Origin of the sequence: Nocardia abscessus, from assembly GCF_015477775.1 — a bacterium.
Classification (GTDB): domain Bacteria; phylum Actinomycetota; class Actinomycetes; order Mycobacteriales; family Mycobacteriaceae; genus Nocardia; species Nocardia abscessus_A.
Genome location: NZ_JADLQO010000006.1, coordinates 1 through 57,671, shown reverse-complemented (window position 1 = coordinate 57,671; position 57,671 = coordinate 1). Strand labels below are relative to the sequence as shown.

The following is a 57,671-nucleotide window of genomic DNA, read 5'->3' as shown; positions in this document are numbered from 1 at the left end:
GCTGCTCGCGGTCGCCGGAGTGACCTTCCTGCCCCCGCCCGACATCCCGTCGGTGATCTTCGCGGTCCGGCTGCTGTGCGTGGGCGGCATAATCGCGTTCGTGGGTACCTATCTGCTGTTCCGTGCGCTCGAAGCGGATCTGCGGGCGCTGGAGCGGGTGGTCGACCCCGAAACCGCCGGACAGGGCCCCGCCGAGGGCCGATCCGCACGAGTGAAAACGGCCGCCGTGGAGACCGACACGTGAGCTCTCCGCGCACCCATGCCGTCGTCCGGTTCGCCGCCGACTGGCAACGCAGCCTTCACAGCGATCGGTTGCCGCCACAGATCCGCGACTACGTGCCCGACGGCACGAAGGTGCGCTTGGCCGTACTGATGGATCTGATCCGGGTGGATCTGCGGCGGCGTTGGGAGCGCGAGGGTCTCGGCAAACGGATCGCGGAGTATCGCGAGGAATTTCCCGAGGTGGCAGGCAGTCCCGAGCTCCTGGATCTGGTGTGCGAGGAATTCCTGGCGCGCCGCGGACGCGGCCCGCTGCCGACGGAGGACTTCCTCGCCGAATATCCGGACCTCGCCGACGCCATCCGCGAACGCCTCGCCCATTTCGCCGCCGAGGATGCCGACGAGGCGGGCGCGGCCGAATCGAGCGACGCCCTGGCCGCACTCGCCGACCTCGCGCCCGGTCTGCGCATCGATGACTTCGACCTGCTCACCGACCTGGGCGCGGGGCTGCTCGGCCGCGTCTTCCTGGCCAGGCAACGTTCCATGCAGCGGCTGGTCGCCGTCCGGTTCTCGGCGGGACGGGCGGGTGCGCCGCACACGATGGCCCAGCTCGACCACGCCCACATCGTGCGCGTCTTCGACCAGCGGGTACTCAGCGCCGACGCCGCACGCACCCTCACCGTCGCCGGCACACCCGCGAACGGCAGCCACACCATCGCCACCCCAGCCGACGCGGAGTCGACCATCGCCGCGCCACCCCCCACTCGCGCCACCGCGATCACCGAGCCATTCGAACCCGACGTCACCGTCGCGGCCCCCCGGCCCGGCCGGACCGCGAGCCGCCCAGACGACGACGCGACCGTCGCCGCGCCCCACCTTCGCGACACCGAACGAGCCGACCCAGCCGCCGAACGACGATTCACCGCGGACGACGCGACCGTCGCAGCGGCGACGAGCTCCGCCCGCACCCGTGAAGACAGCGACGACAGCACCGTCACCAGCTCGTACCGTGCACCCCGCCCCCGCCGCGATGGCGCGCCGATTCCTGATCACGAGGCCGGGCAGTCGGCGCAGGCCGGCAACGGCACCGCGGTACTCGACGATCCGGACGCGACGCTGGCGGACTCCATCGATCCGGACGCCACCCGCGCGGACCCGAGGGACTACGCCGTCGCCTCGACAGGCCGGCCACCGCTCGCCCCGGAGGCCCGGGTGGCCCCTCTGCCGCGCCTGGTCTACATGCAGTACCTCCCCGGCGGCACCGCGGTCGGCGTTCTCGAGCAGCGCCGTCGCGGCCCGGTGACCGACGGAGGCGCGCTGCTGCTGCGCGCGGTGGACACCGCCATGGAGGCCAAGGGTGAGATCCGGCCATCGGATTCCAGCGTGCGGGCCGAAATCGCACGGCTGAGCTGGCCGGAGACCGTGGCGTGGGTGGGCAGGCGGCTGGCCGACGCCCTCGACTACGCCGAGCACCACGGCGTACTGCATCACGACATCAAACCGGCGAACGTCCTGTTCACCGCGGAGGGCATCCCGAAGCTCGCCGACTTCGCCCTCGGCGAGGCGGCGGCCCGCATCCCCGCGCCACGCGAGACCGGCGCGACCGACGCACTCGTCTACCGCTCCCCCGAGCAGCTGGCTCACTATCTCGATCCCGCCGCGCCCGCGCCGGGCAACGCCAGCGACGTCTACTCGCTCGGGGTGCTGCTGTGGGAAATGCTGACGGGCGCGAGTCCGTTCGACGATCCGCCGCGCATCGAGGAGGGTTCGGTAGCCGACACGTACACGCGGATGCTCGCGGTGCGCCGCGGCGGCGTCCCGGCCGCGGCGCTGTCCCGCCTGCCCGAGGACACCCCGGCCGCGTTGCGCCGCGTGCTGCTGGAGTGCCTGCACGCGGACCCGCAGCGCCGCTGGCACAGCGGTGCGGAACTCGCGGGACAACTCGACCTGTGCCTCGACACCCGCGCCCGCGACCTGGTCGATCCCCCGCCGGACAGCCTCGCCCACCGAGCCCGCGGCTGGCTGCTGCCGGTCGCGGCGCTGTGCGTCGGCGTCCCCAACGTGCTGGCCAGCTTCTACAACATCCAGCTGAACCAAGCCCTGATCATCGACCGGATGTCGGCGGCGGATCAGGAGAAATTCGCGGCGGTCGGATTGATCAACAATCTCGTCGCGTTCCCGGTCGCCGCGCTGCTGCTGCTGTTCATGACCCGGCGGCCGCTCACGATCGCGTACCGTCTCGGCCACGGCGAGGGGTACTCCGCGCGCACGCTCGCGAAAGCGCGCCGGGACACGCTGCTGATGGGCGACTGGGCGGTCTGGATACCATTCGGCTTCTGGCTGGTCGCGGGCATCATCTGGCCGCTGGGGCTGGCCTTCTCGGGTGTCGACCTGCCGCGCGGGACCTTCTTGCATTTCTTCGCCGCGCAGGTGGTGTGCGCGGCGATCGCGCTGGCCTATCCGTTCTTCCCGATCATGGTTTACGCGGTGCGCTCGATCTATCCACAGCTTCTGGTGCGCGGCGGCATCGGCCCCGGCGACGAGAAGCAACTGCGCGCGCTGGCCAAGCGCGGAAATTTCTATCTCGGTGTCGCGGCGTCGGTTCCGCTGCTGGGCGTGGCGAGCGCGACCTTCGTCAACGCCGCCGACCTGGAGCTGGTGATCGTTCCGGTGCGCGTGCTGAGCGTGGGTGGCATCCTGGCATTCGTGCTGACCTACCGGCTGTTCCGGCTCCTCGAAGCAGATCTGCTCGCGCTGGCCAGGGCGATTCCGCAGCGGATCCGATGACCACACCGCGCCCGCTGGGACGGTTGGTGAATCTGTCGCACGTCCACGATCCGGCCACCACGCCGCTGTACCCGGACGATCCCGAGTTCCGCGCCGACCTCGTGGCCACGATCGCCGACGACGGCTACTACTTGCGCTATATCCAGCAGGGCGAACACACCGGAACCCATTGGGGCGCACCGATCCATTTCCGCGCTGACGGGCTGGCCGCGGACGAACTGGAACTGGACGATCTACTGCTGCCCGCGGTGCGGATCGACGTCCGGCAGCTGTGCGCGGAGGATCGCGACTACGCCATCACGGTCGGCGATCTGCGGCGATGGGAAGCGGAGCACGGCCGGATCCCGGACGGCGCCGCGGTGATCGCCTGGACCGGCTGGGACGGCAAGTGGGGTACGCCGGAGTTCGTGGGCACCGGCGAATCGTCCGGTCGCCAACCGGGTTTCGCGGTGGAGACGGTGGAGTGGCTGTTGCGCACCGGCAGGCTCGGCCGCCGAGGCGCGCTCGGCATCGATACGTTCGGCCCTGACCTGGGTACCGACGAGACGTACGCGGTGTCGAGACTGCTCTACGGCGAGCACCGGATCAGCCTGGAGTGCTTGGCGAACCTGGCCGCGCTGCCCGCGACGGGCGTGTGGGTACTGGTGGGCGGACCGCTCTACCGCGGGGGTTCGGGTTCCCCCGCAACGATTTTCGGCATCCTGCCGGGCTGACGCTCAGCCGCCGTAGACCTTGGGGTCCAGGGTGCCGATGTAGGGCAGGTCGCGGTAGCGCTCCGCGTAGTCGAGGCCGTAGCCGACGACGAATTCGTTCGGGATGTCGAAGCCGACGTGCGCGACTTCCACCGGCGTGCGTAGCGCGTCGGGTTTGCGTAGGAGGGTGACCACCTCGAGCGACGCCGGGTTGCGGGTGGAGAGGTTCCGCTTGAGCCACGACAGCGTGAGCCCGGAGTCGATGATGTCCTCGACGATCAGGACGTTGCGGCCCGCGATGTCCTTGTCCAGGTCCTTCATGATGCGCACCACGCCGGAGGAGGAGGTCGAGGACCCGTAGGACGAGACGGCCATGAACTCCATCTGGGTCGGGATCGGCAGCGCCTTGGCCAGGTCGGTCATGAAGAAGATCGCGCCCTTGAGCACGCCCACCAGCAGCAGATCGCCCTCGGGTGCGTCGGGGGGATACCGCTTGGCGATGAGTTCGGCCAGCTCCTGGGTCTTCGCGGCGATCTGTTCCTCGGTGATCAGCACCGACGCGATGTCGTCCCCGTACACGTCAGCTGAATTCCTTCCGTGGTGGTGAGCCCGTTGGGCCGGTTCGGTCTGCGTCATCGCCTCCGATGCCCATCCTCACTCAGCCGCAGTGTCAGCCTGCCATGTTCGCGCCCGGCGACCAACCTGCTATCCGGCGTTCCTCCGCCGACCGCGACAGCGCCCTGCCCACGCCAAGCCGTCACCAGTTCGTCGACTGCTTGTAAATGCTTGGTGGTCAGGGCTTTCGCACCGTGGTCGAGCAACCATGCCCGAATTGCCCGTTTCCGCAGGCCAGCGGGTGCAGTGGCGAGGGTCTCGATCACCAGCGCGCGGCCATCACTCGCGTTGTGCCGCAGCTCGGCGGCGAGCGCGTCCAGCACCGCGCCGTCTTCACGCAACTGTTCGGCCGTGCGGGCCAGCGCCGGAGCCACCCCGCCGCCGAGGATCTGCTCCAGCAGCGGCAACGCCTCGGTGCGCAGCCGGACCCGGGTGAACTCCGGGGCGGTGTTGTGCGGGTCGTCGTGTGGCGAAACACCCAGGTCAGCGCACATTTGCCGGGTCGTCGCCCGTCGCACGCCGAGCAACGGGCGCCCCCACGGGTCGGCGCAGGGGGCCATCCCTTGGATCGAGCGGCCACCCGAACCGCGCGCGAGGCCGAGCAGCACCGTTTCGGCCTGATCATCGAGGGTGTGCCCGAGCAGCACCGGCAGGCCGTCGCGCGCCGAGTCCAGCGCGGCGTAGCGCGCCCGGCGCGCCGCGGCCTCGACACCGCCTTCGGTGCCGACCTCGACCGGTAGCACCCGCGCGGACCGGCAACCCATCGCGAGGGCTCGAGCCGCCGCCTCGGCCGCAACGGCGCCGGAACCGGGTTGCAGCCGGTGATCGACCACCAGCGCGTGGACGGCGTTCGTCTCCGCCACCGCCGCGGCCGTGAGGGCCAGCGAATCCGCCCCACCCGACAGCGCGACCGCGACCACCTGCTCCTCGGTCTCCCGGGGTCCGAAATCGGCCAGCCAGTCCCGGACCGCCCTGCGGACGGCGAGCACGGCAGCGGTCTCGGGCAGGCGCCGCGCGGGATCGGCAGCGGGCGCGGTAGGCCGCACGGAACCGGACGACCCGGCCTTCGATCCGAAGCGCCCGGGTGTGGTTCCTGGCGCACGCCCCATGGGCGCAGCCTACCGGCCTGCCCCGCTCGGCGGTCGACCGCCGGGGCCCGATTCAGCCTGCTCGCTCAGGCCAGCACCCGTTCGATCCAGCGCTGCGGCTGATCGATCTCGTCGGTGCGCGGGAGCGTCTCGGCATCGGTCCACACCGTGTTGAACCGCGCCGTCCCGACTGTGGCGACCACCTCGTCCACGAACTTCTTGCCGCGCACGTACTGGGCGACCTTCGCGTCCACGCCGAGCAGGGCGCGCAGGATGCGCTGCACCGGGTTGGTGGGACGCCTGCGCCGCTGGTCGAACGCGGTGCGGATCTGCTCGACCGACGGGACGACCGCCGGGCCGACGGCGTCCATGACGTGATCGGCGTGCCCTTCCAGCAGCGTGCCGAGCATGAGCAGGCGGTCCAGCGCCGCACGTTGCGGCGGCGCCTGCGTGGCGCGCAGCAGGCCGACCACGCCGCGCGCGGCCGGGTCGTCGGAGGCCGTTCCGCGGCGGCGGTCGCGCACCTCCTCGACCAGCCGGGACAGCATGTCGCTCACCGGCTCGTCACCCACCTCGCCGAGCACCTCGACATTGGCGCGCATGTACTCGGCGAGCCAGGGCGCCGAGGAGAACTGCACCCGGTGGGTCACCTCATGCAGGCAGACCCAGAGCCGGAAATCGCTCGGCGACACCCCGAGCGCGCGCTCGACCGCGACGATGTTCGGCGCGACCAGCAGCAGGGTGCCGTCCGGTCCCGTGAACGGGTCGTATTGGCCGAGGATCGCGGTGGACAGGAAGGCGAGCATCGCGCCCGCCTGCACACCAGCGGGTTTGCCCGCCAGCAGCTTGCGTTCGACCGGCGCTCCACCGGTACCGGTGAGCTGGGCCATCGAGTCGGCGGCGGCTCCGATCCACCCCCGCCGGTCGACGATCCTGGCCGCTGGGACCGGCCGGTCGTCCAGCAGGCCGCTGACCTCACGCACCGGCGCCTCGGCCCGCACGGAGGAATCGGCGAGTTCGGCGACGACCTGTTCAGCCGAATAGCGCGACGTGCGCGGACCCGCGGGCGCGAGGGCCGAGCCGGTTCTAGCGGCCAAGCGCCAATCGACCACGCCGGACAGACCCGAGCGGCCCTTGCGCCGCTCGACCACGTCCGCGGAGCCGAATTCGGCTGTGTCGGAACCTTGCTGGGTCATGATCAACCACCCGTCACGAGCATCCACAATTTCGCAGCGTGCCTGCGATCGCATCCAACGCGGGCCTGCTCACCTCCGGCGGTCGGTCGTTCGACATCAGAGCGAAGGTCAGCACCCGCCCATCGGCGTCCAGCACATACCCGACCAACGCGCTCGACACCGACAGAGTTCCGGTCTTGGCCCGCACCCAGCCCGCTGCCTGGCGGTCGCGGGCGACGTAGCGGCCGGTCAGCGACCCCGTTGCGCCGGCGACCGGCAGAGCGTCGAGCATCGGAGCCAAGGTGGCGGCGACGCGGTCGTTCTCGGGCTTGGCCTTGGTACCGGCCGGTTGCACCGCCGTGGCGCCGGTCGGCTTGGCCGCGGTCGCCACGACCCGGTCGAGCAATCGCGCGGGAAGTCGGTCGTCGACCGAAAGCCCACTGCTGTCGTGCATATCCAGGCCGGTCAGATCGAAACCTGCCGTGCTCAGCGCCTTGCGCATCGCCGCGACCCCGCCGGCGAAGGACGCCTCGCCACCGGTGGCCGCGGCGAGCTCCCGCCCGATCGTCTCGGCGAGCACGTTGTCGGAGTACACCATCATGTCGCGCAGCCGGTCACGCAGCGGCGCCGACCGCACGGAGGCGACCTCGGCCGCGCCCGCGGGCGCGACGCCCGCCCGGACCCGCGCCGGGTCGAGCCCCAGCTCGGCGGCCAATCGCCGGCCCGCGTCCAGTGCGGGCGTGGCGGTACGCGGCGAGTACTCGACGAGGGGTTGCAAGCGGCCGCCGTCGATCATCACCGACTCGATCGGGGCGATGGAACCCTCCGGTATGTCGATCGGGTCCCAGCCCTTCGCCATGGTCGGGCCCGCGAACGCGGAGGTGTCGACGACGATCGTGTCCACCGGACGGCCCGCCGTCTTGATCTGGCCGACCAGGTCGGACAGACGCGGCCCGTTCGGGTAGTACCCCTTGCCGTCCGGTTGCGCGGTGAGCGTCGGATCGCCGCCGCCGACCAGCACCAACTCGTTCGGCGCGGTACCGGCGACCACCTTCGTCGTCACCCGGTGCTCGGCGGGCAGCGTGAGCAGGGCGGCCGCCGTGAGGAGGATCTTCGCGGTGGACGACGGGATCATCGGCCGGTTCGCGTCACCGCTCCACAGCACGATCGCGCTGTCGGCGTCGGTCACCTGCCCCGCGAACGCGCCGAGGTCCGGATTGCCGATCACCGGCGCCAGCGCGGCGGCGATCCCGGCGGCACTCGGCGCGGACCCGGTCGACCCGGCCGGAGCGATCTGCGGGGACGGCTCGACCGGCGCGGGCGCGGCGGTGATGGTCAGACCGCCGTGCCGGAACTCGTCGGTCCACGGCCGCACCGTGACCAGTGCCACCACGGCGACGGCGAGCAGCACGATCAGCGTGGTCGATATCCAGATCCATCTGTTGCGACGCCGCCGGGCGGCCAGCCCACCGATGTTCTCGTTGCCACCAAACACGTCGCCGCCGCTCTCCTGACCGATTCCCGCAGCAGCCGCCTGCCGCACCCATGTCCCCGCCGACCACACTATCCTCGTTGCGCAACCGTTCCCCTGAACAACCTGGCGAGTCGGCGCACTCCGCAGCGACCGAGTCGGCAGTCGCCGAAAGAAGCCGAGTCGCCGGGCTCGGCACCGATGCACGAAGGAGATGGCGTGGAGTTCGACGTCACGATCGAGATCCCCAAGGGTTCCCGGAACAAGTACGAGGTCGATCACGAGACCGGCCGGGTCCGGCTCGACAGGTTCCTGTACACGTCCATGGTCTATCCCGCCGACTACGGCTACATCGAGAACACCCTCGGCGAGGACGGTGACCCGCTGGACGCGCTGGTCCTGCTGCCCGACTCGGTGTTCCCGGGTGTGATCGTGGAGGCCCGTCCGGTCGCGATGTACAAGATGACCGACGAGGCGGGCGGCGACGACAAGGTCCTGTGCGTGCCCGCGGGCGACCCGCGCTGGGACCACATCCAGGATCTGAAGGACGTCCCGGAGTTCGAGTTGGCCGCGATCAAGCATTTCTTCGAGCGCTACAAGGACCTGGAGCCCGGCAAGTACGTCAAGGGCTCGGAGTGGGTCGGTCGCGCCGAGGCCGAGGCCGAAGTGGAGGCGTCCATTCAGCGCCTGAAGGACCAGGGCGGGCACTGAAAGTCAGCTGGGCACAACAAAGCGGGGAGTCCGTTCGGAACGGACTCCCCGCTTTTATTGTGTGGGCTGAAATTCAGGCTCCCGAAGGCGAAAAGGGACACCCGGATACCGAGTGCCCCTTCTCTGTGACAGGTGGCTCAGTAGTAGATGTAAAGGTCCCAGCCGTCCCAGTTCTCGATGCACTCCCAGTAGTAGCCGCCGGTGCTCGGCGACTCGCCGTCGGCGCGGCAGGCGTACAGCGTGGCGTAGGTGCCGATGTAGGTGCCGCCGTAAGCGACTTCCTGGTAAACCGGCGCGGCCGAGGCCGAAGCAGCCGTCGACACCCCGGCGACGGCGGCGATGGCCAGCAGACCAGCGGCGAAGAAGGACTTGATACGCATTGGTTCTACTCCTGAATGCGAGGCGAAATTTCCGACGTCCCAAACGATATGGGCGATCGGCGCCTCGCACACCCACCCCTAGGGTGAGGGCAACGCAACCCTGAGGCGAATCACCTTGCCCACCCTCGATACCCACCCTCGGGGGCCGGGCACGGCGCGCCCATGGCGATGCGGGCGCGCCGTGGAAGTCACTGGCCGCGGAACTCCGGCGGACGCTTCTCGAAGACGGCCTTGATCGCCTCGGTGAGATCCTCCGAGGGCAGGAACGCGGCATTCCACGCGGAGACGTAGCGCAGGCCCGCGGCGACCTCGTCTTTGCGGCGCTGATCCAGCACGTCCTTGACGCCCTGCACCACCAGCGGCGGGTTCGCGGCGATCTCGCGCGCGGTGGCGTGCGCCGCGTCCAGCGCCGCTTCCTGGTCCGGGAAGACGTCGTTGACCAGGCCGATCTTCTCCGCTCGTGCGGCGTCGATGTCCTTGGCGGTGTAAGCCAGCTCACGCAGGTGACCCTCGCCGATGATGCCGGGCAGCCGATGCAGCGATCCGATGTCGGCGACGATCGCGACCTTGGCCTCACGCAAGCTGAACCTGGCGTCCGCGCTGGCGTAGCGGATGTCGACCGCCGCGATCAGATCCAGCCCGCCGCCGATGCACCAGCCGGACACCGCGGCGATCACCGGCTTGCGGCAGTCCGCCACCGCCGTGACCGACGCCTGCATCTTGCGCAGATCGGTGAGGAAATCGGTACGCGGCGCGGCCAGGGCACGCTCGGCCAGCAGCGGACCGAACGTGCCGCTCATCGCGGGCAGGTCCAGACCGTAGGAGAAATGCTTTCCCGAGCCGGTCAGCACGATCGCGCGCACCTCCGGGTCGGCGTCCAGCGCCTGGAATACCTCCGGCAGCTCGCGCCAGAAGTCGGGACCCATCGCATTTCCCTTGCCGGGGCCGATCAGCGTCACCTGGGCCACGTGATCCTTGGTTTCGACGGTGAAAGCCTGCCAATCTGTCATTTGTACAGCGTATCGAGGTGACGCGCGCCCGGTATCCCGGCCCGGGAGATCCCGGTATGCAAGGATTCGCGGTGAAACTCCGCAGCGTGTAAATCCTGTGCAAAATGGCGGCGGCGCACTGGTTCCCGGCTCGCCGGACGGCGGATCATGGTCGAGTCAGCAAACCTCATTCATCGGGTTCGGAGGACACCATGCTGATGCATCGGGGAATCGGCCTGGACCGGTTCAACGAAATGCCGCGCGCCCGCGCGGTGCACGCCCTGTACGAGTGCTGCTGCAACGTCACGTGGGCCGCCACACTGAGCGACGCCCGACCGTATCCGGACCGGGACGCCCTGCTGACCAAGGCCGATCTCGAACTGCTCGCGCTGTCTCCGCGGGATGTCGACCGCGCCTTCGAAGCGGTTGCGCACGAACCGCTCTCGTCGCGCGATCTGCCCGAGTTGGCGCGGATCACCCGCGAACGGATCGCCGGGATGCTCGGTCCGAGCGAAGGCTACCCGGAATACTGAGCCCGCGATTCGACTTGTCCGGCGTACCGTCCGCAATCGCTCTACCCTGGTGAGATGCGCAGGTCGTCATTGCCACCGGTCGCCTGCCGGGTCGCGGACACCCTCATCTCCCGAGGTCATCACGGGCTCATCGTCGCCCAGCCGGAACCGACGCACACCGCTGCGGACGCCGCGCGCGCACTCGGCGTGGACGTGGGGGCGATCACGAAATCGCTGGTGTTCCTGCTCGACGACGACCCGGTGTTGCTGCTGGTGTCGGGCGAGCACCAAGTCGATCTGGCGAAGACCGGCGCGCGCCTGGAAGGCACACTGACCCGCGCTCCCGCCGATCTGGTGCGGGCGGTGACCGGTCAGCCCATCGGCGGCGTCGCGCCGGTCGGCCACCCGACCAACCTGCCCACCTGGGTGGACAACGCGCTGGGCCGCCATCGCGAGATCTGGGCGGCCGGCGGGCACCCGAACACGATCTTCCGCACGTCGTTCCCGGAATTGCTGCGGATCACCGCCGGTCTCCCGCTCGACGTGGACTGACTCAGGCGCGGGTCGCGAAAATCATGCCGAACGCCACACCCACGTCGCGTGCGGGGGATCCGGGCGTAGTTTCGTCATGTGACCGACGCACCACGCCCCGAGACGGAACTGCGGATCCCCGATGACCTGAGCGGCATCACCGCGGAGCAGTATCGCGCGTCCATGCGCCACTATCCGGCCGGCGTCACCGTCGTCACGCTGCGTTCGCCGCGGGGGCCGGTCGGCTTCACCGCGACCTCCTTCGCCTCGCTGTCCCTGGACCCGCCGCTGGTCTCGTTCAATATCGCGCACACCTCCTCCAGCCTGTCCGCCATGCTGGACGCCGAGTCCGTCGTCATCCACTTCCTCGGCGAACACCAGCAGCACCTGGCGCATCGGTTCTCCCGGACCGCCGAGGAGCGCTTCACCGACCGCGCGTTGTGGACCACCTTGGACACCGGCGAGCCGGTCCTGCACGGCACCCCCATCTGGCTACGCGCCACCGTGCACCAACTGATCCCCATCGGCGACCACACTTTCGTCGTCGGCTTGGTCACCCGGGTGCACGACAACACCGACGAGAAACCCGCCGCCGCGCCGTTGCTGTATTACAACGGGCGCTACTACCGCCCGACCGCACTGGGCGATTGACGCCACCTGCGGCCGCACCCGCACCACCGACTGCGCGTCGAGCGCGCGCCGGTCGCTTCAACGCCAGAAGGCTCGACACCGGCGGATATCTCAGCCGCCGTCCAGCACGGTGAAGCCGACATCGACCGGAAACGGATCGGTCAGCCGCAGCACATCCTGGTGGGTCTCCGCCAATCGGTAGCTGCGGCTCGCCCAGTCGAGACGATATTCCTGGATGATCTTGATCTTGCGATCCGCGGCCAGATGCACGATCAAATAGATCGGGATTCCTTCGTTCGCGTACTCCGCGCATTTGTCCACGGTGTCGGTGTATTCCGAACCCGGCGAGACCACCTCGACCACCAAGAGCACGTCGGCAGTCGTCAGTTTGAGGTCTCCGTCGATGCACCGGTGCCAAGCGACATCCGGGCGGCGAAACGAGAATCCGGGGCTTCCCGGACGGCTCCGCACGTAATGCATCTCGAAGTCGGTTACCACGCCGGTGCACGGCTCGGCCGGGCTCGCCTGCTCGAACGCGTTTGCCATCCGCCGGGCTACGTTGTTGTGCTCGAAGGTTCCGCTGCGGCAGACGATGACATGGCCGTCGACCACCTCGATCTGCCGCTGGATGTCCTCAGGAAGCGCCGTGTAGCCCTCCTCCGTGATGAGAAGGGCGCCCGGATCGGCGGCCCACACGGGCAGCATGCTCATAAGTCCGCCTCGAGGTTCGGGTTCGGATACGGCGATAGTATCCGGCGGCAGCGCCCGGATCCGGCGGACGCGAGGTCAGCCGACGAGGCAGGGGGCGGCGCCGGTGGGGGCGGTGGAGGTGAAGGGGCGGGTTTCGGGGGTGGGGTTCCAGAGGCCGTTGGTGGGGGCGTAGTTCCAGGTGGGGCCGGTTCGCGCGAGTGCGGCGAGCGCATCGATCAGGCGGTCCACGTCGTCGGAGGTGGTGCCGAGGCCGATGCTGGCGCGCAGTGCGCCGTCCAAGCCGAGGCGGGTGAGCAGCGGGTGGGCGCAGAAACGTCCGTCGCGCACGCCGATGCCGTGTTCGGCGGAGAGATAGGCGGCGACGTGGCCCGGAGCGAAGTCGTCGAGCGTGAAGGCGACGATGCCGACGGAATCGGGGCTGTCGATCCAGATGCGCAACAGCTGGACACCGGGAATCGCGGCCAAGCCGTCGCGCAGGCGGTCGGCGAGCCGGTGTTCGTGCGCGGCAAGGGTTTCGGCGTCGATGGCACAGAGCGCGTCACAGGCGGCCGCCAGCGCGGCGGCGCCGAGCACGTTCGGCGACCCGGCTTCGTGGCGCTGCGGAGCGGGCGCCCACTCGGCCCCGTCGATACTCACCTCGCGCACCGCCCCGCCGCCCGCGAGATAGGGCTTCGCCGCGTCGAGCCAATCCCGCCTGCCCACCAGCACACCCGCGCCGAACGGCGCGTACAGCTTGTGCCCGGAGAACGCCAAGTAGTCGATTCCGATGTCTCGCAAGCTGATCCGCCGATGCGGCGCCAATTGCGCCGCGTCCACGAGGATCCGGGCGCCGCACTGGTGGGCGATGGTGGCCAGCCGCTCCAGCGGAAGCACCTCCCCGGTCACGTTCGACGCGCCGGTCACCGCGAGCAATGCGGCGGGCCTGCTGCACAATTCGGCGACCAACCTGCCGACGGTCTCCTCGACCGTGTCGGCCGCCGCTACGACGCGGCGGCCGTGCCTGGTCCACGGCAGGAAGTTCGCGTGGTGCTCGACGTCGAGCACCACGGTGTCGCCGGGAACGCAGGAGGCGAGCAGATTCAGCGAGTCCGTGGTGTTGCGGGTGAAGACCACCACCTGGTTGTCGGCGGCGTCGAGGAACCGGGAGACCGACCCGCGGGCGGCCTCGTAGCACTCGGTGGAGATCCGGGAGGCGTAACCAGCGCCGCGATGCACGCTCGCGTAGTACGGCAGCAACTGCTGCACGCGGTCGGTCACCTGTGTCAATGCCGGCGCGCTTGCCGCGTAGTCGAAGTTGGCATAGGTCGCCGTTCCGCCCTGCACCAGCGGTACGCGCAGTTCGTCACCGGAGACTCGGGCGAGTGCGGCACAGGCGTTGTCGACAGCAGTAGTCGTCACGTGAAATCCCGTCGGCTCAGGGACCCGCAATCGAAATGATTCGTCGAGTCCGCGCTTGCCGCGCCCGGTCGGGCGGCGGCCGGGTCGTCACCCGGAGCACCCCACCGCGGAGGAGGGTTGCCGGCCAGCAAGCCGGGGCTTGACGCTGGCACTCATGACCTGACCCGAGAGTGGCAGAAGCGCCCCGGCGCTGTCAACCACGTTCCACCCGAGCTGCCATGAGCACCGCGTGGACATAACCACCACGCGAGAGCCATTACAAGCACCCCTACGACAGCGCGCGAGCCGCGTCGACAATCCCTGCTCTGTGGCCTGCCGCGCCTGTACTTCCGCGAACGGCTGCGAAAAGCCCGCCGTGGGCCTTTGCGTACTCGGCACCGACGTCAGCGCGCGGCGGAGAGTCTCGAGCGCATCCATGAGCGGAATCACACCCCCGCGCCAGCGATCTCCCGGCGAACCGACGGGACGCCCCGCCTACCAGCGGTTGCCTTGCGCGACGCGGCAAATATCGATCTCACCTGCAACAACGCGCTCCGCGCCGGCCGATCCCGCGCGAGGTTCGGTGAACAACGAACGACAGCAACCCCGGGTACCGTGGACGATTGGCCGTCGTGGCGTTTGCCCTTTGGTAACCCAGCTATGACACAACAACAGGAAAGCGTGAGGCAGGCCGATGGGAGGTGCGCAGAGCACCATGCTCGAGACAGACATCGACACGTCGGCGCGCCCGTTGTCGCGCGGCGACCGCGCGCCCGAGGCCAGGACGCTCGTGGACATCCTGACCGCCACGGCGCTCGCACACCCCGACGCTCCCGCCCTAGACGACGGCCGAGTGGTGCTGTCCTACCTGGAGCTGGTCGTCGAGATCGAGAAGACCATGGCCCGCCTCGCCACGGCGGGCGTGCGGCCGGGCGACCGGGTCGGCGTGCGCATGCCGTCGGGCACCCGCGGGCTCTACGTGACCATCCTCGCCATCCTGTACTCCGGGGCCGCTTACGTGCCGGTCGATGCCGACGACCCGGACGAGCGCGCCCACCTGGTCTTCGGAGAGGCGCAGGTCACCGCGATCGTGACCGCCGATGGCGTCGAGACCACCGCCGCGGGCATCCGCGCGGCGGAGCAGCAGCGCGAGCAAACCTGGTCGACGCTGCCCAGCCCCGGCGACGACGCCTGGATCATCTTCACCTCCGGTTCCACCGGCACCCCGAAAGGCGTTGCCGTCACCCACCGCAACGCCGCCGCCTTCGTCGACGCCGAAGCCGACCTGTTCCTCCGCGACGCCCCGATCGGCCCGGGCGACCGGGTTCTCGCGGGTCTGTCGGTCGCCTTCGACGCGTCCTGCGAGGAGATGTGGCTGGCCTGGCGCAACGGCGCCTGCCTGGTGCCCGCCCCGCGTGAGCTGGTGCGCACCGGCGCCGATCTCGGTCCCTGGCTGGTGCGGCGGGAGGTCAGCGTGGTCTCGACCGTGCCGACGCTGGCGGCGACCTGGCCGGTCGAGGCACTGGAGGCGGTGCGCCTGCTCATCTTCGGCGGCGAGGCGGTTCCGCCCGAACTCGCCGAACGTCTCGCCGGGAACGGCGATTCGGCTCGCGAGGTGTGGAACACCTACGGCCCCACCGAAGCGACGGTCGTCGCGTGCGCTGCGCGATTGGACGGCCAGTGGCCGATCCGGATCGGACTCCCGCTCAACGGCTGGGACCTGGTCGTGGTGGATCAGGCGGGCAACCCGGTGGCCGAGGGCGAATCCGGCGAATTGGTGATCGGCGGCGTCGGTCTGGCTCGCTATCTCGACCCGGTCAAGGACGCCGAGAAGTACGCGCCGCTGGCCTCCGTCGGCTGGGAGCGCGCGTACCGCAGCGGCGACCTGGTCCGCAACGACAGCGCCGGGCTGGTCTTCCTCGGCCGCGCCGACGACCAGATCAAGCTGGGCGGGCGGCGCATCGAACTCGGCGAGATCGACAACGCTCTGCAGCATCTCCCCGGTGTCACCGGCGCCGCGGCGGCCATCCGGACCACCAAGGCGGGCAACAAGATCCTGGTCGGCTACTTGACCGGCCCGGGACCGGAGTTCGACGCCAAGGCCGCGCGCGCCATCCTCACCGAACAACTCCCGGCTCCGCTGGTGCCCCGGCTCGCGGTGGTCGGGGAGCTACCCACCCGCACCTCCGGCAAGGTCGACCGCGACGCGCTGCCATGGCCGCTGCCCAACGCCGCCGAGGACGACGACGACAACGATCTGACCGGCACCGCGCAATGGGTTGCCGGACTGTGGGATTCCATTCTCGGCGCGGAGGTCGGCGACCTCGACGCGGACTTCTTCGATCTCGGCGGCGGCTCGCTCGCGGCGGCGCAGCTGGTCACGGCGCTGCGCGAACGGTATCCGCAGATCGCCGTCGCCGACGTCTACGATCATCCCCGCCTCGGCGCGCTGGCCGACCTGCTGGAGCAGACCACGCCCGCCGTTGCCGTCGCAGAGCGGACGGTGCGCCCGACACCACGCCTCGCGCAGGCGGCGCAGGTGCTCGCCACCATCCCGCTCACCACCCTCACCGGACTGCAGTGGCTCACCTGGCTGGCGATCGTCGGCAACATCGCCGCCTGGTCCGGCTCGCTGCCCTGGCTGCCGCAGCTGTCGTGGTGGTGGACGCTGATCGCGTTCCTGCTGTTCATCTCCCCGCCCGGCCGCATGGCGATCTGCGTGGCCGGCGCGCGGCTGCTGCTGCGCGGCATCGGGCCCGGCCGCTACCCGCGCGGCGGCTCGGTGCATCTTCGCCTGTGGGCCGCGGTCCGCCTTTCCGAGGCCAGCGGCGCCGAGAACCTCTCCGGAGCGCCGTGGATGGTGCCGTTCGCCCGCGCGCTCGGCGCGAAGATCGGCGAGGGCGTCGATCTGCACAGCCTCCCTCCGGTGACCGGCATGCTCGAACTCGGCGACGGTTGCAGCGTGGAGCCGGAGGTCGACCTGTCCGGTTACTGGATCGACGGCGACGTGGTGCATCTCGGCCCGATCACCATCGGCCCAGGCGCGGTGGTCGGCTCGCGCTCGATCTTGCTGCCCGGCACGAAGATCGGCAAGAACGCCGAGGTCGCGCCGGGCTCCGCGGTAGCGGGCAAGGTGAAGGCGGAGCAGGAGTGGGCCGGCTCGCCCGCGGTGAAGGTCGGCAAGGCCCAGCACCGCTGGCCGCCGCACACACCCCATCGAGCCCGGCACTGGGTGGGCATCTTCGGCATCACGTCGATGGCGTTGGCCGCCATGCCGATTCTCGGTATCGGCGCCGGTGGCGCGTTCCTCGCCTGGTTCGTTCGCGACACCGGCACGCTCGCCGACGGCGCGGTACGCGCGTTCGCCGTCCTTCCCCTCGCCACATTGCTCAGCCTGTGCGTCTACGCCGCGACGACCATCATCGCGGTCCGGCTGCTGAGCATCGGCCTGACCGAGGGCTACCACCCGGTGCGCAGCCGCGTCGGCTGGCAGGCCTGGGCCACCGAGCGGCTGATGGACTCCGCGCGCACCTTCCTGTTCCCGCTGTACGCCAGCCTGCTCACCCCGCTGTGGCTGCGCCTGCTCGGCGCCAAGGTCGGCAAGAGCGTCGAGGCGTCCACGGTGCTGCTGCTGCCGAAGTTCACCACCGTCGCCGACGGGGCTTTCCTGGCCGACGACACCATGATCGCCGGTTACGAACTCGGCGGCGGCTGGCTGCGCATCGGCGAGGCCAAGGTCGGCAAGCGCGCTTTCCTCGGCAACTCCGGGATGACCGCGCCCGGTCGACGTGTCCCGAAGAACGGGCTGGTCGCGGTACTGTCGGCGGCTCCGTCGAAGGCGAAGGCGGGCTCGTCCTGGCTGGGCAGCCCGCCGGTCCGGCTGCGCCGCGCCGCGGAGAGCGCCGACACCGCGCGTACCTTCGACCCGCCCGCCCGCCTGCGCGTCGCCCGCGGCGTCGTGGAGACCTGCCGCTTGCTCCCGGTCCTGGTGACCTTCGCGATCGGCCTCGGCGTGCTGTTCACCCTGGCCGCGCTGGCGCAAACCTTCGGCCACCTGGCCGCCGGACTGCTCAGCGGGCTGGTGCTGCTCGCGGCGGGCGCCGTCGCGGGAGCGAGCGCGGTGGCCGCGAAATGGTTGCTGGTAGGGCGCATCCGCACCGGCGAGCACCCGCTGTGGAGTTCGTTCGTCTGGCGCAACGAGGTCTCCGACACCTTCGTGGAAACGGTTGCCGCGCCGTGGTTCGCGCGTGCAGCGACCGGGACGCCCGTCCTGAACCTCTGGCTTCGCGGTCTCGGCGCGAGCATCGGCCGCGGGGTATGGTGCGAGTCCTACTGGCTACCGGAGGCGGACCTGGTGACTCTCGGCGACGGCGCGACCGTGGAACGCGGCTGTGTGGTGCAGACCCACCTGTTCCACGACCGGATCATGGCCATGGACACCGTCACCATCGGCGCGGGCGCCACCCTCGGGCCGCACTGCGTGGCACTGCCCGCCTCCGCCCTCGGCGACGGCGCGACCGTCGGCCCGGCCTCCCTGGTCATGCGCGGTGACGCGGTCCCCGCTTCGACGCGCTGGTGGGGCAACCCGATCGCGCCCTGGTTCACGGGCGATCCCGGGACGCGCTGATGGCGGGCAAGTTCTACGAAGCCCCCATCGACGACTACCTCCCGCAGAACGGCAACCGGGGGTATCGCGTTTCCCGGTACGAGCTCGAACTGGCCTACCGGGTGGCCGCCAACCGGCTCGCCGGACGTGCCGTGATCACTGCGGTGACCACCGAGGTGCGGCCCCGGTACGCGCTCGACCTCTCCCAGGCGCTGAGTGTCACGAAGGTGTCGGTCAACGGCGCCAAGGCGGCGAAGTTCACCCACCAGCACGGCAAACTGGTGATCGCGCCGAACCAGCGGATTCCGGCGGGCGGCGTGCTCTCGCTGGTGGTGCAGTACGGCGGCGCTCCGAAACCGGTGCGCGGGCCATGGGGGGAAGTGGGCTGGGAGGAACTCACCGAAGGGGCGCTCGTAGCCAGCCAGCCCAACGGCGCGGCGTCCTGGTTCCCTTGTGACGACCACCCGAGTTCCAAAGCGAGCTACCGGATTTCGATCACCACCGATTCGCCGTACTACGCGGTGGCCAACGGGACCCTGCTGCGCAAGCAGACCAAGGCCAGTCAGACCACGTGGGTCTACGAGCAGCCCGAACCGATGTCGAGCTACCTGGCCACCATCCAGATCGGCCACTATCGCAAGCACCGCGTCGGTTCTTCGCACTCCCTGGTGCCGATGCACGCCGTCCTGCCACCACGGCTGCGCGCCAACTTCGATTACGACTTCGCTCGTCAGCCGAAGATGCTGGAGGTCTTCAGCGAGAAGTTCGGCCCATACCCCTTCGAGGACTACACCGTGGTGGTCACCGACGACGAGCTGGAGATCCCGATCGAGGCGCAGGGCATCTCCATCTTCGGAGCCAACCACTGCGACGGCCGCCGCGGCGCCGAACGACTGGTCGCGCACGAACTGGCGCACCAGTGGTTCGGCAACAGCCTGACCATCCGGCAGTGGCGCGACATCTGGCTGCACGAAGGCTTCGCCTGTTACGCCGAGTGGATCTGGTCGGAAACGGCGGGCGGACCCACCGCCGATCAGTTGGCCCGCGCGGCCCGGCACAACCTCTCCCGGGAGCCCCAGGACATCGTCGTCGGCGATCCGGGACCACTGCGCATGTTCGACGACCGCGTCTACAAGCGCGGCGCGCTGACCCTGCACGCGCTTCGCCTGGAACTCGGCGACTCGGCATTCTTCGACCTGCTCCGCGAGTGGACCATCCGCTACCGCCACGCGTCGGTGACCACCGAGGAATTCACCGACCTGGCGGGACACTACAGCCTGGTGCCGCTGCGATCCCTGTGGGACAGCTGGCTGCGCGCCGAGCGACTACCGCAGCTGCCGCCCTACGGCGGCGCCTCGACCGCCTGATCAGAACACGAGGTAGCGCGCCGCCAGTTCCTCCACGAGCGGATCGTCCTCCGGGACGTGGGCCAGCGCGTCCAGATCGGTTTCGACGGCGATCTGCCGGGGGTCGTCGTGTTCGGTGTCCCGCGGGTCCTCGATGAGCTGGCGCAGTAGTTTCTGCCGCACCCTGGTCTTCAGCGAATCGTTCATACTTTCGGATGCCCCCCTCGCGCTTTGTTACACCGGTGTGAACAACGTTCCCCAGGGCGTATTGCGCAGCACCGTGTAGACCGCCAGCACTGCGAAGAAAGTCCACATCGTGGTCCGGCTGATCGAAGGCAACCGCATCTTCTGACCGCGCCACGCCCGTATGGTCCAGTCGGTCACCCATACCGCGAACGCGAGGACCAGCGGAAGCGCGAGCAAGTTGCTGTGCAGGGCATCGATGATCTGCCCGTCGGTGAGGTTGTGCACGGCCCGCATGCCGCCGCAACCGGGGCAGTACCAGCCGGTCAGCGCGTAGACCGGGCAGGTGCCGTAGGAGCCTTCGACGTGCGGATCGCGCACATGCAGCAGCACGCCGACGCCCAGTCCGACTCCTGCCACGAGCAGGGGAAGCCCGATGCCGCGCCAACCCGTCCTCGGCTCGGGCCCCAGGTCCGACGCGGGGCCGGGGGCAGTATGCGCGATCTCCACGAAGTCAACCGTAACCGTGCGGCGATCGTGGGCGCCACAGCAGCGCGCTACTTCGGCTGTGCGAACCGGAGCACGTTGCCGGACGGGTCGACCAGCTCGAAGCCCGGCCCGCCCGGACCGTCTTCGGGGGGACCAGGGTTGGCATAGCGGTAGCTTTTGGCCGCCAGCTCGGACTGCCAGGCGAACACGTCGCCGACCGCGATCCACACGACGCTGCCCGGCGTGCCGTCGCCATGGTGCTCGCTCAGATGGAACGTCGTCTCGGCCCGGGAGACCTGCGCGTAGAGCGGGAACTCCGCACCGAATCGATGTTCCCAATCGACCGTGAAACCCAAGTAGTCCCGGTAGAACTCGTAAGCCCGCGCGACGTCGAACATGCGCAGCACAGGGATCGCGGGGGCGAGGTGGATGGCGGCCATGCCGCGATCCTCGCATCGACCTCCGACAAGACCATTACATCGCGCGCGATGTTCTATCCCGAAATGATCTTTTGCCGTTGCAAATCCGGGGGTACTCCCCGATATAGACCAGGAATACCGTCCTACAGCGCTAGCACTAGCAAGCACTCTGCTTGCACTGTACGGTGACGGTGGACACAAAGGAGTGCTCGATGCTGGTGAAGTCGATGAGGACGCTGGCGGACGCGCGCAACGGTGCGCTGACCGCCGAATACCGTGCCGGACTGCGGTCCCGCACCTTCCGGACCGCGTCATTGAACGCACCGACCGCCCGCCACGCGGTCATCCCCGTCACCACCAAGGACGGCGCTCGCCTCCGTGTACACGCGTACGGTCCCGCCGAGGGCGACGTCATCGTCCTGATCCACGGCTGGAGTTGCAGCATCGAGTACTGGAACCCGCAGATCAACGCGTTCGCCGACCGGTATCGCGTGGTCTGCTACGACCAGCGCGGCCACGGCGCCAGCGAAATCGGTAAGTCGGCGCCCAGCAAGGACTCGCTGGCCGACGATCTCTCCGTGGTCCTGAACGCGACGCTCCGCCCCGGACAGCGCGCCGTGCTGGTCGGCCACAGCATGGGCGGGATCACCGTGCAGGCGTGGGCCGCTCGCTACCCGGAGCAGGTCCGCAAGCAGGCCGCCGCCGCCGTCCTGTTGAACACCTCCTCGGGCAACATCCGCTACGACACCGATCTGCTTCCGCTGCTGAACAAGCCGCTGACGCTGGCGGACCGGCCGATCACCGTGCTCGGCGCCACCGTGCGCATGCCGATGATCGTCGCGGAGACGCTGCTCACCGCCCCGGTCCCGCTGCCGGGCGGCTGGCCCGCCAGCGCCCTGCTCAAGGCGCGCGTGATGACGCCGCACGCGACCGCGGACCAGGTGGAATTCGCGCTGGGCATCGTGCGGTCGTGCCGGCCGCTCACGCGCGGCAGGCACGCAGCCGCCCTCGCCGACATGGATCTCGCCGAAGCAGCCGCATCCCTCACCGTGCCCACCACGGTGATCGCGGGCGCGCACGACCGCTTGCTGCCCGAGCGCATGTCCCGCCGCATCGCCGACGCGCTCGCCGAAACCGGCCACTTGGCCGCGTACCACGTGTGGCCCACCGGCCACCTGGGCAATATCGAGGCCGCCGACCGCTTCAACGCGGAATTGGCCGCCATCGCCGAGCGCGCCCATCTGCGCTCCGCAGTCGCCGGCTGACCCCGGAGGACGTTCTCCTGGGCCGGTCAACGGCGCCCGGTCCAGGAGTAACCGTCTCCCACGACAAACGCCGGGCTCGACGGCGCGACGCCCGTAGTCGGCACATGACCGACGCACAGGTCGGCTACCCCTCGCGCGCCGCGTAGATCCACCCTCTCCTGCCGTGCCCGCAGTCGTGTCGCGAACCGCCTAGTTCGTGTTCAACCCGTTTGCCCGTCAAATACTCTCCTGGGCGTCCATCAAGGAAATCGGCGCGCCAAATAGACGTATCCAGCGGTGATAGCTCGGATTCCCGCCGCTCGCGCCCCCATTTCGCCGGAACCGTTAACACACAGCGAACTCGAGTCGACACTCAGAAAGACAAGTTCTGGTTCCGGCGAAGGGAGCAGCGGTGAACGTCTGTCGTGGTGTGGCGGTCCTGGCTCTGGCCATAGGCGCACTTGCCGTGACCACCCCGTCCGCATCGGCGCTACCCCTCGGCGTTCCCCCGGCGCGAACCCTGTGCGGCGGCGGCGGTGCGGGTATCGGCATGATCGCCGCCCAATACGACCCCGACCGCAACTACGCCGACAACGCGACGCTCTGGCTCCGCCCGGAGTTCGTCTTCACCCCTGACCGGCCGGGCGGCTCCTGCGGCGCGGAGGTCACGGTGTCGTGGCGGAACTCCGACACCGGCGAGCTGGGCACTCTGCCCTCGATGTGGCTCGACGACGAAACACCGGCCGAGGAGCATGTCGCGGATATCTGGGTGCCGGTTCGCATACCCTCCGGTCTCGGCCGGGTGGAAGTCCTGATCGCGACCAACTTTCCGCACGTTCCTGGGAAGGGAGTCTTTGTCGTCACGTAGTTCGGTGTGGCGGACTGTTCTGCCCGGTCACCGCTGTGACCGCGCGGCTGCCTCAGCGATCTTCGCGAGTTGCCCGCGGGACCACCGGCAGGACTGCGACGTCCACGCGGGAATGAAAGCGCCGACCAGATAGTCGAACAGCACATGAGACTCGACGACGACGCTCGCGCACTCATCGGTTCCGGCGCGGACGCGACACTGGTGACCATCAACCCGGACGGCAGCCCGCAGGTATCGGTCGTCTGGGTGGCCTTGCAATCGACGCCCGAAGGCGACGAGCTCGTCACCGCCCATCTGGGCGTCTACCAGAAGATCCGCAATGTCCGCCGCGACCCGCGTGTGGCCGTGACCATCCTGTCCCAGGAACGCGGCGAGGTGATGCGCCCGTACCTTTCGGTCACCGGCACCGCCCGCGTTGTGGAGGGCGGCGCACCCGAGCTATTGCGCGAACTCGCCGAGACTTTGGCCAGCCCGAACGCCCAGTTCCCCCCGGCGGACGCCCCACCCGGGTACCTCACCCGCATCCGCATCGACAAGATCGGCGGGATCGGCCCCTGGTCCTCATGACGATCTGCGCACAGCTTCCAGCCTCAACCGATTTGCCCGCCACTCGGCCACCATGGCCACCTGCTCGGAAAATACTGTCGGCAAATCTCCTGTGAGTCGCCGGTTACCGCTGACCGGTGAGTGCGCGGCGCCATGACAGAATGGCGGCCCAGTCGTCACACAGAGGAGCTTTCGGGGTGGAACTGCCCGCCGAACTCGTCGAGGCCCTCGACCGGGCATGCGCGGGCGTTCCTCAGCGGCAACTCGCCGGGGCGGTCGACCGGCTGATCTCGCGCTATCGGGACCCGCGCCCGGCCTCGGCGCCGATCCTCGCATCGACCGCCGACGTCACCGCGTACGCCGCCTATCGCATGCCCGCCACCTGGGCCGCCGTGCGCAGTGCGCTCGAGCGGTTCGCCGAGCAGGCGCCCGGCTTCCGACCGGTGACACTGCTCGACGTCGGCGGGGGTACCGGCGCGGCGCTGTGGGCCGCAGCCGAACTGTTCCCCTCCTTGGCCGAGGCCACCGTACTCGATCAGGTGGACGAGGCCCTGCAGCTCGGGCGCAGGCTTGCGGCCTGCGCCGACGCCGCGGCGATTCGTTCTGCCGTGTGGCGGCAGACCTCGTTCGCCGAGCGGGAGGTATTCGGCGGAGCCGACCTCGTCACGATCTCCTATGTACTGAGCGAGCTGTCCGAGGCAGAGCAAGCCGCGCTGGTCGCCCGGTCGGCCGAGGGGGCGGAAGTAGTGACCGTCATCGAGCCGGGAACCCCCGACGGCCACCGTAGAATCCTGGCCGCACGCGACGTCTTGATCGATGCCGGTATGACCGTCGTGGCCCCCTGCCCGCACCAGCACGTTTGCCCGCTCGCCGCGGGCACGGACTGGTGCCATTTCAGCACGCGGATCAACCGGACCTCCCTCCATAGGCGGTTGAAGGGCGGCGAACTCGGCCATGAAGACGAGAAGTTCTCCTATGTCATCGCCTCCCGGACCGCGTACCAGCCCGCGCCGGGTCGAATCCTGCGGCACCCGCTCAAACGCAAGGGTCTGGTCACCATGCAGGTCTGCACGCCGGACGACGACGTACTACAAACCCTCGTCTCGAAGCGACAGGGCGAGGCATACCGCGACGCGAGGAACGTGGAGTGGGGCGACGCCTGGCCGCCATCCCGCCCTGCGGTGAATTGACCGTCGCGGCTCCGGGATTCGGCCATGCGAGATCGGCGTCCGGGCACCGCAGCAGCGGGCGTCGAGTAGGCCGCTGTTCGGATGGGCGGCTCGACAGGAGACTTCGTCCTGGCTACGTGGCGCTCGCCGTGTCCGGACCGGACAAATTTCCGACACAACTGGCCTGCGCCGACCCACTGAGCCGGTCAGCGGATCATTGAACGACCATCCCGCTCGTGCCATTCTGCCCGGGTACCGGTCGAAACACCTCACTGAATGGACGAGTCGCGATATGCGAGATTTTGCCACCACCTGGTTCCGGCGTTTCACCCGAGCCCGGGTCGCCCGGGCCTATCTGTACTACACATGCGATCAATGGCCGCCCGTAAACTGATCGATATCGGCGGATTCGTCGGAGATCTCGCGGACTATCAGCGAGACCCGCTGGCCTGGTTGCGGCGAGTTCAGCCCACCGAGGGGGACGGGGCACGGCTCGCCCGAGGAATCATCGCGGTGTTCGAACCGGACACCGTGCACCGCGTGCTTGCGGAAACGAATACGAACTTCGTCATCGATTCGGGCGGCATCGCCGGAGCACGAGGCCGCAGGGCGCGACTGGCCCGGCTCCCCGCTTGGATGCAGGTCCGGCGAGACCTGTGGCGCGGCTTCCGCGATGACATCGTCGACGCCCACATCGCGAGATCACCGCAATGGCTATCCCCGGATGACCTGAACAGCCTGGGGTCCGGACTGGTCCAAACATGCCGCGATCTCTGCGGGCGGGGAATCGCCGACTTCTGCCTCGGTGGCGATACCAGAACGCAGGAATTGATCGGCGACATACATGCTGCGGCCAAGGACCTGTTCGCCGGTTCCTACTCCGCGATCGATCGCGCCGAGGCCCGGGTGCGCTGGCTCCCCAGACCCGCTGCCGCCGCCGCGGATTCGGCCAACCGGAGACTTGTGGAGTTGCTCGCCGAGTGTATCGAGCTGCGCGCGAGCGCACCTCGGCCCGCCGTGCCGCGCGACCTGCTCGATGTCCTCCTCCACGATGCCGAACCGCGGTCGAAGGACCAGGTCCTCGCGGTTGTGCGGATGTCGATGTTCGCCGCGCCCGGCGTCCCCGGGGTCGCGCTGTCGTGGCTGCTTCTTCGTCTGGCCGACCACCCGGACATCCGAGAGCGGGTCACCGCCGAACTCGGTCGTAGCCGGTTGACCGCCGCCGGCCTGTCGGCCGAGGCCCCCTACACGATCTCGGTGATCCGCGAGACGCTGCGCCTGCATCCTCCGCAATGGATCCTCTCGCGGACCGCCGTTCGCACGACGGAGCTGGCGGGTCACCACATGAAACCGGGTCACGAAGTGATCATGTGCCCATATCTGCTGCACCGTGACCCTCGGTACTGGACCGAGCCGGAACACTTCGACCCCGATCGATGGGCCGGCGGAGTCGGCGCACACAGCAGGCACGCCTACATCCCGTTCGGCTCGGGCACGCGCATCTGCCCCGGATCCCATCTCGGCACCGTCGAGATGGTCCTCGCGGCACGGCATATCACCACCGCTGGAAACCTCCGTCTGCCTCGGCTGGCACAGGTCACTTCACAGTTCGCCACCCTGCTGCAGCCCGGCGACCATCGAGACGCAGGCATGGGTCACGAAGACGCCTCCAGTACGCCCGTAAGTCGGCACGTTTCACGATTCGTTGGTAGAACTCTGAGAGGAAGGGAACCGACGAGGCCGTCGCCTCGTCTAACGCTGTAGAAACACAGGCGGGCACGGGGGTGGAACCAGGTGCCCGCGCGAGCCAAACGGGGGCGGCATTGAGCGCGAGACCAGCAATTCACTTTCATGGAGGCAGTGGCGCATATGTTGCGCGCGAGCAATTCGCGCGCAAGTTCGCGGCGCTCTACGAAGCAGCGGGCAATCCGTCGCTGCGTAGCGTAGCGATGCGGGCACAGCGGCGTGCTCAGGAGTCACCGGAGACCGCACGCCCGGTGACCGTATCGGCGCAGCGGATCAGCGACTGGAAGGCCGGGCGCAATGTTCCCGCGCGATTCGAGACCCTGGCTCCTGTCTTGGTCGAACTCGGCAGAAGGGCACGGCGCAGAGCGGGCGTATCCGTCGAACTGCTGAGCATGCCGAGCTGGCGGGCGCTGTGGTCGATGGCGCGATCGCCGGTCACCGAACAAACCGGGACGAGCGAAGCTGTCCCCTATCCGGGCATCGACCCGTATCTTTCCGCGGCGACGCCCTTCGCGGGGCGGGCGCGTGCTGTGGACGAATTGGCCCGGCTGGTGCACGGTCCAGGCAGGTACATCGCACTTGTCGGTGCCTCCGGGGTCGGCAAGACGTCACTGCTGCGGGCAGGCCTACTGCCTGCGCTGCAGTCGACGGCTCCGACTCGGCAGACCGTAATGCTCAACCCCGGCCCGAATCCTGTTCGGTCACTGATCGAAGCCTCCGGATTCGGCAACGCCAACCACGGTCTCGACGGGCTACCCGAGCGGGTGAAACCGAACCGAAACGGCCGCCTGCTGATCATCATCGATCAATTCGAGGAGCTGTTCGCCGATCGCTCGAATCCGCAGCAGATCCCTCGTTTCCTCGCCGCGCTGAAGAAGATCGCGGAGTCCGCGCAGATCCTCTTCGCCATACGTGCGGATGCTGTTGCGGCGTGCACCGATCACCCGGATCTGGCCGAGGCAGTCGAGCGCAACAGCCTCACCTTGGGTTCGCTGGGTCCCCAGGAGATCGCCTCGGTGATTACCGAACCCGCACGTACTCGAGGAGTTACTGTCCAGCCAGGTGTGACCGAGCTATTGCAATCCACGCTGATCGACCGGCTATCGCCGCACCACACGCACCCCGGATTCGCCGAGCCCGGCGCGGTGCCGCTCTTGTCGATGACATTGCGCGCACTCTGGTCGACCCGCGAGAGGAATGCACTGACCGTGGCAGGACTCGCCCGGATCGGCGGCGTGCCGGGGATCGTGGAACGCATGGCCGAAACAGCCTGGGACATGCTCTCCGACCAGGAGAAAGCCGATTCGCGGCAATTGCTGCTCAATCTCGTCACCGTGCACACCGACGGCAGCGTTGTGCGCCGTTTCCTACCGCACGCCGAGCTGAGCCGTGTCGCCACCAGCACACCATCGGGCGCACAGCTGGTCACACGATTGACCCGATCCCGGATCGTCACCGTCGATGATCGGTCCGCCCATCTCGCGCACGACCTGCTACTCGCCTGGCGCAGGCTCAGCACCTGGATCTCGGAGGAGAGAACCGCTCTCATCTGGCGCAGGCGAACCGAATTCGACGCTGCCGAATGGCAATCGGCCGACCGCGATCCAGCACTCCTGTACCGCGGCGCCCGACTGGTGACCGCTCTGCGCCACGCGGACCCGCACCTGGCCAGCTGCGCAACCGAGTTCCTGGACGCTTCCATCAGATTCGAGCGAGATGCCGCCGCAACCATCGTCGCCTACCTCCGAAGCAGCGCCCGATACGGCACCCCTGCGCTCAGCACCGACCTCGGACTCCACAACACGCACTCGCCCATGACCGCATAACTGCTCCGACCATGATGCTGCACGCGGCGAAGCCGTGATCGAAAACCGATCACGGCTGGCCGGGTCGGAGCACTACCGGACAGTCGCCGACTCGAGGAATGAAGTGAGCGGCGGCAGGAGCAGATCGGACCGGTACATGATGTCGTAGTGCGTGGTGCTCGGGACTATTTCGAGCCGAGCGCTTGCGGCCTTTCCGGTGTCGAGCCGGGAGACCATGTCGGTGACGTGTTCTCGGTACAAGGCGTCGGATTCGGCGGTGAGCACCAGGGTCGGTGATGGGATCTTCGCCAGCTGCGCGGTCCAGTCGTAATCCTGGGTGAGCAGTTGACGGGTCTTGGTGACCAGGGACGTCCAGCCGGCCGGGTCCGGTGCGACGCTGCTGTAGAGCTGATAGAGAGGGGTGTCGCGCATGGCATCGGGGTTCATCGCGGCGATGCCGGCTCGGGTCTCGGGCCGCCAGCCGTCGGAACGGTAGGGCGCAGAAGCGATCGCCAATCGGCTGACCAGGTCCGGTGTACGGGCAGCCACCTGCAGCGCCACACCGCCGCCGAGTGAGTAGCCGAACAGATCGGCCTTGCCGAGATTCAAGTGGGTGATGAGCGCCGCGATACCGTCGGCCAGCGACTCGTAGCTCAGCGGACGCTCGCGATCGGGTGTGTGGCCGTGGGCCTGCAACTCCACCGAAATCACCTGACGATTCTTGGACAGCTCGGGGATGAACGCGCTGAAGGTGGATTCGGCAGTGGCCAGCCCACCGTGCAGCAGTATCAACGGCCGCCCGGTGCCATGTGTCTCGTAGTAGAGCCGACCGCCATTGATCTCGGCGTAGCGGCCTTTGCCGTCGGCGGACGTCTGATCAGCCGCAGCGGGCCGGCTTTCCGACGTGGACGCGCCGACGGTGGTGTCGTCGTTGCTGCAGCCGCTGATCAGCCCGGCGGACAAGCCATGGCGCTGAGAACGGACAGCGACACGATGCGGATTCGCATGGTTCGATCCTTTGGGTTTTGCAGATTACTGAGGGAAGGTGTGCGATCGGCAACGACGCCGTTTGCCGAAATGAAAAGACCGGCAGTTCGGCGCGATAAACTCTTTCGGAAATAGATGGCAGAAAGGCAGGCGACGGGCGATTACGCCGTGAATCGGTCTGCACCGGCGAGGAATTCACCGGCTACCGGAGCCAGGAGTCCGATGTCCGGATTGTGGCTCAGCTTCGCCACTTCCTCGTGCCGTGCATTCGGCAGCACGGCGGTAATGGCCCGAGCAGCGGAACGCAGCACGGCGCCGCTCTTGTCACCGGAAATGACCAGGGTGGGCACCTCGACGGTCGCCCAATCGGCGGGACGCAGCGCCTCACCGCGCATATACGGACCCGTGATCGCCCAATCATGGGCAGTGGCGGGGGCAGTAGCCAGCAGATTTTTCCAAAAGGGGGTGAAGCGCATGATCGTGGCGAACAAGCGCGGCATGCCCATCCCCTTGGTCATGTAGTACCTCACCACCTCGGCACGCCGGCCCGCGGCGATCAACTCGTGCAGCTTCACAGCCAGATCCGCTGGTGGAACGAAGTTGTCGTGGTTCGTGACGAACGGGGGCTCGAAGGCCACCACCTTGGTGATCCCTGGTACCCGCCCCGAGGCCGCGGCGAGAAGCGCCAAACCCGCTCCCGAGGACCAGCCGAAGATCGCGGCCTTGCCGCCGACCGCCTCCACCAGTGCGGCGAGGTCATCGATCTCGTTCTCTACGTCGTACACACCGGGCGAATCGGTGCTGTCACCACGACCGCGCCGGTCGTAGTTGACGATCGTGAGCCCGTACTCCTGGGCCAATTTCTCCGCCAACTCCACCATTTTCGGAAACGCCCGGTAGCTGAATGCTCCGCCGACCAGGATCACCGTCCCGGCGTTACCGCCGACGGTTCGATCGAATGCCAGATCGATGCCCCCGGGCGTGGTAATGGTCTCCAACGTTCATGCCTTTCTCAGCAGATAGTTTCAGCGGCAATGTCCGACACGCTCACCGATGAAGACGACGGCATGCTGCGAGATTCATCGCGGACCTTCTGTGATGCACGTCATATTTCTTTTCGGCCGCACCACGATTCTCACGAGATGCCCACAGCCGCAACAAGGAGCAAGTCGGCAACGCCGGGTGTAGCCACACTCAACGATCTCCAGGGCCGAACTGGAAATCGCCCGAACGGTCTTCTTCCGTGGGTGCCCGGGCTGTGGAGTACGCCGTCGACCGAATTCGACGCTTGCGGTCACTCCGAAAGCGCCGCCTCGGCGATCGTCTCGAGGAACGGTTGGACGAGTGGGTTCTGTCCCGCGCTCGGCCACATCAGGCCGTAGTCGATCGTCGGTGCGTCGTGGAAGGGGACGAACACGACGCCGGGTCGGGAGTGGAACCGTTCCGCGCGCAGGGAGACGGTGCTGACGCCGACGCCTTGGCTGACATGCACGAGGACCTCGGGCCAGAAGTTCGTTGCCGGTCCCTGCGGTATAGGCCGCCCCGATGCGGTCCGGCGCGGAAAGTAGTAGTCCATCCAGTAGCGCGGGATCAGCTCGTCAGCGAGGGTGATCAGCGTCGCGTCCGCCAGATCCTCCATGGACACCGACTCCCGCGCCGCGAACGGATGCTTCTCGGGGACCATCAGCGCGCGCGGTTCGGAGAACATGATCGCCCCCGTCGTGATGTCGGGTTCGGCGATGGGGAATTCGGTGAGCTGAAGATCGACGGCACCCGAACGCATCCGGCCGAGCGGATCGGTCAGCTGGATCTCTTCGACGTCGACGACAGTGTCCGGGTAGCGGATGCGGAACAGATCGGTCGCCCGCACCACCAGATTCCCGCACCAAGGTGCGGAGAAGCCGACTGTGATGGTCCGCTTGACGCTGTGGCCCCGGCTGGCCGCGGTGACGCTCGCGGCGATCTGGTCGTACGCGGGGCGCAACTCGTCGCGCAGCTGCTTGCCGAGCGGTGTGAGCGTCACCGTGCGGCTGTTGCGCTCGAACAGCGGTGCGCCGATGCGGCGCTCGAGCTTGCGGATCGTCTGACACATCCGGCTCGTCGTCACATGCAGGCGTTCGGCGGTCCTGCCGAAATGCAGCTCTTCGGCAAGCGTGAGAAAGGCCTCCAGCTCGTAACGTTCCAGCATTGCGCGTTCCTCGTATCGTGAAGCGGCACTCAACGTGCCGTGCTCGATTCCGGACTTGCCGCCCGCCGGATCGCCCTCGACGCTGGAAGTACCACGCCGCGCGCATACCGTGCCAGAGGAGGCGGCCTCCGACCGAACGGAGTTCATCAAGGTGAGCAAAGTTGTTGTCCTACTGAACATGTCCGTCGACGGGCTCGCCGGAGACCAGTCGTGGACGCGCGGGTTCACCGACGACGGCTATGTGAAATTCCGGCACGGTCAGCTCATGGAGAGCCGAGCGCTGCTTCTGGGCCGTATCACCTATGAGCAGCTGTGCCGGGGATCGCTCGCCCGCAACGAATCCGACACCTTCACCGCGCGTGTGCGAAGACTTCCCAAATACGTCGCGTCGAGGACACTGCGGCAGGTCGGCGACAATTCCGTGCTGCTCGACGGCGATATCACCGCGCAGATCGGCAAGCTGCGCTCGGAACCGGGGCAGGACTTGCTGGTCTACGGCAGCATCACCCTGGTCGAGCACCTGACCACACACAACCTGGTCGATGAACTCAAACTCGTCATCCACCCGATCGTCCTCGGCGCAGGGCGGCGCCTGTTCCCCACGGGCACACCCACGTCAGCCTGGCGGCTGGCCGGAACTCACACCTTCGACTCCGGCACCGTCGTCCTCGATTACCGTCCGGCACCGGCCTTGTGACGTCGCTGCGCGGATTCACCCGGGTACGGGCGAACCGCGACGACAACTGTTCCCACCGATAGCCGTCCGAGTTGTCACCGGCCAAGTGCCGCCGGGGAGCGGTGTCGTGAGCAGGTTCGGAGTCTGCTGCCGCCGGCCTGTTGGCAGGGCTGGTGTTCTAGGCGGCGGTTACGCATCGCCTCGAGCTGCGGCAGAGGTGGTGGGTCAGCGGACCCAGTGTCGGGGGCCGCTACGAGCCGAGCGGCCGGAAGACCGGAGCAGGGCTCGATCAGTGTGTGTCCGATCCAGGGATATCGACGCCGGCGGAGCGGAGCTTGGTCTCGACGAGCGCGGTCAGCCGGGCCGAGGCCGATGCCCGCTCTTCGCCGTGGTTGCGGATCAGCCTGTACCGGGTCGCGGCCTCGGTGCGGGCCTGCAGGCCGGTCACGATCTTCAGCAGTGCGGGGCTGGCGAGGTAGTGCTCGGCTATGGCAGTGGCGAGTTCGGCGATGCGCGGATCGTCCGGTTCCCACGTCGCGGCTTCCAGAGCGCGCTTGTTCAAATCGATGAACCGGCTGTCTTCGAGGGCCTGCTCGACATTGGTGAGGTAGTCGTCGAAGCCTTCTGGAACCAGTGCCTTGGCCAGCACCAGACCCTCCCGGCAGGACGCCACATCGGTCGGGGAGATGCCGAGGCCGGGCAGCCGCTCCAGCAGCGCCACGGCGCGGTCGGGCAACAGGGCCCGGTCACCGTCGGCTAGCCGGTGCAGTGTGTCGCGCCGGGCGGTCAGGTCCTCGATCCGTTCGGTGAGGTTGCGTTCGACGTCGGCGAGTGCCGCGGCGAACAGCGTGGCATCGGCGTCGAGCAGTGGCCCGACGTCGGCCAGCGACACACCGGCGGCGGCCAGGGCCCGGACCTGGACCAGCCGCAACAGCTCGGCCGACCCGTAGCGCCGGTAGCCGGAGCTGTCGCGTGGTGGTTCATCGAGCAGTCCGTGCTTGTGGTAGTGCCGCACGGTCTTGATCGTGACGCCGGCGAATGCCGCCGCCTGCCCGATCGTTACGCCGTTCATCATCCGCTCAGCCCGCCTGGTGGTCGTGGGAGGTGGCGAGTTCGCGCACCGCGTCGGCGACGGCACGGAAGTCCTTGCGCAGAATATGCGAGTGGTTGCTCGCCACCTTCGCGCTGACCTGGATGTTCGGGTTGCGGGCGAGCACCGGATCGAGCGAGGCCCGCACCGCTTCCATCTCCTCCTGGCTTCCGCCGAGGTTGGCACCCGTGGCCAGGACGTACCGCACCCGGCAGGTCACGCGGTCGAGTACCGGCGCGAGGGCGGCGTGCAGCTCGTTCGCCTCGATGTTGATCTCGGCGTGCTGGTCGGCGGTCATCCGCGCGGCAAGGCCCAGCGGGCGCACGAGCGGCATCAACAACCGCATCCGGCGGAACATTTTCCGGATCTGCTCCCGGCCTTCTTCACCGGTCAAGCCGTACGGCATAGCGCCGTCTACGGACATCACTCCCAGGACGCGGTCCGGATTCCGGTCGGCCCAGTGCACCGCGAGCAACGCACCGTAGACCAGCCCACGAGAATCGGTCGTTCCACGCCGGTCGCCTCGAGAACGGCATCGACATCTCGCAAGCACGCCTCGAAGGAGTAGTCCGCCGACCGCTTCGATTTGCCGCGGGCCCGCTCGTCGTAGGTGATGTGCCGGAACTCGCTGCCGAGTTCGGCGATCACGGGCCGCCAGTGCGATTGGTCGGCGTAGGAGCCGTTCAGATAGACGATGGGACGGCCGGGGCCGCGGGTATCGGTCACGGCCAGAGCCGTGTCCTCGACCGGCACCATGCCGGACCAGGCCGAAGGGGCCGAGTCGCTCGAGTTCGAAGAAGTGGACATGCGATGAGCGTGCACCTTGACCTCGGGTCAAGGTCAAGCCACGTACACCTGCGGTCCGCTACCTACGGATCTACCTGCAATTTTGTCGGAGTAGGCAAGTCGAGCCCTGATTTCGCTATCGAACGAACTGAAGACCGCTCGCTGCGGCTGAGCAGCAGTTCCTCAGTGCTGTGGGCGGCCAGTTCGTGCGGTCGTTGTTCGTAAGCCGATCGTTCGAGGGTGAAGAGGATCGCATCGGATCCGGTGCCGCGTTCGGCTCCGAAGATCTACAGCGCTTCATGGATGCCGATCTAGTCGATGAGTTCTGCCCGCGACTTGGCTTCGACGTACTCGTCTAAGGTTTCCGAGGACTGAAGCCGCTTGCCGTCGGTGCCGGCGGCAGTAGACGTAAGACCTGCCAGGCGACGCTGCTGCCGCTACGAAGTGTGACGGCTATGGGCGAGCCATCCGGTCAAAGGGCACGTCGCCTCGAGATGTGGCTGCTGACCGGAGTGATGACACCAAGTCCGTTCCGAAGCACCAAGAACGCCGTTGACCTGGCTTTATTTTGAGCCGCCTGGGGGAATCGAACCCCCGACCTTTTCATTACGAGTGAAGCGCTCTACCGACTGAGCTAAGGCGGCGTGCCTTTCGGCCAGGCGAGTCTATCGTCTCGCGGCCGGATCGCGAAAACCGGTGGTCACGGTCATTGTGCGCGGGCGGCGATGAGGGCGGCGGCCATGGCGGCGAGGGCGAAACGGGGTTTGACGTTCAGGTCGAGCGCTTCGCGGCAGGCGAGGACGGCCTCGATGGATTTCAGCAGCCCCTCGGGGGGAACGCGTTCGGCCAGATCGTGGATCTCGTCGGACAGGTCCGGGTGAGTGAGCGCTACGCCGGAGCCGAGCCGGGTGGCGCCGAATCGGACGGCCAGCGCGTCCCGGTAGACGCCTGCCACGTCGATCAGGGCGCGGTCGAGTGCGTCGCGGCCGGTGCGGGTCGCGCGTGATTTCTGCCGACGCTCCAGATCCTTGAGGACGCCCGCCGAACCGCGGGTGGCGCTCGCCGCGCCCTTGCCGGTGCCACCCGCACCCATCGCCGTGGCCAGTTCTTCGCGCTCACGTTCGTCGCGGGCCGCGCTCATCTGCTTGGCCTCGTCGTCGGCCGCGCGGACCAGCTCGTCGGCGGCGGCGTAGGCCGCACCGGGTTTTCCGGACGCCGTGACCAACGCCAGAGCACGCCGACGGCGGGCTCGCGCCTCCTCGTCGGTGGCGAGCCTGCGGGCCCGGCCGACGTGCCCGCCGCTGATGGAGGCGGCCCAGTTCGCGGTCTTCTCGTCGAGCTTGTCGCGTTCCCGGAGCACCCGTGCGATGGCGGGCACCGAAGGCGTCACCAGGTGCACATGCCGACAGCGGGAGCGCAATGTGATCGAGATGTCCTCCGGATCCACCGAGGGCGCGCAGAGCAGGAACACCGTCCGGTCCGGCGGCTCCTCGACGACCTTGAGCAGCACGTTGCCCGCCGCCTCGGTCAGACGGTCGGCATCCTCGATGACCACCACCTGCCAGCGCCCCGTGCTCGGCCTGCGCGAGGCCACCTGCACGATCTCGCGCATCTCCTTGGTGCTGATGCTCAGACCCTCGGGCACCACGCGGCGAACGTCGCCATGTGTGCCCGCCATGGTCGTGGTGCAGGCGTGACACCTGCCGCACCCGGGTGTCTCGGAGTCGGTGCACTGCAACGCCGCCGCGAAGCACAGCGCCGCAACGGATCTGCCCGACCCCGGCGGCCCGGTGAACAACCAAGAATGCGTCATCGCGCCGTCGATCGTGCCCCCGCGCGCCGCGACGGCGGCGGCAGTCAGCTCGGACTCGACCGCCTCCTGGCCGACCAACCGATCGAAGACACCCGCCACGCCGTACACCCTAGCCGCCCCTCCCGACAGACCCCGGCCGGTCTCGGACACCACGCCCGCCACCCGCCGTTGCGCCCACGCACGCCCGGCTCGACCACACCGCCCGGCTCAGCCGCGCCAGCCAGCGATTCGGCCAATACGCGCTCGATCACATCGAAACCCTGGTGGCGGACCCGCCCACAAAGAGCTGAAGTCAACGACCAGGCGTCCTTCGACCGTCCTCGGCGCATCGGTGCGGCCCGCGTGCTGATCCGACTCGAACGGCTCCTGGGCGCCCGGGTTCGCGACTAGGAGGCGCGCTGCGCTGTGCTGTTCGCCCCGTCCAGCGCCTCGCGGATGATGTCGGCGTGGCCCGAGTGGTGCGCGATCTCCCGCAGAATGTGCAGCACCGTGTAGCGCACCGACTGCCAGATCCGCTCCGGAGTCCACGGCGCCGTCGGCGTTGGGATCGAGCTGTCGAGGCTGTCCACCGAGCGGATCAGCTCCTCCGTCGCCGCGGCGACCTCGTCCCAGGTGGCCAGCAGACCGGCGACGGTTTCCTCGGCGGCCATGACGTACTCGCCGCCGAACTTCGAGACATCCAGTTCCGCGTTCTCGTCCCGCTGCACGATCACCGAGGTCCAGTGCCGTTCGCAGCTGACCAGGTGGTGCAGCAGACCGCCTAGGGTCAGCTCGCTCGCCGTGGTCCGCTTCCGCGCCTGCTCATCGTCGACGCCGCGCAAGGTGATGCGAAAAAGCGCGCGCTGGTCGGCGAGCATCGCGATCAGATCCTCGCGTTCCTGTTCTGTACTCATGGCGCTCAGGCTACGGCCGACGCCACGAGACGAGAACTCACGATTTCCCGACGCCGCTCTTCTTCGCCGCCGCCTTCTGCGCCGTGGTCTTCTTCGCCACCGTCTTCGTGGTCGTCGTTGCCTTCTTCGCGGCCGTCTTCTTGGCCGCGGCCTTCTTGGCGGGCGCCTTCTTCGCGGCGGTCTTCTTGGCCGCCTTCTTCACCGGCCCACGCGCCCGCCGGTCGGCGAGCAGTTCCATGGCCCGTTCGGGAGTGATCGACTCGATCTCGTCGCCCTTGCGCAGAGTCGCGTTGGTCTCGCCATCGGTGACATATGGGCCGAAGCGGCCGTCCTTGATCACCATCGGCTTGCCGGTGGCCGAGTCGTCGCCGAGCTCACGAAGCGGGGCGGCGCTCGAAGCCTGCCGTCCACGGCGCTTGGGCTCCGCGTAGATCTTCAGCGCCTCCTCCAGCGTCACCGTGAAGATCTGGTCCTCGGTGTTCAGCGACCGCGAGTCGGTGCCCTTCTTCAGGTAGGGCCCGTACCGCCCGTTCTGCGCGGTGATCTCCTCGCCGCTGGCCGGGTCGGCGCCGACCACGCGCGGCAGCGACAGCAGCTTCAGCGCGTCGTCGAGCGTGATGGTGGACAGGTCCATGGACTTGAAGAGCGAACCGGTGCGCGGCTTGGGCGCCGCGGCCTTCTTCGCGGTCTTCTTGGCGGGTTCCTGCCCCTCGGCGACCTGCGGTTCGGGCAGGATCTCGGTGACGTAAGGACCGAAACGCCCTTCCTTGGCGACGATCTCGTGCCCCGACTCGGGGTCCACGCCGAGCGATCGCCCTTCCTGCGGCGTCGCGAACAGCTTCTCGGCGACCTCGGGGGTCAGCTCGTCCGGCGGCAGGTCGTCGGGCAGGTTGGCCCGCTGCGACACCGAATTACCCTCGGGGTCATCGGGATCGGCGACCATCCGCTCCAGGTACGGCCCGTACTTGCCGACCCGGACGACGACGTCGCGTCCGGCGGAATCGCTGAACAGCTTGATGGAGTTGATTTCTCGCGCGTCGATGTCGTCGAGCCGCTCACCGACCATCTTCTTCAGACCGCCGGACCGCGCGACCGAGCCCTCCACGCCGTGGTCGCCGCCGAAGTAGAAGCTGGACAACCAGTTTCCGCGCTGCTCACGCCCACCCGCGATGGCGTCGAGGTCGTCCTCCATGGCGGCGGTGAAGTCGAAATCGACCAGTCGGCCGAAATGTTCTTCCAGCAGGCCGATCACGGCGAACGCCACCCACGACGGCACCAGCGCGCTGCCACGCTTGTAGACGTAGCCGCGATCGAGGATCGTCTTGATGATCGACGAATACGTCGACGGACGGCCGATGCCGAGCTCTTCGAGCGTCTTGATCAGCGACGCCTCGGTATAGCGCGCGGGCGGGTTGGTGCTGTGCCCATCGGGATTCAGCTCGACCGCGGTGACCGCTTGGCCTTCCTCCAGCGCGGGCAGCCTGGACTCGGCGTCGTCGGACTGGCCGCCGGCCTCCTCGTCGACGCTCTCCACGTACGCCTTCAGGAAGCCGGGGAACGTGATGGTGCGGCCGGAGGCGGAGAACACGCACTCCTCGCCGGTGCCCGCGACACCGGTGATGCGCAGCGTCAGCGTGGTGCCTCTGGCGTCGGCCATCTGGGAGGCGACGGTGCGCTGCCAGATGAGTTCGTAGAGCCGGAACTCGTCGTTGTCCAGGCGCGCGTGCAGCTGACCCGGCGTGGCGAACGTGTCGCCCGCCGGGCGGATCGCCTCGTGCGCCTCCTGCGCGTTCTTCACTTTGCGGTTGTACTGGCGCGCGGTCGGGTGCACGAACTCGGCGCCGTAGAGCTGAGTCGCCTGCGCACGGGCCGCGGCGATGGCCGACTCCGACAGCGTGGTGGAGTCGGTGCGCATGTAGGTGATGTAGCCGTTCTCGTACAGACGCTGCGCGACCCGCATGGTCCGCTCGGAGGTGAAACGAAGTTTGCGCCCCGCCTCCTGTTGCAGCGTCGAGGTCATGAACGGCGGATACGGCTTGCGGGTGTACGGCTTCGCCTCCGCCGAGGAGACCACCAGGTCGGCGCCGTCCAGCGCCTCCGCCAGCCGCCGTGCGTAGCCCTCGTCCAAGACGACGACACCGCTGACCGCCTTGAGCTGCCCGTCCGATCCGAAGTCGCGTCCGGTGGCGACCCGCGCCCCGTCGACGGTGACCAGCCGCGCGCCGAAGGTCCTGGGATTGCCGGCGTCGCTTCCCTCACCGTTACCCGCGTCCAGCTTGGCGGCGATGTCCCAGTACTCGGCGGAACGGAACGACATCCGCTCGCGCTCGCGCTGCACGATCACCCGGGTGGCGACCGACTGCACGCGGCCGGCCGACAGCCGCGGCATGACCTTCTTCCACAGCACCGGGCTGACCTCGTAGCCGTAGAGCCGGTCCAGGATGCGGCGGGTCTCCTGCGCGTCGACCAAGTCGTTGTCGAGATCGCGGGTGTCCGCGGCCGCGGCCTGGATGGCCGGTTCGGTGATCTCGTGGAACACCATCCGCCGGACCGGCACCTTGGGTTTGAGCGTCTCCAGCAGGTGCCAGGCGATCGCCTCGCCCTCGCGGTCGGGGTCGGTGGCCAGATAGAGCTCGTCGGCGTCCTTCAGCAGGCTCTTGAGCTCGGTGACCTTGGCCTTCTTGTCCGGGCTCACGACGTAGATGGGTTCGAAGTCGTTGTCCACGTCCACGCCGAGCCGTGCCCAGGACTGGCCCTTGTACTTGGCCGGGACGTCCGCCGCGCCCCGCGGCAGATCCCGGATATGCCCGACCGACGCCTCGACCGTGTAGTTGCGACCGAGGTATGGCGCGATCTTGCGGGCCTTGGTCGGGGACTCGACGATCACGAGACGACGCAGGGCACGGCCCTGGTCGGCTGCACCGCGGTCTCGTGTTGCCACCGGCGAATACACCTTTCCTGATCGACCCGCGCTGCGTTGTTTCCCGCTGTGCGCGGCTGGGGTAAGCGGCTGCGACGGCTGAACGTCGCACCAGACACGTTTATACCGTGACGCCGCGTGTGGTCGAGTGCTTGCGACTCGAACCACTGAGCGTACGCGCGTCAGTTCGAATCAGTATGCCTTGTCTTTTCGCCACACTTGCGCCGCGGCGTGCTCAGCGGGCCGTTCCGCCGCCGCACGCGGGCCGTGACTACCCCAGATATAGCTCGTCCCCCACCCCGTTGCCGGTGGTGAGGGACGAGCTGTGGATCCTGCGCCGCTCAGCTGAGCGCACGCACTCCGGTGGCCTGCGGGCCCTTGGTGCCCTGGCCGACCTCGAACTCGACCTTCTGGTTCTCCTCGAGGGTGCGGAAACCCGAACCCTGGATCTCGGAGTAGTGGACGAAGACGTCAGCGGAGCCGTCCTCCGGCGCGATGAAGCCGAACCCCTTCTCCGCGTTGAACCACTTCACAGTTCCCTGTGCCATTCTGTTCCTTCTCTTTTCTTACCGGAACGGCGGACAACTGGGTTCGTCCACCGGGTCCGTTCCGACCGCTGTACTGTTGGTTCCCCCTGCAGGAAAGCACCAAGCACACCGTTCGCAACATCGATCCTGCTGACGGTTTGGACTTTGGATCCGTCCCTCGAACACAGAAGCTTGCGACCAGGAACCAGTGAACCATGTCTTCGGGCAATTCAACAGTCGAGTTACCGACAATTTGCAAAAAAGTTGATCTTGCGAATGCGCAGGTGAGGGACACAATGGCGGAATCCAGACTTGGGGTTCGTTTGCTCGCTGATAACAGAGTCCACGTTCAGCAAAGAAGCTGTGACCCAGGTCGCTATTGGGTATCGAAATGGCAGGTGGGGCTTCCCGGACACACACGTTTCACACTTCCCGAGCGTGTTGCGGGGTTCGCCTCGTGAATCCGGCGGACTCAGCACTGCGTGCGCAGCCTCGAACCGAGCTCAGCTACGGGACATCGTTGCTGAATCGTGTCCTAGCCGGCGGACCGGATGGCGACCCCCGGCTGACCCATGTGGTCGAGCTGCCCGCGCGGGCCGCCGATCGCTGCGAGTGGCCTGCCTGGGCATCGCCGGAAGTGATTGCGGCATTACGCGACACCGGCATCGACGCGCCCTGGCGCCATCAGGTGGAGACGGCGGATTCGGCGTTCCACGGCCGGCATGTGGTGGTGAGCACCGGTACTGCCTCGGGCAAATCGCTCGGATACCAGTTGCCGGTACTCACGGCGCTGCAAGCGGATCCGAGGGCCACCGCACTGTATTTGTCGCCGACGAAGGCGCTCGGCGCCGATCAGCTGCGCGCGATCGGCGCGCTGACCCACGAAGGTCCGCTGCGTGATGTCCATCCCGCCACCTACGACGGCGATACGCCGGCCGAGATCCGCCAGTGGGTACGCGCGAACGCGCGCTGGGTTTTCACCAACCCCGACATGCTTCACCTGGGCATACTGCGGTCACACCAGCGCTGGGCGCGCGTGCTGCGCAAGCTGCGCTACGTGGTGGTCGACGAATGCCACGCCTATCGGGGCGTTTTCGGTTCGCACGTCGCGCTGGTGCTGCGCAGGCTGCGGCGGATCGCCGCACGATACGGCGCCGATCCCGTGTTCGTGCTCTGCTCGGCGACTTCGGCCGAGCCTGCGGCGGCCGCGTCGCGTCTGATCGGCGCGCCGTGCGTGGCGGTCACCCGAGACGGATCTCCGCAGGGCCCACGCACGGTCGCGCTCTGGGAACCACCCCTGCTCACGGCGATGACCGGCGAAAACGGCGCCCCGGTGCGCAGGGCGGCCACCGCGGAAGCCGCGCGGATCATGGCGGATCTGGTGGGCGAAGGGGCGCGGACCTTGACTTTCGTCCGGTCGCGCCGGGCCGCGGAGCTGACCGCGATGGAAGCCAAAAGGCTGTTGGCCGAGGTCGACCCCGACCTGGCCACGCGGGTGGCGTCCTACCGGGCGGGATATCTCGCGGAGGATCGGCGCGATCTGGAAGCGGCGTTGTCGGACGGATCGCTGCTCGGCGCGGCGACGACCAACGCGCTGGAGCTCGGCGTCGATATCGCGGGGCTGGATGCCGTGGTCATCTCCGGTTTTCCCGGGACGGTGGCGTCGTTCTGGCAGCAGGCCGGGCGGGCGGGACGACGCACCCAGGGATCGCTGGTCCTGCTCGTGGCGCGAGACGATCCGTTGGACACCTACCTCGTCCACCACCCCGAAGCGCTGCTGGACAAGCCGGTCGAGGCCGCCATCACCGATCCACGAAATCCCTACGTGCTGGGGCCGCAACTACTCTGCGCCGCGCTCGAGCTTCCGCTCACCGACGCCGAGGTGGACGAGTTCGGCGCACGCGAGCTCCTGGGCGATCTGTCCGCGAAAGGGCTGATCAGGCGTCGTGGAGTGGAAGACCGTGCGCGCTGGTACGTGACCGCCGAAACCCAGCCGCACGACGCGGTCGACGTCCGGGGCGGGATCGGCGCTCCGGTGGCCATCGTGGACGGCGAGACCGGCAGGCTGCTGGGCACCGCCGACGCGGGGCGGGCCCAGGCGACACTGCACCAGGGCGCCGTTCACCTGCACCAGGGTGAGACCTACGTGGTCGACGAGCTGGATCTCGATGACGGCGTTGCCTTCGTGCACGCCGCCGAGCCCGGGTGGACCACCAGCGCACGTCAGGTGACCTCGATCGCGGTCGACACGGTGACCGAGCATCGCGCCCACGGTCACGTGACGGCTGGGCTGGCACAGGTGCGGGTCACCAGCCAAGTGATCGGCTACCTGCGCACACTGCTCACCGGCGAAGTGCTCGACCTGGTCGAACTGGATCTGCCACCGCAGACGCTGCCCACCCGGGCGGTCATGTACACGGTGACACCGGAGTTGTTGGCCCTGGCCGGAATCGAACCTCAGGACGTCCCCGGAGCGCTGCACGCGGCCGAGCACGCAGCGATCGGGCTGTTGCCGCTGGTGGCGACCTGTGACCGCTGGGACATCGGCGGTGTCTCCACCGCCGAGCATCCGGACACCGGGCTGCCCACCGTCTTCGTCTACGACGGCCAAGCCGGCGGCGCGGGTTTCGCCGAGCGCGGGTTCGCTCAGCTACGCCAGTGGCTTTCGGCAACGCGGCAGGCCATCGAGTCGTGCGGCTGCGCGGCAGGCTGTCCGTCCTGCGTCCAGTCGCCCAAGTGCGGCAACGGGAACCACCCGCTGGACAAGGTGGCGGCGGCACGCCTGCTCACCGCCGTCCTGGCCGAACTGTCTGCCGATGAGGACCCGTCGCTCGATTCGTGACAGCGCGGAGCCCGGCCCGTGACCGGTTGTCGACCTTGCCAGCGCACATGCTGGCGGCGTTGGGACACCTCCTAGTGGAATGGCACTGCTTCACCCTCTCGGAATAAAAAGGAATAGATTCATGTTAACTAGACTATTGCCACCACCTCCATTGCGGACATGCGCATCCATTCGTTTTTGATATCCGGACTTCGGCTGGGAATTCCACGAGGCTGCTTTTAACCGGCCAGTAGAATTACCGATTTCCGCTACCGGAAGCGACGCAAGGGTGAGCGTGTATCGAACTCTGTCACTCTTCTACCGGTCCGGCTCGAGCACTCGCCCGAACGACGCGATCGCCGTACAGACCTATTGGTACATTCCTTTCCACAGTCACCGTGACGTCCCACTCCGATGCGTCGCAGACGCGGATTCGTGTGCCCATCCGCCGCGCCAGCTCGTCCGCCTCGTCGCATGCGGGATCGACGCCTTCGACCAATACGCCCGCCGCGGCAAGGGCCGCCAGATCCGCGGCTGCCTGCGCTCGATGTCGCGCCACCACGACGAAGCCCACCTGTGCGATCAGGAGCGTCGCCCCGATCAGCGCTACGAGTGCGAGACACCCGAAGACCGTCGCCAACCCCTCCTCAGAGCACACCCGCCGGCCGCTGCGTACCCATAGGTCGCCGATCTGGGCCTCACTGCGGTGGCTCGGGCTTCTCACGTCACTGCCCCTGACCCGACGCTGGCCCCAGAAGGCGCCGTTCCAGCGGCATCGGTCAACAACCTCGGCCCCACTGCCGCCACTCGGACCTCTCACGCCACACTCCACGACCCGACGCGACGCCGACGCCAGGAAACCCGTTTCGGCGTCGGTTGGGATCCCTCGACTCGCAGCCGCCCGTCCATCAGTGCGGCCTTCACTTCGAAGCTCCAGGTTCGAGGGTTGCGACCGCTTCCGCGCGGAGGGTGAGCAGGGGAAGTAGCGGTGTTCGGGCGGAAACCACGGCTATGGCGCGGGTGCCCTCGGTGCGGAGCGCGATGTCGGCCGACGGTGGCGCGATGCGCTCCGCAGCTGGGAGGGCGTTCGCAGGATCGCCCCGTGCGGCGAGACGGGCCGCCTCACGGGCGGCGTCGACACAGCGGACCTGGGTCGACGCCGCCAACAGAGCACCGAGACAGAGCACCACGGTTGTGACGACCGCGGTGAGTGCGAGCGCGGCCTCGACCGTCACCGCACCCCGGTCGTCGCCCAGTCCCGGCGCGGATCGCCACCGTCGCGCCTCGGCTACACCGATGTGTTGAGCGCCCGGTCGATGATCTTCGTCAGCGCGTTCACGATGCTGTCGCCCGTCACCACGCCGTAGAGCACGGCACCGAACGCCGCCGCCGCGATCGTGCCGATCGCGTACTCCGCCGTGCTCATGCCGTCCTCCGCGACCGCCGCCCGCAGCACTCGCGCACGCAGGCCCATATATAGAGCCCTCAGCCTTCGGCCCACGGACCTCGCGACCCCCTCGATACGCATCCGATTCCTCCTTTCCGGCCCGCGCGGCCCATCCGCACGGGCACGCTTCCTCCGGCGCGGTGCCCAGCGGCACCGGACACCGCCGTCCCAGAACCACCTGGCCACCGCCCACGTCCAGCTCCGGGCGGGGGACGACCCCAGCCGCGCGCCCCTCGACAGCAACACGCGGAGGCGCGAGATGGCACCCGCCGGACGCTTGCGGCAACTCTGCGCGCAGGGCGGTCACCGGCTCGAAGACTCCGGGCACCCACGAACTGCCGGGCCGTAGGTAGACAGACCAGCCGTGCCGCGCCCTCCCGGACGGATATCGGCAACAGCGGAGAGCACGAACGCAGCCGCGCACCCGATCCACCTCGGTGGACAACGCCGTGCCACCACCCGACCGCGCATCGCACGCCGCACCTCGTGACATAGCGACGAGCGCCTGCCGCCCCCTTTGCCGACGCACACTCCGCCGCACCCGCGCGTCCCGGTACGCCACAACCCGCCGAACCGGTGCGAGCCCACCGCACGCACGCTGTCGAGCCCGCACCGCAAGTGGCGGAGCCACACCGTGATGCGCCGCTACAGGAGACCGCCGTCGAGTACTCGGCCCGCCAAACCGATGACTACCGGGACGATGCCGAGGCAGACGAAGGCCGGCAGGAAGCACAACCCCAGGGGGCCGCCGATCAAGACGCCTGCCCGCTCCGCCTTCGCGGCGGCCGAGTCTTCGACCGCCGACCGACGCTGCTCGGCCAGCTCCGTGACCGCGGCGGCCAGTGACGATCCGGACCGTGCCGAACGGCGTGCCATCCGGGCCAGTGACTCGATCTCCTCGGCTCCGGGCCGCGCGTTCGAATCCCGGGCGACCTGTTCCCAGGCCGTGGCCGCGTCGGCGCCCAGCGCGAGCGAGTCCGCCGCCCGGCGCAGAGCTTCGCCGAGTGGTTCCGGGGCTTCCGGCGCCACGGCCCGCGCCGCGGCGGCCATGGGAAGCCCGGCGCGCAGGCAGGCCGCCAGCAGATCGAGAACCGAGGCGACCGCCAGTCCATCGGCCGCCTGATTCTTTCGGCGCGACGACGCCGCCGGTCGGTGGCGTGTTCCGCGGAGGGCATGCAGCCGTCGGCGCACGGCCACCCGTCCCGGCAGCAGCGCCAATGCGGTCGCCGCCAGCAGCAATGGCAGTGCCGTCTCCGGGGTGAACGCCATCGTCAGCCTTCCTCACAGATCCTGTTGCGCGAGCGCCACATGCACGGACCGTCGCCAGGCCGCGCGCGGCGGTCCCGGCCACGGCTGCGACGACAACAGCCGCTCGGACTGGCAGGCCGCCGAGCCGCCACTCCTCGCCGACCGGCCCTGGCCTCGAACGCGGCGACTGCTGCCGGATATACGGCCGGACTCGGACGTCCGTCGAAAACGACCTCATATCAGCACCTTTCGCGTGATGGCATCGGTCCACAGCAAGCCCGCGCAGGCCAGGGACGCACCGAGCGGCAGCAACACCGTCCCCGCAGGCGAGACGAAGAGAACGTGCAGAGGCGCCGCACCCATCAGTTGGCCCAGCGCTATGCCGAGAAGCGGCAAGCAGGCCAGGACCGCGGCGGTGGCGCGTGCACCGGCCAGCGCGGCGGTGGCGCGGCCGTGGAATCGAATGCGTCCCGCGAGATCCGTCCGCGCTGCCGACAGCAATTCGGCCAGTGCCAGACCGTGCTGCTCGGCCACCTGCCAGGCGCCCGCGACTCGGGAAAGCTCCACAGCCACAGGCGAGTCAGGGCGGCGCAGACCCTCCGCTGCCGAGCCGCCGAGCCGACTGCGTGCGGCGCCGACGGCGAACGCGTGCGCCGATTCGCCCTGCACCTCACGCGCGGCCACCTCGGCGGCAGCACTCGGGTGGGCTCCCACGCGCAATTCGGCTATCACGGCCTCCAAGGCGGCGAGCAGGTGTCCGCGCTCGACATTCCTGTGCCGGTCCCGCGCCGCCTGGCGGCCTCGCAGCCCGAGGGTTCCGGCGACCACGCCGACCGCGAGAAACGGACCTGTCCCGAACGCGACAAGCGCAATCACGACGCCCGCGACCGCACCGGCCCGAAGGATGGTTCTGCGCTGCGGCATTCGAGGCCGGTCGGGTGCGGTGAACAGCTGACCGAATCGGCGCCGAGACCGCGGGGCGGGGACGACGAGCAGCGCCAGCGCGAGGCACAACACCGCGCCGCTCATCGGTCGAGCCGCTCGGAGAGCAGGCCGGCCAGGTCCGCGGCGGCGGGAGTCGCACCCGTCTCGTGCCAAGCCGGTGTGATCCGCACGGGTCCCGCATCGGTGCGGTGCACGAGGCCGATCTCGCGCAGGCCGCGCGACCCGTCGGACCGGCGGTGCACATGCAGGACGACCTGCACCGCGGCGGCGAGTTGACTGTGCAGAGCCGCACGATCCATTCCGCCCAGCGCGGCGAGGGCTTCCAGACGGGCCGGGACCTCTTGCGGCGAGTTGGCGTGCACCGTGCCCGCCCCGCCGTCGTGACCGGTGTTCAACGCGGTCAGCAGGTCGACCACCTCGGCGCCCCTGACCTCGCCGACCACGATCCGGTCCGGCCGCATGCGCAGCGCTTGACGGACCAGGTCGCGCACCGTGACCTCGCCGACGCCCTCCACGTTCGCGGTCCTGGCGACCAGGCGAACCACGTGTGGATGTGGCGGCGCAAGTTCGGCCGCATCCTCGACGCAGACGATCCGCTCGGACGGATCCACCGTGGCGAGCAGACCGGACAGCAGCGTCGTCTTTCCGGCTCCGGTGCCGCCGACCACGAGGAATGCCAGCCTGGCCCGGATCATCCGCTCCAGCAGCAGCTTCGCGTCGGCGGGCACCGAGCCCGCCGCGGCGAGCGCGTCGAGCCCCTGGGTGGCGGGACGGAGTACGCGCAGCGACAGACAAGTGCCGCCGTGCGCGACCGGCGCGAGTACCGCGTGCAGGCGAACCCCGAACGAATCCCCCAGCGCCGCACCCGTTCCGGTCAGCCGACCGTCCACCCATGGTTGCGCGTCATCGAGTCGCCGCCCCGCCAAGAGGGCCAAGCGCTGCGCCAGCCGCCGGACCGCGGCCTCGTCGGAGAAGGTGACGGACGTCTTCTCCAAACCGTGCCCGCGGTCGATCCAGACCGCGTCCGGACCGGTGACCAAGACGTCCGCGACGTGCGGATCGTGCAGCAGCGGTTCGAGTACGCCCGCGCCGGTCAGCTCGGTCTGCAACAACCGCAGAGCCCGCAGCAGGTCGGTGTCGCCCAGCACCCCGCCCGCTTCGGCGCGGATCGCGGCGGCGACCTGCGCCGGATCGGGATCGCCGGTTTCGGTGGCCAATCGCTCTCGTACCCGGTCCAGCAGCTCGCTGGTCAGTATCGCGCTCATCGCCGCTGTCCGGGTGCCGCGCTGAGCACGCCGAGCACGGCATCGGCGGCATCGCGCAGCGGGCCGCGGCGGAGCGAAATCCCGCCGCGCTCCAGACGGTGCGCCAAGCCTGCCTGAGCGCCGACGGCGGCGAGCAGCGGAAGGTCGAGCACCTCGGCGACCTCGGCTCCGCGTAGCCCGCCGGGTGCGGGCCCGCGAACGATCAAGCCCTGGTTCGGGTTTCGCCGCGCTATGTGTGCGGCCATCGCTTCAGCCGCGGCGACTGCTCGCAGGCGCGCCGGAACAACCAGCACCACGAGATCCGCCGAGTCGAGCATCTGGTCGGCATGCGGCCCGCGCTCGCCCGAAATATCGCAAACTACGAAATCGCCTGCGACACGGCCTGCTTCGATCACCGCGCGGACTCCGGCCGAGCCGAGTTCGCGTGGCAACCGCCCCGCACCGCAGCGCGCGCAGGACAACACCGCCAGCCCCGGCGCCGCGACGGGCAGGGCGCCGTGCAGCGCCGCCGCGGACACGCGCCCGTCCTCCACCACCAGGTCGGGCCAGCGCAGGCCCGCCGTGTTCTCGATGCCGAGCAGCAGGTCGAGACCACCGGCGAAGGGTGCGCCATCGACCAGCAAGGTCTCGCGCCGGAACCCTTCGGCGGCGGCGCGCAGCGCGATCGCGACGGCGAGAGTGGACGCCCCGGCTCCGCCGCCCGCCCCCGCTACGGTGACCACCACGCCGTCGCCCGCACGCTGCTCGCCGTACTCAGCAAACATCTCGATGAGCCCCACCGCGGCGCCCGGCAGAGCGATAGCTCGCTCGGCGCCGACCGACGCGGCGGCCTGCCAGTCGAGCAAACCTGGCTCACCGTCGGTTACCAGCACGACGCCGGTCCTGCGCAGATATCCGGCCGCGGCCGCCTCCTGCGCCGCACGGGTGTCCAGGATCACCAGCGGAGCGCCCGTCCAGGCGTGTCGGCCGACGGGTTGGATCCGCTCGTCGAGTGCTCGTTCGGCGGCCGCCGCGATCCGCCGAACTTCGTCGCGCAGCCGATCGTCATCGATGAGCACGAGGGCGGGCGGGGGCCCGCTCGGCTCCGATGCTTCGAGGTTCATGCAGGTCAGCGTCGCTGAACTCGAACAGGGAAAGAAGGGGCAGGATGCCGAATGTGGATAACTCGCGGGCTGTGGACAACTATCCAGGCCACGCGGCCTACCGAACCGTCCCTGAAATAGAGGACGGCCCCAGCCGGGGGGGGAGGAGGCTGGGGCCGTCGGGGTTCAGCCCCGGGGGGTCGGGCTGAACGCGCCTGGACTATGTCCAGGTGCCAGCAATACTACACCCAAGCCCCGGCCACCACGCAAGTCTGCCATCGGACATCTTTGTGGCCGCTACAACCCCGGCGTCTGCGGGGCAAACTTCTCCGCTGCGCGGCGCACGGCGGCCGCGCCGCCCGGAACACCGCGTGCCGAATGAGTGCGGCCGAAGCCCATCCGCCTCCCACACCGGCCGATCGCAGGCAAGACGGCCACACAACAGGCCCGGCGGGTCGGTTCGCGATCGGTGAACGGCCGCCCCGACGCAGCGCGGCGGGGCGTGCTCCGCACAGCTCCACAGGACGGACCGAGCGAAGCCGAGAGGTCGCCGCCGCGAGTTCGACCGAGCCCGAACACACGCGACTCGAGGGCCGCGTACAAGCACCGCCGGACGAAGTGCCCGACTCCGCGCCTGGCGGATGCGATGCCGCCACCTATCCTGGGTCAGGTGGACAACTCAGCCACCGCGGCCGGACGCGTCGCCGCCTTCTTCGATCTGGACAAGACGGTGATCGCGAAGTCGAGCACGTACGTGTTCAGCAAGCCCTTCTACGCGCAGGGCCTGCTGAACCGGCGCGCCGTCCTGGAGAGCAGCTACGCCCACTTCCTGTTCCTGCTGTCGGGCGCCGACCACGACCAGATGGAACGGATGCGCGCGCATCTGACCAGCATGTGCGCGGGCTGGGACGTCGAACAGGTGAAATCCATTGTGGCCGAGACGCTGCACGAGCTGGTCGATCCGCTGATCTACGCGGAGGCGGCCGATCTGATCGCGGACCACAAGATCCGGGGTCACGATGTGGTGATCGTCTCGGCCTCCGGCGAGGAGATCGTGGGCCCGATCGCCGAAGCGCTCGGCGCCTCGCACACCGCGGCCACCCGGATGGTCGTGGCGGACGGAAAGTACACCGGCGAAGTCGAGTTCTACTGCTACGGCGAGGGCAAAGTCACCGCCGTCGAGAAACTCGCCGCCAGCGAGGGCTACGACCTGGCCCGCTGCTACGCCTACTCCGACTCGATCACCGATCTGCCGCTGCTCGGCGCGGTGGGACACCCCACCGCGGTCAACCCGGACCGCAATCTGCGCCGCGAAGCCACCGCGCGCGGCTGGCCGATCCTGACCTTCTCCAACCCGGTATCGCTGTGGGCGCGCTTCCAGGCGCCGTCCTCGACGACCCTCGCGGCCACGGCGGCGGTCGGCTTGAGTGCGGTGCTGGCCGGTGCGATCAGCTACCGGATGCTGCGCCGGCGACGGTGAGATCGGGTCGCTCGACCACTCGCCCCACCCGGACGCCAGATGCTTGCCGAGGTGTTCGCCGACTTAGCAGACACGGCGAAGGACCAGGCATTTAACCACGAAACGCCGGGAAACACGCCGATTATTCAATGCCTTTTGACCTCTTGATGTGAGTGCAGTCACAGTGTAGAAAGGTAACTACGGAAGGACGGAAGGCCAAGGCAGCACCGGAAGAGAAGGCACTGTCTCCCGACCCTCTTTCCCAGCACGGACACCAGGCACCCACGCGGAGCGCGCCGCGACAAGGGCAGAAGCGTTGTGGGCCTGCGAAATACGGATAGTCGACGGCGAAGGCCTCGCACAGGTTGCGGGGATGAACCGGCCGATGTCCGGATTGTCGCCGAGGCCGCAGAACACAACCCCATCAGCACGCTTGGTAACCGGGTAGTCCGTGCTAGCGGGCGGTGAGGTCGACAGACAACGCCGCCCGCTTTGACGTGTACGGGGGGATCATCCCACCGCCGAGTCGGCGATCGACGTGGCCTCGCGCGCACCGTCCTCGAACGCCCCGCAGCAGTAGATCACCCAACCGCCCACGGCCTCCGGATCCCCGCTGCCGAACCCGGCGGCCGCGTCCAGGTACGCCTGACGCCTGCGCAGCCAGAACACCTCGGGCACGCCGAGGCTGTGCGGGTCCAGCCCACTGGACACCGCCACCAGCCGGGAGGCCGCTCGCGCGACCACGCCGTCGGCCGTTCCGAACGGCCGCAGCCCCAGTAGCTCACCGTGTACTACGGCGGCGATCACCGGCGCAGGCGCCCGCGAGCCGAGCACCGTCTGCGCCAGCAGATCCAGCCGCTGCGCCACACCCGAGTCTCCGCGCGGTCTGCCGAGGGTCTCTTCTCGCTCCACCAGATCGGCCGCGGCGAGCAGATGCAGCCGCGCCAATGCCTGCAGCGGAGCGCGCTGCCAGATGCCGACCAGATTCCGCAGCGCATCGCCGTCCAGCGCCTGACCGACGCGCAGCGAACCGGCCAGAATCGGGTCCGCCACGCGCCCGTCGGCGGGGATGTCCGTGCTGCCGCCGTCGATGGCCGCCGAGGACCGAGCCGCACGCACCGCGGCCTCGGCCGCCGTGGTCGGCCACCCGCGCCGGTTCGCTTTGTGCCGGTGCACCTCGGCGAGCGCGTCGCGGGCGCGGTCGGCCGCGTCCCGGACACCGGGCAGATCGACGAGGGGCTGGAGCGGATCGGTCACGGGATACGAGGCTACTTGCGCCCGCGAGGAGCGATCCGCGCGCCCGGCCCGCCTACCCGGCCAGCAGATCGCGTCCCGGGATCGCGTCGAGCAGCTTGCGCGTGTACTCCTGCTGGGGATTGTCGAACACCTCGTCGGTCGTCGCCGCTTCGACCACCTCGCCGCTCCGCATGACCAGCACGTCGTCGGCGATCTGCCGGACGACGGCCAGATCGTGGGTGATGAACAGATAGGTCAGCCCCAGCTCCGCCTGCAGTTCGTTGAGCAGGCGGAGGATCTGGGCCTGCACCAGGACGTCGAGCGCGGAGACCGCCTCGTCGCACACCACCACTTCGGGCCGCAGCGCCAGCGCACGCGCGACCGCCACGCGCTGACGCTGTCCGCCGGACAGCTCGTTGGGGTAGCGCCGCATGACGCCGGCAGGCAGCGCGACCTTGTCGAGCAGTTCGCGCACCGTCGCCTCCCGCTCTGCGGAAGTCCCGACCCCGTGGGTCCGCAACGGCTCCTCGATGGTGCGGTAGATCGTGTACATCGGGTCGAGCGAGCCGTACGGGTCCTGGAAGATCGGCTGCACTCGGCGCCGGAACGCGAAGGCGCCCTTGCGATCCAGGGTCGCCACGTCCTTGCCGTCGAAGGTGACCGAGCCGGAACTCGGTTCCAGCAGACCGAGCACCATGCGCGCCACCGTCGTCTTGCCCGAACCGGATTCGCCGACGATCGCCGTGGTCGACCCGCGCCGCAGCCGGAACGACACATCGTCCACCGCGACGAACTCGCTGGACTTCCACGGTGCACGACCGCGAATGCGGAACGTCTTCGTCAGGTGCTCGGCCACCACCACTTCGTCGGGCACCACCGTGGCCGCCGTGTCATCGGCCGCTACCTGCGCGGCTTGCGCGTGGATCTCGGCACGGCGCCGCACCGCGGACCGGCGCTGCGCGGCCAGTGAGGGCGCCGAGCTCACCAGCCGCTTGGTGTAGAGGTGCTGGGGATCGCGCAGAATCCGCAACGCAGGTCCGGATTCCACGACGCGGCCGCGGTACATCACCACAAGGTGTTCGGCGCGCTCGGCCGCCAAACCGAGATCGTGGGTGATCAGCAGGACCGCGGTGCCGAGGTCGGCGGTGAGCTGTTCGAGGTGGTCGAGGATCTGCCGCTGCACGGTCACGTCGAGCGCCGAGGTCGGCTCGTCGGCGATGAGCAGCTTGGGCCTGCAGGACAGACCGATCGCGATCAACGCGCGCTGGCGCATGCCACCGGAGAACTCGTGCGGGTACTGGTCGACCCGCCGTCCGGCGTCGGGCATGCCCGCTTCCTCGAGCAGCTCCACCGCTCGCTTCGCGGCGGCCTTGCCCTTCGCGATGCCGTTGGCCTCGAGCGTCTCGCGGATCTGGAATCCGATCTTCCACACCGGGTTCAGATTCGACATCGGGTCCTGCGGGACCAGCCCGATGCCGCGGCCGCGCACCGCGACGATCTCTCGCTTCGACGCGGCGGTGAGATCCTTGCCGTCGAATCTGATGGAGCCGGAGGTGATCCGGCCGGTGCCGGGCAGCAAGTCGATGATCGCGTGCGCGGTGGTCGACTTGCCCGAACCCGATTCGCCGACGATGGCCACGGTCTGGCCCGGGTAGATCGACAGGCTCACGTCGCGCACCGCGGGCACCGGCTTGCCGTCGGCGGTGAAACTCACGTTCAGATCGGTGATCTCCAGCAGCGGCCGCGCGGACTCGCTCATCGCTTCCTCGCCTTCGGGTCGAGGGCGTCCCGCACGGCGTCGCCCAGCATGATGAAGCTCAGCACGGTCAGCGCCAGCGCCGTCGCCGGATAGAACAGGATGGCCGAGGTGCGGATCTCCTTCTGCCCGGTGGCGATGTCCGCGCCCCAGGACACCACCGTGCGCGGCAGTCCGACGCCGAGATACGACAGCGTCGCCTCGGTGACGATGAAGACGCCCAGCCAGAGCGTGGTCACCACGATCAGCGGGCCCGCCGCGTTCGGCAGCACGTGGCGCAGCAGCGTCCGAATACGGGATACGCCCAACGCTTTCGCCGCCGTCACGTAGTCGCTGTTCTTCGCCTGGATCACCGCGCTGCGGGCGATCCGCGCCGCCTGCGGCCAGGTGAACGAGGCGAGGATGACGATCACGGTCCAGATCGTGCGCGCGTCCAGCAATTGCATGATCACGATCGCGGCCAGCATCAGCGGGATCGCGTAGAAGATCTCGGCGACCCGGGAGACGATCGAGTCCAGCGGCCCGCCGTAGAACCCCGACAGCGCCCCGAGCGTTCCGCCGATCAGCACGAACAGCAGCGTCGCGCCCACCCCGGCGAGCACCGAAGCCCGTGCGCCGTAAACGGTCCGGGCGTAGATGTCGCACCCTTGCTTGTCGAAACCGAACGGGTGGCCCGCGCCGCGCGGGTCCATGCTGAAATCGCCGTTGCAGTAGCGCGGATCCTGATCGGTGAACAACCCCGGCCAGATCACCACGATCAGCACGAACACGATCAACACCGCCGCCACGACGAAGATCGGGTTGCGCCGCAGCTGCCGCCACGCATCGCGCCAGAGGCTGGTCGGCGCGCCCGCGTCCAGCACGGCGTCGGTGGCGAGCACCTCGACCTCGTCGGGCGGTGCGACGAAGTGCTCCTGGCCACGGCGCGCCGCGTCCGCGCGCTCGGTCGGGTCAGGCATAGCGGATCCTCGGGTCGAGTGCGGCGTAGAGCAGGTCGACGATCAGATTGGTGAGCAGGAAGATGACGATCAACACCGTGACGAAGGAAACCACGGTCGGCGGCTCACCCCTGGTGATCGCCTGGTACAGCGTGCCGCCGACGCCGGGGATGTTGAAGATGCCCTCCGTGACGATCGCGCCGCCCATCAGCGCGCCCAGGTCGGCGCCGAGGAAGGTGACCACCGGGATCATCGAGTTGCGCAGGATGTGCACGGTCACCACGCGCGGCCTGCCCAGTCCCTTTGCCGTCGCGGTGCGCACGTAGTCGGCGGACATGTTCTCCGCCACCGAGTTCCGGGTCAATCGCAGAACGTAGGCGAACGAGAGCGAGCCGAGCACGAACGCGGGCACCAGCAGTTCGCCGACCGTCGCCTTCCCGGAGACGGTCACCGGAGCGACCCCCCACTTGACCCCGAGCAGATACTGCGCGAGGAAGCCGACCACGAAGACCGGCACCGCGATGACGATCAGGCTGACCACGAGCATCGTCGAATCGAACATCCTGCCTTTGCGCAGCCCGGCGATCAGGCCGAACAGCACGCCGAAGACCGATTCGATCAGCACGGCCATGAACGCCAGCTTGATGGTGATCGGAAACGCGCGCGCGAGTTCGTCCCGCACCGGCCTGCCGGAGAAGGCGGTGCCGAAGTCCAGCGTGACGATGCCCTTCAGATACAGCAGGTACTGCACGATGAAGGGCTCGTCCAGGTGGTAGCGCGCCCGCAGCTGGGCCTCCACCGCGGGCGTCATCGGCTTGTCACCGGCGAGCGCGTGGATCGGGTCGCCCGGCACGACGAACACCAGGGCGTAGATGAGCAGCGTCGCACCGAGGAACACGGGGATCATCTGAAGTAGACGGCGCCCGACATACCAGGCCATTTCACCTCCCGGATAGCACCGCCGAGCGCCACGCGGGCGCTCGGCGGCCAGCGGCTACTTCTCGATGTCCTCGAAGGCGAACAGACCGTTCCACGCGAGTTCGGCCTTGCGCACACGGTCGGAGCGGCCCGCCGCTGCCACATAGTCGAACACGGGGATGTCGGCCAGATCCCTGATCAGCAGGGCCTGGGCCTGCGCGACGATCTTGTAGGACTCCTCCTGGGTCGGGGCGGCCAAGGCGGCATCGAGCAGGCGGTCGAATTCGGGGTTGGCGTAGTCGACGTTGTTGGTGTCGGAGTAGCTGTAGTACTGGGAGGTGAGGAACTGCAGCATGGTCGGGTAGTCACCCTGCCAGCCGTAGCGGAACGCCTTGTTGATGGTGTGGGCGTTCACCTCGTCGCGGATGTTCTTGAACGTCGGGTACGGCACGCCGATGGCGTCGATGCCTAGGGTGTTCTTGACGCTGTTGGCCACCGCCTCGATCCAGGCTTGGTGGCCGCCGTCGGAGTTGTAGGCGATCTCGTAGCGGCCCGACCACGGCGAGATCGCGTCGGCCTGCGCCCACACCTTCTTGGCCTCGTCGGGGTTGTACTTCAGCACCTCCGAGCCCGGCAGGTTCGGCTCGAAGCCGGGCAGCGTGCTCGCGGTGAAGTCGCGCGCCGGGATCCGGGTGCCGTGGAAGATGTTCTGCGAGATCTGTTCCCGGTTGATCGCCATCGAGATCGCCCGGCGTCGCAGCAACCCTTCCTGGCCGGAGAAGTGCGCGACGTTGGACTGGATGCCGATGTGCTGGTTCTGCGCGGTCGGCTTGGTGATCGCGCGGTCGCCGAGGTCCTGCTGGTAGGAGGTGAGCGCGCTGTCGGGCACGGTGTCGAGCGCGTCGAGATTGCCCGCCTGCAGGTCCGCGTAGGCGGTGTCGAAGGACTGGTACATCACGAACCGCAGCCCCTTGTTCCTGGCCGGGCGGCCGCCGGGATAGTCGGGGTTGGGCACGAGGTCGATCTTGACGTTGTGCTCCCACGCGCCGGTCCTGGCGAACTTATAGGGGCCGTTGCCGATCGGGTTCTCCCCGAATGCCTTGATGTCCTTGAACGCGGCTTCGGGCAACGGATAGAACGGCGCGTACCCGAGTTCGGTCTCGAAGTCGATCGAGGGCGCTTTCAGCTCGATGGTGAAGGTGCGGTCGTCGATCACCTTCAGACCCGACATCGTCTGTGCCGTCGGCTTTTCCGCGGACACCTCATCGAAGCCGACGATGGGGCCGAACACATAGCTCTGCAACTGCGCGTTGCTGCCGAGCGCCCCGTAGTTCCAGGCGTCGACGAACGATTTCGCCGTCACCGGGGTGCCGTCGGTGAACTTCCAGTTCGGTTTGATGGTCACCCGGTAGTTCTTCCGATCCGTGGTCTGGATCGACTCCGCCATCTCGTCGTGCGCTTTGCCCGCGGCGTCGTAGTACTTCAAGCCCGCGAACAGCCGGTCCACCACCCGCCCGCCCATGTTCTCGTTGGTGTTGGTGGGCACCAGAGGATTCTGCGGCTCGCCGCCGTTGACGGTGACGATGTCGGCGTCGGCGCCGTCGCCCGAGGAACATGCGGACAGTCCGAGACTCGTGGCCAGCACGACCGCCGCGGTCAGCGCCATCGCTCTGTGGAATTTCAACGCGTCCTCCCGGTGCGAGAAGGGGGGAGCCGGACGCCACGCGCGCGAGGTCCATCGGCGCATGCCGCCACGATCCCCCTGTGTGGTTGGCAGAGTAACCACCGGCGCGGGCACTGTCACCTGATTGATCCGAGTTCGTTGTACTTGTTACCGATACGGCAACATTGCCGAAACACCCCGACTTTCCTGCGGAAATGGCCCTCCTGGAGAAATACCGCCAACGAAGCGGCCGAGCGGGGAACGCCGCGTGCCGACGCCGAGGAGGCGAAGCACGGCGGTGCGCGGCGTGCTCGACCCGGGCGCCACACCGTACGCGGCGTAGGTCACAGTTGATTACTGTCGAACTCGGCTGCGTCGAATCGTGCGCTCAGGCTACGTGGAAAGAAGAGACGAGATGACTGAAACCAGCGCCGACCACAGGGACTCCTACCCACCGACCGCGGAGTTCGCCGCGGCGGCGAACGCCGATGCCGGGCTCTACGAGCGGGCGGCGGCCGATCGCGACGCGTTCTGGGCCGAGCAGGCCGGGCGGCTGCACTGGCACGAACCGTTCGGCCAGGTGCTGGACTGGAGTGACGCGCCGGTAGCGAAGTGGTTCGTCGGCGGCAAACTCAACGTCGCCTACAACTGCGTGGACCGCCACGTCCTGGACGGACACGGCGACCAGATCGCCATCCACTGGG

52 protein-coding genes, 1 tRNA gene and 1 riboswitch (1 of these 54 running past the window's edge) are annotated in these 57,671 nt (G+C 68.6%); of the genes, 19 read left to right on the top strand and 34 right to left on the bottom strand.

Annotated elements, in window-relative coordinates:
- The 3 genes in view from IU450_RS17365 to IU450_RS17355 are tightly spaced (each overlapping or abutting the next) and all read left to right on the top strand, a layout consistent with a single transcriptional unit that may run on beyond the window.
- A protein-coding gene (locus IU450_RS17365) for a serine/threonine-protein kinase (RefSeq protein ID WP_195150816.1) crosses the window boundary here: on the top strand, positions 1-244 show its 3' end. It extends 2,294 nt beyond the left edge of the window; 244 of the gene's 2,538 nt are visible here — the last part of the coding sequence; its start codon lies beyond the left edge, outside the window; the stop codon is at positions 242-244.
- Positions 241-3,006 (top strand): protein kinase domain-containing protein, encoded by a 2,766-nt coding sequence (locus IU450_RS17360; RefSeq protein ID WP_195150815.1) that lies wholly within the window; start codon positions 241-243, stop codon positions 3,004-3,006. Before IU450_RS17365 ends, IU450_RS17360 begins: the two co-directional genes overlap by 4 nt.
- On the top strand, positions 3,003-3,719 hold the full coding sequence (locus tag IU450_RS17355) for a cyclase family protein (protein WP_195150814.1): 717 nt from the start codon (positions 3,003-3,005) through the stop codon (positions 3,717-3,719). The genes IU450_RS17360 and IU450_RS17355 overlap by 4 nt, the downstream gene beginning before the upstream one ends.
- 3 nt (positions 3,720-3,722) lie before the next feature.
- Here the strand turns inward: IU450_RS17355 and hpt are convergent, their stop codons facing one another.
- From hpt to dacB, 4 genes are all read right to left on the bottom strand, one after another.
- The gene (hpt, locus tag IU450_RS17350; protein WP_040864524.1) at positions 3,723-4,277 is read right to left on the bottom strand and encodes a hypoxanthine phosphoribosyltransferase; all 555 of its coding nucleotides are present in this window, start codon (positions 4,275-4,277) and stop codon (positions 3,723-3,725) included.
- Between the two features lie 53 nt (positions 4,278-4,330).
- Positions 4,331-5,422 (bottom strand): tRNA lysidine(34) synthetase TilS, encoded by a 1,092-nt coding sequence (gene tilS, locus IU450_RS17345; RefSeq protein ID WP_195150813.1) that lies wholly within the window; start codon positions 5,420-5,422, stop codon positions 4,331-4,333.
- Between the two features lie 65 nt (positions 5,423-5,487).
- Positions 5,488-6,597, bottom strand: coding sequence for a zinc-dependent metalloprotease (locus IU450_RS17340; protein ID WP_195150812.1), 1,110 nt, complete (start codon positions 6,595-6,597; stop codon positions 5,488-5,490).
- A gap of 13 nt (positions 6,598-6,610) precedes the next feature.
- Positions 6,611-8,071, bottom strand: a complete 1,461-nt coding sequence (gene dacB / locus IU450_RS17335) for a D-alanyl-D-alanine carboxypeptidase/D-alanyl-D-alanine-endopeptidase (RefSeq protein WP_416382880.1) — start codon at positions 8,069-8,071, stop codon at positions 6,611-6,613.
- Between the two features lie 195 nt (positions 8,072-8,266).
- On the opposite strand from dacB, the gene IU450_RS17330 reads away from it, so the two are divergent.
- On the top strand, positions 8,267-8,758 hold the full coding sequence (locus tag IU450_RS17330; RefSeq protein ID WP_014348688.1) for an inorganic diphosphatase: 492 nt from the start codon (positions 8,267-8,269) through the stop codon (positions 8,756-8,758).
- Between the two features lie 137 nt (positions 8,759-8,895).
- Here IU450_RS17330 and IU450_RS17325 read toward each other — a convergent pair whose 3' ends face one another.
- Both IU450_RS17325 and IU450_RS17320 read right to left on the bottom strand, forming a co-directional pair.
- Positions 8,896-9,138: a hypothetical protein gene (locus IU450_RS17325; protein WP_195150811.1), complete on the bottom strand. Its 243-nt coding sequence runs from the start codon at positions 9,136-9,138 to the stop codon at positions 8,896-8,898.
- A gap of 188 nt (positions 9,139-9,326) precedes the next feature.
- On the bottom strand, positions 9,327-10,148 hold the full coding sequence (locus IU450_RS17320) for a crotonase/enoyl-CoA hydratase family protein (RefSeq protein WP_195150810.1): 822 nt from the start codon (positions 10,146-10,148) through the stop codon (positions 9,327-9,329).
- 191 nt (positions 10,149-10,339) lie between these two features.
- Here IU450_RS17320 and IU450_RS17315 point away from each other — a divergent pair, with 191 nt between their 5' ends.
- From IU450_RS17315 to IU450_RS17305, 3 genes are all read left to right on the top strand, one after another.
- Positions 10,340-10,660, top strand: coding sequence for a 2-oxo-4-hydroxy-4-carboxy-5-ureidoimidazoline decarboxylase (locus IU450_RS17315; RefSeq protein ID WP_195150809.1), 321 nt, complete (start codon positions 10,340-10,342; stop codon positions 10,658-10,660).
- Between the two features lie 54 nt (positions 10,661-10,714).
- The gene (locus IU450_RS17310; protein WP_195150808.1) at positions 10,715-11,191 is read left to right on the top strand and encodes a YbaK/EbsC family protein; all 477 of its coding nucleotides are present in this window, start codon (positions 10,715-10,717) and stop codon (positions 11,189-11,191) included.
- A gap of 78 nt (positions 11,192-11,269) precedes the next feature.
- Positions 11,270-11,821 carry a flavin reductase family protein gene (locus tag IU450_RS17305; protein ID WP_416382879.1) on the top strand — a complete coding sequence of 184 codons (552 nt, stop codon included), beginning with the start codon at positions 11,270-11,272 and terminating at the stop codon, positions 11,819-11,821.
- Between the two features lie 90 nt (positions 11,822-11,911).
- On the opposite strand, the gene IU450_RS17300 is transcribed toward IU450_RS17305, so the two are convergent.
- Positions 11,912-12,511 (bottom strand): Uma2 family endonuclease, encoded by a 600-nt coding sequence (locus IU450_RS17300; protein WP_195150807.1) that lies wholly within the window; start codon positions 12,509-12,511, stop codon positions 11,912-11,914.
- Positions 12,512-12,586: 75 nt separating this feature from the next.
- Complete coding sequence (locus IU450_RS17295) at positions 12,587-13,909, bottom strand: aminotransferase class V-fold PLP-dependent enzyme (protein ID WP_195150806.1); 1,323 nt, start codon at positions 13,907-13,909, stop codon at positions 12,587-12,589.
- A 46-nt stretch (positions 13,910-13,955) separates the two neighbouring features.
- A riboswitch (SAM riboswitch) is annotated at positions 13,956-14,069 on the bottom strand.
- Positions 14,070-14,603: 534 nt separating this feature from the next.
- On the opposite strand from IU450_RS17295, the gene IU450_RS17290 reads away from it, so the two are divergent.
- Together IU450_RS17290 and IU450_RS17285 are read left to right on the top strand one after the other, a co-directional pair.
- Complete coding sequence (locus IU450_RS17290; protein ID WP_195150805.1) at positions 14,604-18,515, top strand: Pls/PosA family non-ribosomal peptide synthetase; 3,912 nt, start codon at positions 14,604-14,606, stop codon at positions 18,513-18,515.
- Entirely contained in the window at positions 18,515-19,861 is a 1,347-nt protein-coding gene (locus IU450_RS17285) for a M1 family metallopeptidase (protein ID WP_195150804.1), read from the top strand. Before IU450_RS17290 ends, IU450_RS17285 begins: the two co-directional genes overlap by 1 nt.
- Here IU450_RS17285 and IU450_RS17280 read toward each other — a convergent pair whose 3' ends face one another.
- The 3 genes from IU450_RS17280 to IU450_RS17270 are packed head-to-tail and all read right to left on the bottom strand — an operon-like array spanning position 19,862 to position 20,952.
- Positions 19,862-20,047, bottom strand: a complete 186-nt coding sequence (locus IU450_RS17280; RefSeq protein WP_195150803.1) for a hypothetical protein — start codon at positions 20,045-20,047, stop codon at positions 19,862-19,864.
- 27 nt (positions 20,048-20,074) lie between these two features.
- A complete protein-coding gene (locus IU450_RS17275; protein WP_195150802.1) occupies positions 20,075-20,533 on the bottom strand; it encodes a DUF2752 domain-containing protein in 459 nt (152 codons plus the stop codon).
- Positions 20,534-20,580: 47 nt separating this feature from the next.
- Positions 20,581-20,952, bottom strand: a complete 372-nt coding sequence (locus tag IU450_RS17270) for a glyoxalase superfamily protein (RefSeq protein WP_228834727.1) — start codon at positions 20,950-20,952, stop codon at positions 20,581-20,583.
- Positions 20,953-21,143: 191 nt separating this feature from the next.
- Here IU450_RS17270 and IU450_RS17265 point away from each other — a divergent pair, with 191 nt between their 5' ends.
- The 6 genes from IU450_RS17265 to IU450_RS17240 all read left to right on the top strand — a co-directional run bounded on the left by IU450_RS17265 (position 21,144) and on the right by IU450_RS17240 (position 28,330).
- Entirely contained in the window at positions 21,144-22,196 is a 1,053-nt protein-coding gene (locus tag IU450_RS17265) for an alpha/beta fold hydrolase (RefSeq protein WP_195150801.1), read from the top strand.
- Between the two features lie 391 nt (positions 22,197-22,587).
- Positions 22,588-23,043, top strand: a complete 456-nt coding sequence (locus IU450_RS17260) for a hypothetical protein (RefSeq protein WP_195150800.1) — start codon at positions 22,588-22,590, stop codon at positions 23,041-23,043.
- 144 nt (positions 23,044-23,187) lie between these two features.
- The gene (locus IU450_RS17255) at positions 23,188-23,610 is read left to right on the top strand and encodes a PPOX class F420-dependent oxidoreductase (protein ID WP_195150799.1); all 423 of its coding nucleotides are present in this window, start codon (positions 23,188-23,190) and stop codon (positions 23,608-23,610) included.
- A 176-nt stretch (positions 23,611-23,786) separates the two neighbouring features.
- Positions 23,787-24,779 (top strand): small ribosomal subunit Rsm22 family protein, encoded by a 993-nt coding sequence (locus IU450_RS17250; RefSeq protein ID WP_324197709.1) that lies wholly within the window; start codon positions 23,787-23,789, stop codon positions 24,777-24,779.
- 354 nt (positions 24,780-25,133) lie between these two features.
- Positions 25,134-26,522, top strand: coding sequence for a cytochrome P450 (locus IU450_RS17245; protein WP_195150797.1), 1,389 nt, complete (start codon positions 25,134-25,136; stop codon positions 26,520-26,522).
- Between the two features lie 185 nt (positions 26,523-26,707).
- Positions 26,708-28,330 carry a hypothetical protein gene (locus IU450_RS17240; protein WP_195150796.1) on the top strand — a complete coding sequence of 541 codons (1,623 nt, stop codon included), beginning with the start codon at positions 26,708-26,710 and terminating at the stop codon, positions 28,328-28,330.
- Positions 28,331-28,402: 72 nt separating this feature from the next.
- Here the strand turns inward: IU450_RS17240 and IU450_RS17235 are convergent, their stop codons facing one another.
- The 3 genes from IU450_RS17235 to IU450_RS17225 form a co-directional block, all read right to left on the bottom strand.
- On the bottom strand, positions 28,403-29,272 hold the full coding sequence (locus IU450_RS17235; RefSeq protein WP_195150795.1) for an alpha/beta fold hydrolase: 870 nt from the start codon (positions 29,270-29,272) through the stop codon (positions 28,403-28,405).
- 185 nt (positions 29,273-29,457) lie between these two features.
- Complete coding sequence (locus IU450_RS17230) at positions 29,458-30,294, bottom strand: alpha/beta fold hydrolase (RefSeq protein WP_195150794.1); 837 nt, start codon at positions 30,292-30,294, stop codon at positions 29,458-29,460.
- A 296-nt stretch (positions 30,295-30,590) separates the two neighbouring features.
- Positions 30,591-31,484: a LysR family transcriptional regulator gene (locus IU450_RS17225; protein WP_195150793.1), complete on the bottom strand. Its 894-nt coding sequence runs from the start codon at positions 31,482-31,484 to the stop codon at positions 30,591-30,593.
- Between the two features lie 151 nt (positions 31,485-31,635).
- Here IU450_RS17225 and IU450_RS17220 point away from each other — a divergent pair, with 151 nt between their 5' ends.
- Positions 31,636-32,181, top strand: a complete 546-nt coding sequence (locus IU450_RS17220; protein WP_195150792.1) for a dihydrofolate reductase family protein — start codon at positions 31,636-31,638, stop codon at positions 32,179-32,181.
- Positions 32,182-32,449: 268 nt separating this feature from the next.
- On the opposite strand, the gene IU450_RS17215 is transcribed toward IU450_RS17220, so the two are convergent.
- The 8 genes from IU450_RS17215 to IU450_RS17185 all read right to left on the bottom strand — a co-directional run bounded on the left by IU450_RS17215 (position 32,450) and on the right by IU450_RS17185 (position 40,210).
- Positions 32,450-33,235, bottom strand: a complete 786-nt coding sequence (locus IU450_RS17215) for a MerR family transcriptional regulator (RefSeq protein WP_195150791.1) — start codon at positions 33,233-33,235, stop codon at positions 32,450-32,452.
- A gap of 4 nt (positions 33,236-33,239) precedes the next feature.
- A complete protein-coding gene (locus tag IU450_RS39765) occupies positions 33,240-33,674 on the bottom strand; it encodes a hypothetical protein (protein ID WP_228834726.1) in 435 nt (144 codons plus the stop codon).
- Entirely contained in the window at positions 33,674-34,057 is a 384-nt protein-coding gene (locus tag IU450_RS39760) for an alpha/beta fold hydrolase (protein WP_228834725.1), read from the bottom strand. Before IU450_RS39760 ends, IU450_RS39765 begins: the two co-directional genes overlap by 1 nt.
- Positions 34,058-34,607: 550 nt before the next feature.
- Positions 34,608-34,680: transfer RNA gene (locus IU450_RS17205), tRNA-Thr, on the bottom strand.
- Between the two features lie 62 nt (positions 34,681-34,742).
- Positions 34,743-35,948: a DNA polymerase III subunit delta' gene (locus tag IU450_RS17200; protein ID WP_195150790.1), complete on the bottom strand. Its 1,206-nt coding sequence runs from the start codon at positions 35,946-35,948 to the stop codon at positions 34,743-34,745.
- A gap of 287 nt (positions 35,949-36,235) precedes the next feature.
- A complete protein-coding gene (locus IU450_RS17195; protein ID WP_195150789.1) occupies positions 36,236-36,742 on the bottom strand; it encodes a DUF664 domain-containing protein in 507 nt (168 codons plus the stop codon).
- A gap of 37 nt (positions 36,743-36,779) precedes the next feature.
- Entirely contained in the window at positions 36,780-39,683 is a 2,904-nt protein-coding gene (gene topA / locus IU450_RS17190; protein ID WP_195150788.1) for a type I DNA topoisomerase, read from the bottom strand.
- 320 nt (positions 39,684-40,003) lie between these two features.
- Positions 40,004-40,210, bottom strand: a complete 207-nt coding sequence (locus IU450_RS17185; RefSeq protein WP_011206895.1) for a cold-shock protein — start codon at positions 40,208-40,210, stop codon at positions 40,004-40,006.
- Between the two features lie 499 nt (positions 40,211-40,709).
- Between IU450_RS17185 and IU450_RS17180 the strand changes: the two genes are divergently transcribed.
- The gene (locus tag IU450_RS17180) at positions 40,710-43,031 is read left to right on the top strand and encodes a DEAD/DEAH box helicase (protein WP_228834724.1); all 2,322 of its coding nucleotides are present in this window, start codon (positions 40,710-40,712) and stop codon (positions 43,029-43,031) included.
- Between the two features lie 289 nt (positions 43,032-43,320).
- Here IU450_RS17180 and IU450_RS17175 read toward each other — a convergent pair whose 3' ends face one another.
- The 7 genes from IU450_RS17175 to ssd form a co-directional block, all read right to left on the bottom strand.
- Complete coding sequence (locus tag IU450_RS17175) at positions 43,321-43,650, bottom strand: Rv3654c family TadE-like protein (RefSeq protein WP_228834723.1); 330 nt, start codon at positions 43,648-43,650, stop codon at positions 43,321-43,323.
- A 280-nt stretch (positions 43,651-43,930) separates the two neighbouring features.
- A complete protein-coding gene (locus IU450_RS17170) occupies positions 43,931-44,245 on the bottom strand; it encodes a TadE family type IV pilus minor pilin (protein ID WP_195150786.1) in 315 nt (104 codons plus the stop codon).
- A 53-nt stretch (positions 44,246-44,298) separates the two neighbouring features.
- Positions 44,299-44,484: a DUF4244 domain-containing protein gene (locus tag IU450_RS17165; protein WP_195151059.1), complete on the bottom strand. Its 186-nt coding sequence runs from the start codon at positions 44,482-44,484 to the stop codon at positions 44,299-44,301.
- 618 nt (positions 44,485-45,102) lie between these two features.
- Positions 45,103-45,726, bottom strand: coding sequence for a type II secretion system F family protein (locus IU450_RS17160; protein ID WP_195150785.1), 624 nt, complete (start codon positions 45,724-45,726; stop codon positions 45,103-45,105).
- Between the two features lie 213 nt (positions 45,727-45,939).
- Entirely contained in the window at positions 45,940-46,734 is a 795-nt protein-coding gene (locus IU450_RS17155; RefSeq protein WP_195150784.1) for a type II secretion system F family protein, read from the bottom strand.
- Positions 46,731-47,915: a TadA family conjugal transfer-associated ATPase gene (locus IU450_RS17150; protein WP_195150783.1), complete on the bottom strand. Its 1,185-nt coding sequence runs from the start codon at positions 47,913-47,915 to the stop codon at positions 46,731-46,733. The genes IU450_RS17155 and IU450_RS17150 overlap by 4 nt, the downstream gene beginning before the upstream one ends.
- Positions 47,912-49,018: a septum site-determining protein Ssd gene (gene ssd / locus IU450_RS17145; protein ID WP_195150782.1), complete on the bottom strand. Its 1,107-nt coding sequence runs from the start codon at positions 49,016-49,018 to the stop codon at positions 47,912-47,914. The genes IU450_RS17150 and ssd overlap by 4 nt, the downstream gene beginning before the upstream one ends.
- Before the next feature lie 625 nt (positions 49,019-49,643).
- Between ssd and IU450_RS17140 the strand changes: the two genes are divergently transcribed.
- Positions 49,644-50,477, top strand: a complete 834-nt coding sequence (locus IU450_RS17140; RefSeq protein WP_195150781.1) for an HAD family hydrolase — start codon at positions 49,644-49,646, stop codon at positions 50,475-50,477.
- A gap of 489 nt (positions 50,478-50,966) precedes the next feature.
- Here the strand turns inward: IU450_RS17140 and IU450_RS17135 are convergent, their stop codons facing one another.
- The 5 genes from IU450_RS17135 to IU450_RS17115 are packed head-to-tail and all read right to left on the bottom strand — an operon-like array spanning position 50,967 to position 56,970.
- On the bottom strand, positions 50,967-51,713 hold the full coding sequence (locus IU450_RS17135) for an oxidoreductase (protein WP_195150780.1): 747 nt from the start codon (positions 51,711-51,713) through the stop codon (positions 50,967-50,969).
- A gap of 52 nt (positions 51,714-51,765) precedes the next feature.
- Complete coding sequence (locus tag IU450_RS17130) at positions 51,766-53,451, bottom strand: dipeptide ABC transporter ATP-binding protein (RefSeq protein WP_195150779.1); 1,686 nt, start codon at positions 53,449-53,451, stop codon at positions 51,766-51,768.
- On the bottom strand, positions 53,448-54,407 hold the full coding sequence (locus tag IU450_RS17125; RefSeq protein ID WP_195150778.1) for an ABC transporter permease: 960 nt from the start codon (positions 54,405-54,407) through the stop codon (positions 53,448-53,450). The genes IU450_RS17130 and IU450_RS17125 overlap by 4 nt, the downstream gene beginning before the upstream one ends.
- Positions 54,400-55,326 (bottom strand): ABC transporter permease, encoded by a 927-nt coding sequence (locus tag IU450_RS17120; protein ID WP_195150777.1) that lies wholly within the window; start codon positions 55,324-55,326, stop codon positions 54,400-54,402. The genes IU450_RS17125 and IU450_RS17120 overlap by 8 nt, the downstream gene beginning before the upstream one ends.
- Positions 55,327-55,380: 54 nt before the next feature.
- Positions 55,381-56,970 carry a peptide ABC transporter substrate-binding protein gene (locus IU450_RS17115; RefSeq protein ID WP_195151058.1) on the bottom strand — a complete coding sequence of 530 codons (1,590 nt, stop codon included), beginning with the start codon at positions 56,968-56,970 and terminating at the stop codon, positions 55,381-55,383.
- A gap of 412 nt (positions 56,971-57,382) precedes the next feature.
- On the opposite strand from IU450_RS17115, the gene IU450_RS17110 reads away from it, so the two are divergent.
- On the top strand, positions 57,383-57,671 hold a 289-nt coding region (locus IU450_RS17110), incomplete at its 3' end, for an acetyl-coenzyme A synthetase N-terminal domain-containing protein (protein WP_324197708.1).

Bases quoted from the DNA above. Each gene is read 5' to 3' on its own strand.
- tilS (WP_195150813.1), bottom strand. From the start codon at position 5,422: ATGGGGCGTGCGCCAGGAACCACACCCGGGCGCTTCGGATCGAAGGCC.
- IU450_RS17130 (WP_195150779.1), bottom strand. From the start codon at position 53,451: ATGAGCGAGTCCGCGCGGCCGCTGCTGGAGATCACCGATCTGAACGTG.
- IU450_RS17120 (WP_195150777.1), bottom strand. From the start codon at position 55,326: ATGGCCTGGTATGTCGGGCGCCGTCTACTTCAGATGATCCCCGTGTTC.
- IU450_RS17195 (WP_195150789.1), bottom strand. From the start codon at position 36,742: ATGAGTACAGAACAGGAACGCGAGGATCTGATCGCGATGCTCGCCGAC.
- IU450_RS17290 (WP_195150805.1), top strand. From the start codon at position 14,604: ATGCTCGAGACAGACATCGACACGTCGGCGCGCCCGTTGTCGCGCGGC.
- IU450_RS17240 (WP_195150796.1), top strand. From the start codon at position 26,708: ATGCGGGCACAGCGGCGTGCTCAGGAGTCACCGGAGACCGCACGCCCG.
- IU450_RS17225 (WP_195150793.1), bottom strand. From the start codon at position 31,484: ATGCTGGAACGTTACGAGCTGGAGGCCTTTCTCACGCTTGCCGAAGAG.
- IU450_RS17325 (WP_195150811.1), bottom strand. From the start codon at position 9,138: ATGCGTATCAAGTCCTTCTTCGCCGCTGGTCTGCTGGCCATCGCCGCC.
- IU450_RS17340 (WP_195150812.1), bottom strand. From the start codon at position 6,597: ATGACCCAGCAAGGTTCCGACACAGCCGAATTCGGCTCCGCGGACGTG.
- IU450_RS17270 (WP_228834727.1), bottom strand. From the start codon at position 20,952: ATGGCCGCCATCCACCTCGCCCCCGCGATCCCTGTGCTGCGCATGTTC.
- IU450_RS17125 (WP_195150778.1), bottom strand. From the start codon at position 54,407: ATGCCTGACCCGACCGAGCGCGCGGACGCGGCGCGCCGTGGCCAGGAG.
- IU450_RS17165 (WP_195151059.1), bottom strand. From the start codon at position 44,484: ATGGGCCTGCGTGCGCGAGTGCTGCGGGCGGCGGTCGCGGAGGACGGC.
- IU450_RS17215 (WP_195150791.1), bottom strand. From the start codon at position 33,235: ATGATGAACGGCGTAACGATCGGGCAGGCGGCGGCATTCGCCGGCGTC.
- IU450_RS17355 (WP_195150814.1), top strand. From the start codon at position 3,003: ATGACCACACCGCGCCCGCTGGGACGGTTGGTGAATCTGTCGCACGTC.
- IU450_RS17245 (WP_195150797.1), top strand. From the start codon at position 25,134: ATGGCCGCCCGTAAACTGATCGATATCGGCGGATTCGTCGGAGATCTC.
- IU450_RS17280 (WP_195150803.1), bottom strand. From the start codon at position 20,047: ATGAACGATTCGCTGAAGACCAGGGTGCGGCAGAAACTACTGCGCCAG.
- IU450_RS39760 (WP_228834725.1), bottom strand. From the start codon at position 34,057: ATGTCCACTTCTTCGAACTCGAGCGACTCGGCCCCTTCGGCCTGGTCC.
- IU450_RS17310 (WP_195150808.1), top strand. From the start codon at position 10,715: ATGCGCAGGTCGTCATTGCCACCGGTCGCCTGCCGGGTCGCGGACACC.
- IU450_RS17115 (WP_195151058.1), bottom strand. From the start codon at position 56,970: ATGGCGCTGACCGCGGCGGTCGTGCTGGCCACGAGTCTCGGACTGTCC.
- IU450_RS17140 (WP_195150781.1), top strand. From the start codon at position 49,644: ATGCCGCCACCTATCCTGGGTCAGGTGGACAACTCAGCCACCGCGGCC.
- IU450_RS17300 (WP_195150807.1), bottom strand. From the start codon at position 12,511: ATGAGCATGCTGCCCGTGTGGGCCGCCGATCCGGGCGCCCTTCTCATC.
- IU450_RS17185 (WP_011206895.1), bottom strand. From the start codon at position 40,210: ATGGCACAGGGAACTGTGAAGTGGTTCAACGCGGAGAAGGGGTTCGGC.
- IU450_RS17315 (WP_195150809.1), top strand. From the start codon at position 10,340: ATGCTGATGCATCGGGGAATCGGCCTGGACCGGTTCAACGAAATGCCG.
- IU450_RS17285 (WP_195150804.1), top strand. From the start codon at position 18,515: ATGGCGGGCAAGTTCTACGAAGCCCCCATCGACGACTACCTCCCGCAG.
- IU450_RS17255 (WP_195150799.1), top strand. From the start codon at position 23,188: ATGAGACTCGACGACGACGCTCGCGCACTCATCGGTTCCGGCGCGGAC.
- IU450_RS17320 (WP_195150810.1), bottom strand. From the start codon at position 10,148: ATGACAGATTGGCAGGCTTTCACCGTCGAAACCAAGGATCACGTGGCC.
- ssd (WP_195150782.1), bottom strand. From the start codon at position 49,018: ATGAACCTCGAAGCATCGGAGCCGAGCGGGCCCCCGCCCGCCCTCGTG.
- IU450_RS17150 (WP_195150783.1), bottom strand. From the start codon at position 47,915: ATGAGCGCGATACTGACCAGCGAGCTGCTGGACCGGGTACGAGAGCGA.
- IU450_RS17265 (WP_195150801.1), top strand. From the start codon at position 21,144: ATGCTGGTGAAGTCGATGAGGACGCTGGCGGACGCGCGCAACGGTGCG.
- IU450_RS17155 (WP_195150784.1), bottom strand. From the start codon at position 46,734: ATGAGCGGCGCGGTGTTGTGCCTCGCGCTGGCGCTGCTCGTCGTCCCC.
- IU450_RS17160 (WP_195150785.1), bottom strand. From the start codon at position 45,726: ATGGCGTTCACCCCGGAGACGGCACTGCCATTGCTGCTGGCGGCGACC.
- IU450_RS39765 (WP_228834726.1), bottom strand. From the start codon at position 33,674: ATGTCCGTAGACGGCGCTATGCCGTACGGCTTGACCGGTGAAGAAGGC.